The sequence below is a fragment of the Corynebacterium sp. HMSC062A03 genome (genome assembly GCF_001811145.1).
Lineage (GTDB): Bacteria > Actinomycetota > Actinomycetes > Mycobacteriales > Mycobacteriaceae > Corynebacterium > Corynebacterium aurimucosum.
This window is the reverse complement of the sequence record NZ_KV803645.1, coordinates 1-57,671: the sequence shown is the minus strand read 5'-3', so window position 1 is coordinate 57,671 and position 57,671 is coordinate 1. Positions and strand designations below refer to the sequence as shown.

Genomic DNA, 57,671 nt, shown 5'->3' with positions numbered 1-57,671 from the left:
GTGCACGTCACCGTAATTGGGCAGCTTTCCCCGTTTTTCCCAGCGCATAACCACATATCTCGTTAGGGTGGGCTTTATGACTTCCACGCGTGCCCACCGTCCCATCGCAGCTTTTGCAGCAATAATCACCGCTGGTGTTCTAACGGTCGGATGCTCCACGTCATCCGAGATGGCAGCGCCGTCGAGGACGGACGCGGCATCGGGTGAGCCAACGTTTGAGAACACTTACCCGGCATTTCAGCCGCTTAACGATGACGCTGAGCTTCACGTTCCGAACGCTGCCGACGAGGCAGCCCCTGACGCCCCTGAACCAACCTTGCCGGACAACGCAGGCAACCAGCCAGCGGACCAGCCTCAACAGCCGGACACTCAGGCGCAGGGTGTGCGAGGAGCCCAACCAGCCACAGGCCAACACCAGACCGCTCAGGCCACACAGATGGCCACCTACAACAGCCTTTCCGGACAGCTTCCCCAAGGCGACGCCAACGGCGTATCAGTCAACGTTCACGGCACGCCCGCCACTGTGTGCCAGATGGGCGACGGCTATAACATCGCTTTCGTCATGGCCGGTGCGAACACCAGTTGCGATTTCGCCCGTTCCACGGCAGGCCGTTTGATGACTTTGGCACCAAGCTCTAAAGACGACCTCCGGTCCTTCATCCCTGGACAGGTCACCGTCAACAGCTCGGTCACTAAGCAGAATTACTCGCTGACGTGCACTATCGATGAGCACGAAGTAATTCGTTGCACAGGCGGCAATAACGCTGAAGTCTTGATTGTTTAAACTTACTATCAAAGAAAATAAAGAAGGCGGCGAGCTTCGATGCTTGCCGCCTTCTTTATTTGTACCCCGTACGGGATTTGAACCCGTGTTACCGGCGTGAGAGGCCGGCGTCCTAGGCCGCTAGACGAACGGGGCTCGTTTAGCTGTCCGTTGCGGACTTGCTAAACACTATAGGATCGGCAAAAGAATGCACAAATCGGCAGCTAATAGAACTTTTATCAAAGAGAAAATCCCGAACCTCGTTGCCGCTTTTGGCTGCGATGAAATCATTGACTCTCAGGGCCTGGGCGCGGATCGAATCAGTGGTTATTCCGCTGGCGTGCCGATGGCAGCTGGGGCCGGAGCACTCGTTAGTCATCGCTAGAGGTTCGGGAGGACACGTGCGCTAACAGCATGTGGTGCAAGGCTCCTACTTCGCTCGAGTGTTGGCTTTAAGAAGTTGTGGATTACGGCGATGCCGCCTCGTATTATCTGCTAGAGTCGCGTCGGCGATAGTGATGATTATCAGCTTCCGCCATCCGCTCTCCTTTCTGTCGGGAATGCCTTATACCTGCAGTGTATGACCGCTAAAGGCATAGCGGAAGGAATTAGACCAATTAGCCACTGGTATACCCCCTGGTAGCTTTCCCAAGTCTGCTTGCACTTGGACTTTTTACCTTCCGGTAAGGGGTACAACCACACCACTTAGCAAATACAGCAGCCCTCACCCCCTTACTTGCACCTTATGCAAATGATACACTTGCAATAGGTGCAAACAAAGGAGTTAGGTCATGAACGATGAGCTCAAAATCATTCAAAACGCCCAACAGCGGACCGCTTGGACTCAAAGCTGGTGGACAGTAGCAATTGTGGCGCTCGGCATCGGCAGCAGCCTCGCGCTGTCCAAGCTGTCTTGGTGGTACACCCTTGCCATCTTTATACCGACCTTGATTTTTGGATTTCTCCTCAAAGACAAGATTGCGAATCCCTTCGTGCGGCCCAATCCAAACAGGGGGCCAAGCAACGACCGCGCGACGTGGTCACGCGTATGCCTCCCCCTCGCCATGATCATGTCAACTACACCGACCCCCGACACGTGGCCGTGGATGATCGCTTGCGGAGTCATAGTTACTGGCGCGACAGCCTGGATGCTCTACGAGAACAGCAACGCCGCCGTAAAGGGCATCAATGTCTAGGCAAACATCTCACCAGACCCCTGAGCTGGACCCAGTCATCCACCCCATCAATCGGCTCAAGATCTGCGCCATGCTCTTCTCCGCCGGCGCCACCGACGGTCGGCAAATGAAGTACAGCACGCTCGCCGAGTTGACCGAGCTCCCCGCCGATACACTTTCCAAGCAGTTAAAGCACCTCGAAGACCGCGGCTATATTAGCCGCACCCGGGAATACGGCTCCACACGCGCCAAGGACACCGTGTGGGTCACACTTACCACAGCTGGCACCCACGCCTATATTCGTCACGTCGAAGCCCTCAAAGCTATGACTAAGGGCCTTTAACTGTCAGATGCGAGTTTTTGGTACCCCGGTGTTCTGGGGACTCGGTACTGTCGTGTCCCGGGTAGTTGGTACCGGGCCGAGGGGTGCGTCGGCCCGGACCGTTAGTCTTAGTCGTCTGGGGTGGTGGGGGCGGTGGCTTTGCGCATGTCGAAGTCTCCGATATGGATTCGGTGGCCGTTGTTGAGGCGGCTTACGAGTGAATCGGCTCCGACTCTGTCTGGCAGTGTTTCAACCCAGTAGGCGGCGGCTGATTGGGAGGAGATCAGTGTTGGGAGCCGACCGTCGCGGTCGAATATGATCTTGGTTAGGTCTTCTTGCCCGCGCTGGTTGATGCTGATGGTCATAAAGTCTTGATCTGCAGGCTTTTCACCAGTTTTGGCTGGTTCGGTACTTGAGTCTGCGACGGCTGTATGACCTCGCATTAGACCCCGCCACCTCACCGGCGCCCCTATCTCCAGACTCCACTCTAGATACTGACAGGAAAGATCTAAATGAACATCCCCATTGCATTACTATTTAGTTTTTGCGCAATAGCATTTTCGAAACCCTAGATTGAAGAATAGCTGAACACGGTCCATCCAGAATTGAGTCGGAAAAGGCTGCAACCTGCCTTGCTAGCGCCTATCGCGATCCTAGTTGCTTCTGATACTCAAGGTAGCGTCACCAAATCGACATTGTGCGACTTTCGGCAAGCTCCAGCCCCTTCTTTAGGTCCTTGTCCTTGTTTATTCTAAATCGTTTCAATTCTCCTGTTGTCCCGTAATCGGGATGCCACTTACCGTAAAAGAGTTTCACGAGGCGCCACTCGTGCCTTCATTCGACCATCGGATTATCTGGACCGGGGCCGTATCTCCGCGCTCCCATTTCTTAGGGAGCACAAAACAAACACTGTGCCTTGCCCTAGTGACTGCGACATAGAATTTCGAGATTGTAGCGTGAGACTTGAGGATAGTCCCGTCGGCCAGAAACTTCCTCATCCCAGCAGTCGGAAAGATCAAGACATGATCAAAAGTCAGACCTTTACAGTCACCGAAGTTATTGAAAGATAATTTGTCATTCCATTCTTTCCCGGTAGTGACGTTGTAGCGAAGTCCACGCGGAGAGATCGCCCTACAGTAATCAGGGATCTGAGACTCCTCAATACGAAAGATTCCTACGTGGCCGTCATTCGTCTCGTCCTGCCCGCTCACCGCATCCTCAAACCCAAGCTCAGGCGGAAATAACGCATTAGAAAGTCGAACGATATCTTCGTGACAGCGCCGATTGGTTAAGTCGAATTCAAGCCGGAGACTTCCCAGGTCTTGCATTTCTTCGAACCATTTCAGTTTATTCAGTTTTCCGTACTGAGAGTTCTTTCTGTCTGAAACAGTTGTCTCAAAAACGGTCTGACGAATGTCCCCTACCATAAATACTTCGATCCGTGACTCTAAAAGCATTTGCAAGATTTCAAGATCATTGCCAGCAAGGTCTTGCACCTCGTCAAAGACGATTGTTCGAAAGATTCGTTCTAATCGTTTGATAGGCTCTCGGTCATCTTCATCACAGATCTTTCGTGAAAGTAACGCCATACGATCGCTTGTAATCTCTCCGGAGTCGTTGAAATAGTATCCCTCGCCCCTACCAAACTTTACAGTGGGGTCATTCAGGCGCATCCCGTTGTAAACCCTAGTAGGGAAGACGTCGCACAAAAACGGCTTCAGAAAGTGATCCGCCAAAAACTTAAACCAACCAATAACCTCAAATTCCGCACCAGGATTTTCTTTAAGGAGCCGCTGCTTCAGCTCGTCCTGACCATTCTGGGTAAAAGTAACGAATAGCGTGCCCTCTGGTTGGTCTTTATATCGCTGAACAATAGTTTCAGTCTTTCCGGAACCTGCAACCGCGATCAAAGCCTGGTTGTTCATCAATTTTGTTCCACGTTCAATGTTTCGACAGCGTCTTGGATGTACGCTGGAATATGCCAAAGGCTATGGTCGAGATTTCTCAACTGGAGTGCAGCGTTTGCCTTTTCCTTGATTGCCCATTCCGCAAAATCAGTTTCAGACTCTAAGTTGAGCGCGCTGAGCAAGTCTTTCATATTAGTTTGGTTAGCGGTCGCTATTTGATTTTCCAGAGTCCTCCCATCTTTAAAATTGCCGACAAATAACCGGCTACTGCCGATTGAATCTTTGTATGCTTCCTCCCAATGACCGTCAGGCTTTCCGTCATTGTCACGAATAGCGATCACCGGCTTGTCAAGAAGCTTAGCTAGCTCGAGCCATCGCCTATGCTTGGTGCCCTCCATTGAAATAATGTCCAGACCAAGTTCCTCTGACAGTTTCCCGTATCTGCGCCTAATGGCTTCTTCTACAATCAGCAGATCGCTAATACCCTCGACTAAAATTACTTGGTCACCTAGGATTAGACGCAGGGTGTCAAAGTTGGGAAGCTTCTGAAAAAATTTGACGTCATCGTCTGGCAACTCATTAAATCTGCCAGTGTTCCCTTCACCCATTAAAATGAGGGAATCGATTCCCAGGCGGTTCAAGACGAATGAACTATGCGTCGTCACAATCAGCTGTTGATTCTGTCCGAGCTCTGCAATCCTCGCAAGCAGGGCGCGAAGCTTTGTATGCGATAGATGATTCTCTGGTTCTTCAATCAGAATGGTCTTGGCCTTGTCTTGTCTTTGAAGAAGCGCAACCTCAACCTTTGCGACGGACTGTGCCCCTTGCCCGGCATAATCAAACGGAAGCCCAGCAATCGATGGTGCTACACCGTTTTGCCACTGAATGAAATTGCTCGGGTCAATCTGCACGCCAAACTGCTGAGGAGCAGACTTTGTTTCATCCATTATCTGATCATTAACGCTTGCTAGAGCGTCGCCAGCAGTCTCACTAAATGCCGCCCTCAAATTAACCGACAGACTTGCTCCAACTGTATCCGGGATGTTGTCTGCCAGCAGCTCTCGTGTAAAGCGATCGATTCCTCGTCCATAGAGATTGGATTTTGCATCGATCAAAGCAAAATCCACTCCTTTAGGACGCCGAGGTAGTCTCTCCGGAGCAGCGAAAGATCGCCAATGAACATCAAAGTATTCGATCGGCAGCAATCGCTCGAGGTTGCGCCCTTTCTTTGAGGTCTCATTTCGATTGCGCCATTCATCAATGAAAGTCTGATATTCAGCCCGAAATTCATCACTGAGCTTCACTTCGAATGCTAGACCACGCTCGGTCGCTTTTTGGCTATTCAGTTTGCCCTCAAGTCGAGATAAGTCAGGGTCTTCAATTACTTTGTCTAAAATAAGCTCAATAGATATCTCGGGTACCGGAAGGTACTTGCCTTCAGCAACCTCGGAAAAGTAGTGGTCCACAGTCGCCTGGTTAAACCAATATGGCGACTTCGCTTCGTCCGGCCACTGACCACGAAATCGTCCACTTAAAGCCAGGCCGATCGCTTCTAGCAGTGTGGATTTACCAGATCCGTTAGCACCTACGATGACATTAAAGTCTCGATTGAAGCGCGTTCTAAAATCGCGCAAAGCCTTAAAATTCTTAACTCGCACTTCTTTGATCATCTCTAGCCCACTCTGTCACGAATCAATTGATGTCTGCGAATCGAAAGAAAAATGGAATAAAGGTGCCTAAGAACAGCCAAACTGCTTAAGCGATTATCGTGCACTATCTTAACTTTTGTTTTCACACCTACACCCGCACCATTTGTTCACCGCTACTCGCCCACAACTCCGCCTGGGCGATCACCAGTTCAACGGCCTTCTCTTCCTGGTCTGGCGGGTAGTCGTATTTGGCTAGCAGACGTTTGATTTTGGAGCGCATCTCAGAGCGCACGCTTTCTTTCACATTCCAATCAATCGTCACCGAAGCACGCACGGCGTGGACAAGGTCAATCGTGATTTTCTTCAGAGTTTCATCGCCCATCTCCAGCACGGCGGTATCGTGATGGGCCAGCGCATCATAGATTGCCACCTCGGCATAGGACAGCTCCATCTCTTCGGAGCGGTGATGTTCGTCGCGTACCTCTTTGGCCAGGCGCACCAGCTCTGACACAATCTCGGCCGTAGACAGCGACCGGTTGGTGTAGCGGTTGACTGCCTCCTCTAGCTGCTCGGAGAACTTCCGCCCCTGCACAAGGTTTTTGCGCGAGATGGTCTTGATCTCGTCGTTGAGCAGGCGGCGCAAGAGCCCAATCTGCAGGTTGGGTTTATCCTTGGCAGTCAGAGAATCCAGGAACTCGTCGGAAAGCAACGAAATCTCGGGAGTATCTACGCCTGCCATCTCATAAATATCTACGACCTTATCTGCAGTAACAGCTTCGTTCAGCAACTGGCTCAACGCTGTGTCAATCTCCACCACCCCGGAACCACCGGAACCCGACCCCGGCGATTGGATCTTCAACAGTGCGGTGCGGACGTCGGTGAACAGGCGCACATCATTGCTAATGCGCTGGGCCTGGGGCTGTCCGCCCACCAAGGCATAGGCCTTGGCCAACGCCAACACCTGGTCCAAGTAGCGCTTGGTCCGGTCTGGATCAGCCATGACGTGGTCCAAGACTTTCGCATATTGGGCCAGGCGTTCCGACGGCGACAAATCCGGCGAACTATCAAACTGCGCAGCGTGAACGATGCCGCGCACCACGTCGTACTTTTCTAGCATCACGTCGATGAGCTGATCGATCGGCACGCCAACCTGGCTTTGATCCGACGGCGAGTACTCCTCCAACGCCTCCTGCAAATTGGAGAACAACCCGATGTAATCAACGATCAAACCACCCGGCTTGTCACGGAACTTACGATTCACACGAGCAATGGCCTGCATCAGGCCCGCGCCCTTCATGGTCTTGTCCACGTACATGGTGTTTAGGCTTGGGGCGTCAAAACCAGTCAGCCACATATCCCGCACGATCACTAACTCGAGTTCGTCCTCGGGGTCCTTGGCACGAGCCTTGATATCTCGTTGCTGGTCCTTGTTTAGCAGGTGTGGCTGGAAGGCCTCTGGGTCGGATGCAGCCCCGGTCATGATCACCTTGATTTTGCCCTTCATGTGATCATCAGAATGCCACTCGGGGCGCAGGGCGACAATCTTGTTATACAGCGCCACCGCGATACGCCGCGACATGGTCACGACCATCGCCTTACCGATCATCGTCTCCTTGCGTTTCTCCCAATGCTGCACAATGTCGCGGGCTACCAGGTCCAACCGGTCGTCTGCGCCAACGATGGCTTCCAGGCGCGACCAGCGAGATTTCGCAGCAGTTGCGTCCTCCTCTTCGACCTTCTCGGTGATCTCGTCGGCAAGCAAATCCAGCGAGGCATAATCTTCCTCGGACAACGCCACTCGGGCAAGGCGCGACTCATAGAAAATCTTCACCGTCGCTCCGTCTTCGACAGCGCGGGTGAGGTCATAAACATCGATGTAGTCGCCGAAGACGAAACGGGTGGACTTGTCGCCGGACTCAATCGGCGTACCTGTAAACCCGAGGAAGGTAGCCTGCGGCAACACGTCACGCATGTGCTTGGCCAGGCCAGACTTCAGCTTGCCGTGCTTGTCCAGTTTCTCTTGCAAGCCGTACTGGGAGCGGTGGGCCTCATCAGCCACCACGATCACGTTGCTGCGGTCTGAGAGCTGGAAGTTCTTCTCCGCGTCCACCGGCGGGGCGAACTTTTGCAACGTGGTAAAGATGATGCCACCAGAACGACGCTTCAACTTCTCGCGCAGATCCTCCCGCGACTCCGCCTGCACCGGGGCTTCCGGCAGAATCTTGGCCGGGGCGAAGACTTCTGCAAACAGCTGGTCGTCCAGGTCGTTGCGGTCGGTAATGAACACCAGCGTGGGGTTGGCCATCCGCGGGTCTCGCATGATCTTGGCGGCATAAAACACCATTTCAAAGCTCTTGCCTGATCCCTGCGTATGCCAGACCACACCACCGCGTCTGTCGCCATCGGGACCAGAAGCCACCACAGTTGACTCAATCGCAGCGTTGACCGCCCAATACTGGTGGTACTTGGCAATCCTTTTGATCAGCACCAGCGACTTCTCTTTGGTGTGTTTATTCGTGACGGTCTCTTCAGAAAACACGGTGAAGTTGAGGAGCAGATCAAGGAAGCGCTGTTTGTTAAACACTCCTTTGATCAGCACCTCCAGTGCCGGACGATTGGTCACCACATCCCGGCCATCAATGGTCTTCCACGGCGCGTAGTGCTCAAAGAAACCGGAGAACGTACTCATCGCCGCCGACGTACCGTCAGAAATAACTGTCAGCACATTGGTGGTGAACACCGACGGGATATCCCGCCGGTAGGTTTGAATCTGGTTCCACGCCGACTTCAACGTGGCGTTTTCCGTCACCGGGTTCTTCAGCTCCAGCAACGCCAGCGGCATCCCGTTGACATAGACCAGCACGTCGGGCCTGCGGTTCTTATTCTCAATAATCGTTAACTGATTGATTGCGGCCCAGTCATTGTTCTCTGGGTTGGCAAAGTCAATAAACCACACGTGTTCATAGGTCAGCTGCCCGTCACGCTCGCGCTTTTCGACGGACACCCCTTTGGTCAGCAAGTCATGCACACGCAGGTTCTCGTTGATAAGACTCTGTGACTCCGCCCGCTGCAGCTTCACAATCGCCTGCTCAATCTGGCGCCTGCCCAACCCAGGGTTGATCCGGGCAGCTGCTTCACGCAACCGATCCCACAAGATGACCTGGGAGTAATCCTCGCGCTCGGAAGCTAGCTCACTTGGAGCAATCAAGGCCCCATTGATCGTTAGGTAGCCCAGCTCTGCGAAATAATCCAGGGCCGCTAGCTCGACAATATTTTCGTTGAAACTACTCATCGTGATCCTCCTTGGCGGATTCGATCACACGCTCGCCAGCTTCGACGAAATTATCGAAATCCGATTTAAAAGTTTGGTCCTGCTCCACCCGAAACTTCGAATACTCCCCCAGCGCGAACTCGTCGGCAAGCTTTTTTGAAATCTTGCCGGCGTGCGTTAACAGCTCGCGCCCATCGATGGCTAGCACCTGATCCAGAAGGCCCGCCCACTGCTCCATTGTCGTTGGGATGTGGCGCTCAGCCCGGCTTTCGGCCAGGTTCAAAAACGTTTCGACGAGCCGCCCGAGGTCATTGAGTTCTGATTTAGACAAGTAATTCTTGCCTACCGTCACATCACCGGAAAGCACCTTGCCATCAGGCCCTTTCGCCCAGGTAGTCAAGCCCATGTGCGGTTTGTCTGCCGACGCCCGCTCCCGGATCAGCTCGGCCGCTGTGTGGCCATGAACCGCAAAGTGAAGCTTGTTTTGCACCGTGGCAAAGAACGTCTTTGTCACCGGAGCGTCTTTGTCGTAATCCGTTGCGGTGGCGTAAATATCGGTGACCTTTTGGTAGAACCGGCGCTCTGAGAGGCGAATTTCCCGGATCTCCTGAAGCAGCTGCTCAAAGTAATCCTCGCCGAAGATTTCGCCTTGAGCCATGCGTTGCTTATCGACGACATACCCGCGCAACGTAAAGTCCCGCAACACCTTGGTGGCCCAGATGCGAAACTGTGTGGCCCGCTTGGAGTTCACCCGATAACCGACCGAGATGATCGCGTCAAGGTTGTAGTGCTTGACGTTGCGGGTAACCTCGCGAGTCCCCTCGGTTCGAACTACTCGGAAATCCCGAGTAGTTGACTCCTTTTGAAGTTCGTCAGAGGAAAAAATGTTTTGAAGGTGCTCAATGATTGTGGGTACCGATACCCCAAAAAGTTCGGCCATTAGCGCTTGGGTCAGCCAAATGGTGCCTTCGTCGAACCGCACCAACAGATTGTTCTCGAGCTCAGCCGAAGTAAAGGTCAGGATCGGGCCTGCCGACGAGATCCCCACCTCGCAGGGTTGGTGCGCCTTGTCGCTCATAGACCGCCCTCCAGCTGCTCTGGTGTGATCCGGCCTGAGAGGAGTTCAGGGAGGAGGGTATCGCGGAGGGCAGCGAACCGCCTATTCTCATTCCTTCTAACACGGCACAATTCCAAAAGACCCGCTGCTTCTTGGTTAAACGCCTTCAAAATGTCTGGATGGGGTGACTTGATTCGATAGGTTCCAAATGCTGACGCCGGAAATCTTTGCCGCCCGGAAGAACCATTCATCTGCTTAATGGCCCACTCACGGATATGCTCATTTCGGACGAAACCGTAAATCCACGCGGTGGAAAAGCTCCCCCTTGGAGCTAGGACGATATACTCTGTCGAACCAAATCCGACCTGACCAGGAGGCAGCATATCCACAATAGCTGTTTTACCGTTTTCTAAGCATGGCGTAATTCTCGCCATCAGGACATCTCCGTTTATGAATCTCTGACCCCCTGAATATTCCTTCTCCCCCCATTCACCGACTGACAATGAGAACTCAGGCAGGTGCGTCATGCCAACATAAGGAGCTACACCGCCCTTGGTAAAACTACGTTTGGGTCCTACTTCAATAAGTTCAGAAACCGGAACCCCATTTTCGCATTCAGCCACATCAAAGCTACTGTTGAAACGAAAAAGTATGATCTGTTCAGCAAGAAAAATCTGCCGCTGGTTCGATTCGATCTTGTCGTCGAGAGCGCCGAGGACATGGGCGATCCTACGTTGCTCGGCAATCTCTGGAATAGAGATATCCAAGTCCTCAGCATGCGCCCGATTTAAACCAGGAACAGCACTATCGTTATTCATCGTTGATAGTGGCAGCGTCTGTAAGAGATAAAACCCAAACCGTAAATCAATACTCGGTGTGCCAAGCGTATAGAAAACGGTATCAATCGGCCACGAAGGATCTTCAACAAAATAGACCGATCCAATGGTTCCCTTCCGCCCAATGACGATGCAGGGTTGGTCGATCAAAGCTGAATCATGCTTTCCCGTCATACCAGCTGAGCTGTAGACGGGTACTAAGCCATCCTCGTTTCGCTCCCGTTTAGGCAATCCTTTGCCGTATTTGAAGGGCAGTACCTCGCCAAGCTTTACTCGCTCCCAATTCACTAGAGCTTCCTCCCGAACAGAGTGAGAATCTCTGCCTCTAGCTCCCGCCCCCGCTCAAACTCTTCGAGCAACTCCCCTGTGAGGCGCTTGATCTTGTCCTCGACGGGCTCGTCGTCAAGCTCTGTCTCCTCAAGGCCAACGTAGCGGCCGGGGGTGAGGACGAAGTTGTTCTTCTCGATCTCCTCGAAGCTGGCGGATTTCACAAAACCGGCGACATCCTCGTAGTCGCCGTCGTGATTACGCCAGGCGTGGTAAGTATCGGCGATGGTGGCGATGTCCTCGTCAGGGAACTCGCGCAGGCGACGGGTTTTAAGGGCGCCCATCCTGCGGGCGTCGATGAAAAGCACCTCGCCGTCGCGGGCGCGGTGACCGTTGCCGAGACGGTCCTTGGAGACGAACCACAAGCAGGCCGGGATACCAGTGTTGAGGAACAGCTTGTCCGGCAGAGCCACGATGCAATCCACCAGGTCTTTTTCGATCAGGCTCTGGCGGATCTCGCCCTCACCGCCGGTGTTGGAGCTGAGCGAACCATTGGCCAGAACGAAGCCAGCGGTTCCCTTGGGGCTCAGGTGGTGAATGAAGTGCTGCACCCAGGCAAAGTTGGCGTTGCTCTGTGGTGGGGTGCCGTACTTCCAGCGGGGATCGTCGACAAGCGTGGGATTCCACCAATCCGAGACGTTGAACGGTGGATTAGCGAGGATGAAGTCCGCACGCAAATCTTTGTGCTGGTCCTGAGTAAACGAGTCGGCGGACTTGGTGCCAAGGTCGGCCTCAATACCGCGCAGCGCCAAGTTCATCTTTGCCAACTTCCAGGTGGTATCGGTGAATTCCTGGCCATAGACAGAAATGTCGTTGCGGTTGCCACCGTGGGCTTCCACAAACTTAGAGCTTTGCACAAACATGCCGCCCGAACCGCAGGCCGGGTCGTACACGCGGCCTTTGTAGGGCTCCAGCATTTCCACCAACAGGCGCACGATCGAGCGTGGCGTATAGAAGGCCCCGGCGTCCTTACCAGTTTCTTTACCCGCAAACTCGCCCAGGAAGTACTCGTAGACACTGCCAAGGACGTCATCAGAGCCGTGGTCATCCTTCTCGCCGAAACCGATGGAACCGATCAGGTCTACCAGCCCGCCGAGGCGCTCCTTGTCTAGGCCGTCGCGGGCGTAGTCCTTGGGTAGCACACCTTTAAGCGTTGGGTTTTCCTTTTCGATGACATCCATCGCTTTGTCGATGATGATGCCGATCTCCGGGCTCTTGGCCTGGTCTTGAATGGCCTGCCAGCGAGCCTCGGATGAAACCCAGAACACGTTGCGCTTTTGGTACTCGTCGCGGTCTTCGAGGAACTTGGTCCTGCGCTCCTCGTTGGGAACAAAACCGTCACTGTCTGGGTTGGACAGGCTTTCTTCCAGCTCCGCGCGGCGCTCAGCAAAGCGGTCAGAAATGTACTTTAAGAAGATCAAGCCAAGAACAACGTGCTTATACTGCCCCGGTTCTTGATTACCACGCAATTTATCTGCTGCGGCCCAGAGCTTCTGTTCTAATGTTTGTTCATTCTTCTTGGATGACTTCTTCGCCACTATGTTTTCTCTCCGTATTGTTAATGCTTGAGTTTCGAACATTCACCTAAAACGCCTGTGTATGCTCGAAAAACACTGCTGTAATTATACCACAGCTGGTGGTCAAAGAGTTCGTGGAACGGGACGTCTCCGGCACCTCCACCAACCGCCCCGCACTCAAAGCAATGATGCGCTACCTAGGCGAGGAGCGCGGACGCATAGACTACGTCGTTGTCCACAAGCTGGACCGTCTGGCCCGCAATCGAGCCGACGAAGTCGCGATCACCAACAAGTTCAAAGAATACGGTGTCCGACGAGTCTCCACCTCGGAGAATATAGACCAAACACCAGGCGGCATGCTGATGCACGGCATCATGAGCTCCATCGCCGAGTTCTACTCCAATAACCTAGCCAACGAAGTACTCAAGGGTATGAACCAAAAGGCGAAAGCCGGAGGCACCCCAGGCAAAGCTCCAATCGGCTACCTCAATGTCCGAAATTGGACCAACGGAGTCGAGAGCAGAACGATTGAAGTAAACCCAGAAAGAGCATCCCTGGTGCAGTGGGCGTTCGGGCGCTACTCCCAAGGTGACATCTCTGTCAAGCAACTCGCCGTCATGCTCAAGGAAAAAGGCCGCACCACCCGACCCACCAAAAAGAGGCCAGCCCGCCCACTCAGCGTCAGCCATGTCCACTCCATCCTGACCAATCGCTACTACCTCGGCTTCGTCATATATAAAGGGGTCGAGTACCCCGGAAACCACGAACCACTCATCTCCCAAGATCTATTCCGAAAAGCCCAGATAGTCCTCGCTGGCCGCAGGCAAGGAGAGCGCCAGAACAAACACCACCACTACCTCAAGTCCATCCTCTGGTGTGGCGAATGTGGTGGTCGAATGAACCTACAGAAACCTCGCTCCCACACCGGCCATGTCTACGAATACTTCGTTTGCAACGGCAGGCTATCCAAGCACACCAACTGCCACATGCCCGCAGTACCGGTTGAGTTCTGCGAGAAATGTGCCCACGAGCTTTACCGTCAAATCCAAATCTCCAAAGAACTAATGGAGCGAACGGAAGAGAAAGTAACGGCAGAAGTTCGCCAGCATTACTCCATTGAAGATGCTGAACGCCGAAAACTGGAGAGCACCAAACGAGAACTAGAAGCCAAACAGCAAAAACTGTTTGACCCCTTCTACTCCGACCGGGACGCAACAAATACGGCGGTCATGGCCCAGGAGCAAAAGGACATCGACCACCGACTCACCACCGTCGAGCGACAGTTGAGCAACATGAGCAAGACCCGAAAGGACCACCGAGAACTAGTCTAGATAGCGATGAAACTCGCCGCCAATTGCTACCGCCTATACTCCACCGTCTCAGACTCCGAGAAACGAATGCTCAACACCATCTTCTTCGAGCAAGTCATCGTTACCAGCGACCCGGACAAGCACCACCATATACACGGACATTTAGGCCGACATTTACACCCCTGATCCAATAAAAATGGCGGCAAGCTTTACTGCTTACCGCCGTCTTATTTGTACCCCGTACGGGATTTGAACCCGTGTTACCGGCGTGAGAGGCCGGCGTCCTAGGCCGCTAGACGAACGGGGCTTAGAACTGTGACAACATTGTTTGACGCGAGTTACTGCGTTAAATCGCTATCACTGCTGGCCTACCAGGACTCGAACCTAGAATGACGGTACCAGAAACCGTTGTGTTGCCAATTACACCATAGGCCATTATTGCTGTGAACTAACTTGGGGCTTAACCCCTCGCCGCTCGCTGCAACGGTTTATTACTATATCCAGCACCGCCGATACACACAAATCGCCAGGCCAAATAGCATTTTCGGGACATTAAGAGCGATTCTTAATGCCCCGAAATTACAGGCCTGTGAGACTAGCGCCTGAGACTACTCAGCGCTCCACGGAGTCACGGCCAGAGCTGCCTTAAGGCGAGCCAGCGTGGACTCCTTGCCCAGCAGCTCCATGGACTCGAACAGCGGCGGGGAAACCTGCTGTCCCGAGACCGCGACGCGCAGGGCGCCGTAGGCCTTGCGGGGCTTGAGACCGAGGTCGTCGATAAGCGCGCCAGAGAGAATCTTTTCAATCTCTTCGGTCTTCCACTCCCCGAGCTCCTCCAGCTTGGCAATGGAGACCTCGAGAGGCTGAACCGCCTCCTCCTTAAGGTTCTTCTTGGCCGCCTTGGCATCGAGCTCCAACTCAGCGTCCGGCGTGGTTAGGAAAGACATGAGCCCATAGGCGTCAGACAGCGTCTTGATGCGGGTCTGCACCAGGTCCGCGGCGAAAGCGAACTTGTCTTCCGGGTAGTCCGCAGGGAAGTCGGTGTACTCGGTGAGGTAATCCCGCAGGCGCTGAGCAAAGTCAGCCGGCTCAAGCAAACGAATGTGGTCGGCGTTGATGGCCTCCAGCTTCTTCTGGTCGAAACGGGCGGGGTTGCCCAGCACATCGTGTACGTCGAAGTTGGCGATGAGCTCATCGACGGAGAAGATGTCTTTGTCCGCAGACAGCGACCAGCCCAGCAGGGACAGGTAGTTGAGCATGCCCTCCGGGATGATGCCCGCATCGCGGTGGTTGAACAGATTGGACTGCGGATCGCGCTTGGACAGCTTCTTGTTGCCCTCACCCATCACGAACGGCAAGTGTCCAAACTCTGGGGTTCGCTTGGCGATACCCAGCTCAATGAGCGCCTCGTAGAGGGCGAGCTGGCGCGGGGTGGAAGACAGCAGGTCTTCGCCGCGCAACACGTGCGTAATCCCCATGAGCGCGTCATCGACAGGGTTGACCAACGTGTAGAGCGGTGCGCCGTTGGAGCGGGCCACCACATAATCCGGCTGGGTCTCCGACTTAAAGGTCATCTCGCCGCGCACCAGGTCATTCCAAGCCCAGTCCTTGTCCGGCATGCGAAGGCGCCACACCGGCTTGCGGCCCTCCGCCTCGAAGGCATCGATCTGCTCCTGGGTGAGGTCGCGGTCAAAGTTGTCGTAGCCAAGCTGCGGGTCGCGGCCAGCCGCCTTGTGACGCGCCTGCACTTCTTCGTTGGTGGAATAAGCCGGATAGACATAGCCGCCATCCTTCAGCTTCTGCAGGACGTCGGCGTAGATGTTCATGCGCTGCGACTGGCGGTACGGCTCGTCCGGGCCACCGACGTTGACGCCTTCATCCCAGCCGAGGCCAAGCCAGTTCAGCGAATCAATGATGGCCTGGAAGGACTCCTCGGAGTCACGAGCGGCATCGGTGTCCTCGATGCGGAAGATGAGCTTGCCGCCGGTGTGGCGGGCATAGGCCCAGTTGAACAGGGCCGTGCGAACCATGCCCACGTGGGGCGTTCCTGTGGGCGACGGGCAAAAACGTACGCGGACGTCGGAAGTTGTTTCAGTCATGTCAACCATCGTAGTTCAGCGCTGAGTTGCTGCACCTCCCGCCCCACTTGGGGGTAATTGAACCCGATTTCCACTAAGCGTGAACTGGGATTTCAGTCCGGTCTTGTTGGAAGTGATTTCCATTCCCTATAGTGAAATTCTCTCGACAGAACTGAAGAAAGGCTCCATACTGTGGCTCGAACTCGCTCCGTGGCGCTGCTTACCTGCGCTACACTTCTCTTCTCCCCCGCTACCGCCTTAGCCGGTCCTGACGACGGCAAACACGTGGCCACTCAAACTCACATCGATTCCCCCAAAGCTTTCTGGGAGGGCAATGCTCTCAACCTCAAGAGCCATTCAGCTGAGTCCGACCACGATCTCGCCGACACCGTCACGTGGGTAGGCAAAGGCTGGGACCAAAACGGCACGAACCAATACCAGTTCACCGTGCCGCAGGACCCTGCGCTCTCCTTCCTGGGGAAGCCGGGCGAAACCTATTACATGGCCCCTGCCAGCGTGCAGGGCAGCCTGGACCCGGTGTGGATGGGCTTTGGCGCCGACACAGAGCTGCCTGTTGACGACTTCCGCGACAACATTGCTTCCCTGGATCTCTTAAGTGTTGACGGACCCGGCGATGTCGAGATGTTTGGCTACTACCCCGGCCCCGGCGGACTGCAGCGTTTCTTTGGAACCACCGAGGGCGCTCCGCATTCCGCCTGGCTGACTAGTGGCACGCATACCCACAACTTCACTGTCTTTTCCAAACCCGGGCGCTACCAGCTCACCTACCAAACCACCGCGCGAAACAAAGACGGCGAGTTCATTTCCTCCAAGCCGACAACCACGTCCGTTCAGGTCGGCGGGCAGCGCCCGTCAGACCACAACACTCCCTCCCTCAAGGAACGCTTTGAGCAGGCATCCGCGGGGGATGCCAGCCAGAAGGACTACCGTCTGCGCATCGCCCCTACCAAGTCCCGTGACAAAGATGGCGACGAGCGGCTTTCCTCCATCGACTTCACCGGGGGCAGTAACGGCACGCTCACGTTGCTTATCGACGGCTACTTCCTCACCGACCTGCCTGTTACCGACGGGAAAGCCCACTTTGACGAGTTCCTAGGCCCCGAGGCCTCGACAATCCAAGCTGTGTACACCCCGGAGGACGGTAGCCCGCGCTGGGTGAGCGAGGAGCTCGCCTACTCTGCAAACGCAGAGCTTTCCACCACCTCGAAGACGTCTGCGGACTCCTGGACCGAAACCACTAACCCCCGCCAGCTCTTCTCCGGAGAAGAGGTTTCGCTATCTGACACGGGGCTGTCTGCGCGCGCTGTTCCGGAGGGCGAAGACGCCACCCGCATCATCCTGGAGGCAGCCGATAAAAACCTGGAAGGCTACGTGCACGGTGGCTTCTTTAGCAAGGGAAGCTCGCTTCCGGACATCGATTTCGACGGCACGATCACCCGCGGCCGCGCGGAATTTGTCGTCGGTGCCGATGCAAACTTCAACGGCAATACCGTGCGCCTCGATATTCTTCCGCACCCGAGCATCACGCAAGAGTCCGGCAGCATCACGCTGACCGACAATTTCGCCTTCGGGCAAAAGTACGAGGGAGCGGGCAAACTCGGCGCTGGGGCTCAGGCTCCTGCGCCAGCCCCGGATAACAGCCCGAAACCGGACGCAGGAGAACACACTGGTACCTGTGCTGACAAGGTGGTACTTGACCGCGGCCACGTCGACATTGCGGTCACCCGGGAGGGTGATGAGTTCCTCACCCGCTTGAAGGATGAAACGGCCCTCGTGGACAAGAAGGCCGTCGAGCGTCCGCTCGATGACGTGGTCCTCGCGGTGCACGACAACGCCCTGCGCTCCCGCCCCGCCGCGCTGAAGGGCAAGGACTTCGATTACCTAGGCAAGGAAAAGTTCTTCCTCCTCCCACAGACCCAGGAGCAGAGCATCATCTGGCCGGGCTATAACACCCAGGCCCTCAACTACAAGGACTATAAAGACGGCAAAGTCACGCTCAACATCAAGCCCGTGGAGATGCCAGAGGGTGCGCAGGTAGGCCTTTTCACTGCCGAAGGCTTGGGCAAGGTTTTCACCCCGCTGATCAATTCCGCCGAGGGTGACTACTCCATCGAGACCACTTTTGCTTCGCACACCCACACCAATTGGGCGTTTACCAAGCCAGGCACGTACAAGCTTGAGGTCACCTATTCGGCCACCACCACAGAGGGCAAGGACATCTCCTCTGCTCCCCAAACGCTCACCGTCGCAGCGGGCGATGCCGCAATCAAAGACTGTGCGAACTCGAAGGACGGAAACGAAGGCGAAGACACCCCGAATCCAGGTGACGAGAAGCCCGGAGATAAACCAGGCGATAAGAAACCAGACGCTAACCAGCCTGGTGGCCAGAAAGACAAAACATCTTCTCTGCCCAAGCTCGAGGGTCTGTGGGGCCTGGTACTCCCAGTTGTCTTGGCCATCATCTTCCAAGGCTTCCTCAACTTCTACAACGATCACCATGACCAGATTGCGGCGCGGTTCAATGGCCTTCTTCCCCGCTAGAAAGGACACACTGGATTGCACTCCACACCACCCGCTGCTCAGCGCTTGAACTTGCGCCAGAGCAGTGCACTGCAGAAAACCAGCGCCGCCGTATTCACGTTCACCGTTGCCGTGGCGATGCTTGTGGCCGTCCTTGGCTATCCTGCGCCAGCCCGCGCCGACAGCGAGCTCATCGATTCCGGACATGTCGATGCCTTTTATGTCTCCGCGCCGGGCGGTCAACTGACCTTGTCGATGAAGGAGGATGTCACCGGCAGTGGTGTTCTCCGGCCCGGCAACGATGTCATCCTCAAAGTCGCAGAAGAAGCATGGAGCGAGGCGACCGAGCGCATCGACGGCATTGGTATACCCACGTATTACCTCCCCCAAACCCAAGACAGCTCGCTGCTCTGGCCGGGTTGGGATACCCAAGCGGCACAATCTGCTGGCTACAAAGACGTTAACTTCGAATTCGTCGAGGTCACTGGGCCTGGTGACGTCTTTATCTTCGAAACGGCTGGCTTCGGCGATATCCAACCGGTCACCGATGCCGGTGAGCTCGATCTCGTTTCTGGTGACGTCATCAACCAGGCGTACCCGGCGCATCGCCACGTTAACTGGGCTTTTAGTGAACCTGGTATCTACACCATGACTGTCCAAGCGGAATCCAACGGCGATACGAGTAATCAGGTCACCTATACCTGGGATGTCGGTGATGGTGACTCAGCACCCCAGGAGTCCGGGGACGGGGAAACCAGCACCGATCATGGGGATGACGGTACCGAAGACAACCACGAGGCAGAGCTGAGCGACGCCTCCCCTAAGCAACCGGCATCCTCTTCCTCCGGAACACGCCCGGGAGGTGGAAACGCTGGAGGCGGTACCCGCCGTGCGGCATCCGCAGGCGGAACCAGGAACGCGAAGCAACAGGCAAGCAGCAAGGAGCGTAAAGAGCGCGGAGAAAGGAAAGAGCGCAAGCCTTCTCGCCGATCCGCCGAAGCCGCGGACGGGGAGAATGTGGACACCGTCGCTGCGGCCGGCTACTACGACAGCGGGCAAAACCTGCTGCCGTGGGGCATCGGAATCCTCGGCCTGGGCATGCTTGTGCTGGGCCTGGCGCTGGCGCGCCTCGCGCTCATGAAGGGCCGCGACTAATGCCACTGAAGGTTCGCACTCGGACGCAGTACACCGCGCTTCTTTCCGCCATCTTTCTCGGCGCGTCCATGGTGAGTGGCTGCGCGAGCTCCGCCAGCGGAGACGATGGGAAGGTGAAGGTGGTGGCGACGACGCCGATACTGGGGGACGTCGCCAAGCACGTAGCAGGTGAGGATGCCACAGTGACCACGCTGATTCCTGCGGGAAAGGATCCACATACCTTTGAGCCGAGCCTGCGCTCGGTGCGCGATATCGCTAACGCCGACGTATTGCTGTCCAATGGTTTTCTCCTCGAGCCGCAAAGCCTGCTGAAGTCCTTGCGGGAGTCATCGGATGTGCCCGTCACTGAAGTGGCGGACCAAGCATCCACCCACGGCGCGAAGCTCGTCCCCTTGGTAGAAAACGTTACCCTCGATGCGGTATGGCTGGGATTGCGTGTGCGCAACGCAGCCCCAGGTACCACGAGCGTCGACATGCGTCTGCTCGATGTGGAAGGCCCCGGCGATGTCGCGGCCTACGTAGTCTCTACATTCGGTACACCTGAGCCGCTCTTTAACAGCGCTGAAGGGATTGACCAGCACAACGATTCCACGACGCTGCCGGCTAATGCTCACACGCACGTCTCCTGGGCTTTCAACAAGCCCGGAATTTACCGGCTGAGCTTCGGTGCAACAGATAGTTCGCCACAGGAGTTCACAGTGGCGGTGGGCGTAAGCGCACCTGAGGGGATGCACGCGCTCGATGCAGGTCACGTCGATATCACCGCGGACATGGCTACAGGAAAACTCGACTTGGAGGATCAAGGCGAGCGTTTTGATCCGAACACCACGGTGCTCAGCATCCCGAATTCCGCTCTCCAACAGATACCGCCGGATCCCTCCTACCGTTTCTTGGGCCGGCCCGGGGATGAGACCTATCTCCTGCCCCAAGCTGTCTTGGGCAAGCACATTCACGGCGAAGTAGACCCACATCTGTGGCATAACGCCGCCAATGTCATCAGCTTTACCGAGGTTATCGCTGAGCAACTTGCGCAAACGGATCCCTCGCACGGCACGGACTACCGTGCTCGCGCACAGGACTACATCGCACAACTGCGAGCCGTCGATGCAGAGGTTCGTCAGCTCATCTCTGCCATTCCTGAGCACAACCGCCACCTCGTCACACCCCACCACGGATACGCCTACCTGGAGCAAGGCTACGGCATTGATATCGCGGGTTTCGTTAGCCCCAACCCGGCCATCGAGCCCTCGCCGCGCGATGTCATCGCGCTGCGCCGCACCTTGGAAAACCTCCAGCTTCCCGCGGTGTTCGTGGAACCGACCCAACAAGCCAGTGCAGACGTCATTAGGGAGGCCGCCGATTCCCTCGGGGTGGCGGTGTGCCCCATTTACGGTGACACCCTCGATGACGCCGTACCGACGTATCTCGATCTAATGCGTTTCAATGCACACTCACTCAACCGCTGCCTTGGCAGCACAACAAAGGAATCTCATGTCTAATCGCACCATCCGAACTTTCACTATGCCGCTTGCGGCAGCACTGAGCGCCGCAGCGCTGGCCTTCGCGCCCTCCGCCGCCTGGGCCGGGGATCTGGCTCAAGTTGTCAGCTCCGACGAAGAGGTGGCGGCACCAGGAACTGCTGCCGCCATCGATCACGGCCACGTCGACCTAGGCCTGCTGCTTAATGAAGGCCACGCAGAGTTCCTCGCCCGTGACGATTCGGCCGAAACACCCGTGTGGCGTCAACCCGACGATATGGTCTTCCAGGTGGGCGACAACGCCCTGCTAACCCTGCCTGAGGACAAGGCTTTCTCCTTCGTCGGCGCCGAGCCCGGTTCGCAGGTTTGGGTCGTTCCACAAACGGAGCAGGCTGATGTGCCGTGGCTAGGTTGGAATACCCAGGCCCCCTCTCTAGAAGCGAACGTTGAGAGAGGAGTCACTATGGAGTTCCTCGGGCACCAAGGACCAGGTGAATTCTCCCTCTTCTTGCAGAACGGCGGCTTCGAGGAACCACAGTTGCTATGGTCCACCGCCACCGGGAACTCAGAAGGCTTCTGGGTCGACTTGGGCACGCATACCCACGCCAATTGGGTGTTCACTGAGCCCGGCATCCACCAGGTGCGGGTCCGCATGAGCGGCGAAGGCGCGGGCGAAAGCGCCGGCAGCGAGGTAGCCGCCGAGGCTACGTTGACCTTTGCTGTAGGTGATGAAACGGATGTCGCACAAGCTCAGGCAACAGAATGGGATCCGAACGCTGAATCCTCTACCGATCCAAGTTCTCCCTCGGCATCCGTGCCGGTATGGATCTGGGCACTGGCCGGCGTGGGCGTCCTCGTTCTTATCGGTGCCATTATCGCCGTCGTGCGTGCGAAGGGCGGCCAGCGTGACTAGCCCCCTCATTGCAGCCAAGGACCTGTCCGTTTCGCTCTCCGGCCGCAGGGTCATCGACGCCGCTAACCTGTCCGTTCACCCCGGCGAGTTCATCGGGCTCCTCGGCCCCAACGGCGCGGGCAAAACCACGCTGATGCGCGCCATCTTGGGTCTCGTCCCCTTCACTGGGACCATCGACGTGGGCACCTCGCTGGGGTATGTCCCGCAGCGCCACGACGTGGAATGGGACTTCCCCATCAGCGTGTCCAACGCTGTGCTGAGCGGACGCACCGGACTTGTGGGTTGGTTCCGTCGTCCGGGACGTGCTGATAAACAGGCCGCCCGCCGGGCCATCGAGCTCACCAACTTGGAGGAATTCGCACGACGCCCCATCGCGCAGTTGTCCGGTGGCCAACGTCAGCGTGTACTCATCGCCCGGGCCTTAGCCTGCGAGCCTGAGGTACTGCTTCTCGACGAACCATTTACCGGCCTCGACGCCCCCAACACTGAAGAGCTCCTACTTCTCTTTGACAAACTCACCGCCGATGGCACCAGCGTTGTCATGTCCACGCACAACCTCTCGGAGGCCGCGCATTCTTGCTCGCGGCTCGTGCTGTTTAACCGGGGAATCATCGCGGATGGTCCAGCGGAAACGCTGCGCATGACCTCGCAGCCCTGGAGCGACACGTTCGGGGTCGCAGCTTCTTCTCCGCTGCTTTCTGCGATTGGGGTGGCAGCATGATCGACATTTCACTCATCGAATTCTTCCAGGATCTCACCAACCCACACTTGGACTTCCTGGCGCGTGCGGTGGGAATTTCTATCCTCGCTGCCATCGTGTGCGGCGTGGTGGGATGCTATGTCGTGCTGCGCGGCATGTCTTTCATCGGTGATGCTGTTTCCCACGCGGTCTTCCCGGGGCTGGCCATTGCCTTCGTGCTCCAAGGCTCAGTCTTGCTGGGCGGCGCCGTGGCGGGCTGCACCGTCGCGGTGCTCATCGCATGCTTCTCCCAGCGGCGCACCGTGCGCGAGGATTCCGTCATCGGAATCTTCTTTGCCGCCGCCTTCGCCCTCGGCATGGTGATCATCTCCCGAGTAGACGGCTATACAGCCTCGCTCACCAGCTTTCTCTTTGGCTCGCTCACGGGTGTCTCCCGCGCGGACCTCTACACCGCGTTCACCGTCACGGTGCTCATCGTGGCCACGGTTCTTCTCCTTGGCCCCCAGCTCACCGCCACCTGCTTGGACAAGGAAACCGCCCGCGCAATGGGTCTTCCTGTCTTTGCTCTGGACATCGTGCTCTACCTCTGTGTTACGGGCGCAGTGGTTATCTCCGTAGGCACCATCGGCAACGTCCTCGTCCTCGCGCTGCTTATCACCCCAGCCGCGACCGCCCGCCTGCTCTGTGACTCGCTGGGCTCGATGATGTTCGCAGCCGCGGCGATCGGCTCCTTGGGTAGCTTCTTCGGAATCTACCTGGCATGGGCCATTGACCTTCCCGCCGGTGCCACCATCGTTCTACTCCTTACCGCCTGTTTCCTCGTGGCATGGGTGCTCTCCCCTCTCATGCACTCCCGCCGCGCTTCCGCATCCGCCTCGACATCACACACCCCAAAGGAGACCTTGTCCGCATGAACATTCTCCCAATGACACGCATGATCTACCGTCCCCTCGCCTTGACCGCAACCGCTGCTCTAGCGCTGAGCTCCCCGATGCTCGTTCACGCTGCACCGCCCGCCCTCGCGGCCGAGCAAGCGAGCGACACTTCCTGTGATGCTGACTCCCTCCACGCCTTCAGCCGCGGACACCAAGACCTCGCTTTGGTCGGTGACTCCGGGGACCTGTCCTTTATAGCCCGCGATGATGAATCCGGTGAGGACTATGCCTCTGGGGAGTTCTACGTAGAAGTAGGCAGCAACGCCGCTTTCGATGAATCAGCGGGCAGCGATATTCCATCGAGTGGTTGGCAAATCCCCCAAACCCAAGATCCGAATATCCCCTGGGTGGGGTTCAACACCAGCTACCTCGACGAGGCCACTGCGGCCGATGCCACTTTATCCTTAACGCTACACAGCGGCCCGGAAGGCGGACGTATGGTGGGCTTCCAGAACTCCGTGGGTGCTGACCCGACCGTGCTTTTTGACTCCGAGAACCCGGATATCACGTGGGACTATCCTGATCATTTCCACAGTCACACCGGGATCATCTTTAGCGAGCCGGGCGCCTATGCTGCCACTTTTACCTTCACCCTCAACGATGGCTCCGAGCACTCTATTGATGTGCCTTTCTTGGTAGGTGGCGCGGACACCTCTGAGCTTTGCCAGCTGGAGTGGGGCTCGGGCGAAGGTGGCAGCGGTGGCTCGGGAAGCCCGAAAAACCGCCCTCAGCAGCTGGCCAAGGACATTAATGACACTTCCAAGTCCATTGCGCAGTTAGATAAGACGATGGACAAGACCTTCAAAGAGGCCGATACCTTCTTCAACGGCGGGAAACCCTCCGATGCGAAGAATGCGAAGGAGGAAAAGAACTCAGAGCGCTCCACACGGGCCAGCGCGCGGAAGGACACGAAACCACAGAAAGAAACAGGGTCGAAAGAGCCAAGCGCTCCCAGCTCTGCGACCGCGCAAGGCCGCAACCCGGCCCCCAACGCTACAGCCCACACTGCACAAGAACCGAGAGATTCGGCACAGCGTGGGTCCTCGCGCAGCACGTCGTCCGCCGACGCCAAGGACTCGACGCGCAGCGCCGCGTCCAACCGCGAAAGGAATGCCAGGAAAGAAGCAGCGGCACAACGCCCGGCATCTGACGCGCCAGAACAGTATGCTGACGGCGGAAACATCCAGGCTACGAGCTATGGAGCCCCGATGGTGGGCTTCTGGGCGGGCTTTCTGGCGGGCATGGGTTCGCTGGCCCTGCTGCTAGGAATTGGGCTTTTCATCGCCGTGCAATTCTTCCGCCCGCGCAAGCGCGACTAGCACTACCGCCATGCGCACAGCCTGTAAGGAGGGGGATCTGGTTTCGGCACTAGCGCAGCAAACAACTAGAGTTATTCCTTATGTGTGAAAACAGACCCTCTACCGCCCCTGACTTCCTCCTGTCCCGCGCGACGGGGTCTGTGCGTACCCAAGGATCAGTGGCCACCTTCAGCGATGTTGACGCTGCCGTAGCTGCTCTGCGTGCCGGCACGGCACCCATGGTTGTCGGCGCGCTGCCCTTCCACAAGGGTGACCCAGCGGCACTGACCGTGCCGCGCAGCATCATCCGCGAGGACGGGCCACTCGAACCACACGCGTATTACCGCAGCGGTACGCTCAACGCGCGCGTGACTGGGTTTGACCCAGAGCCGGAGGAGCACCTGCGCCGCATCGAGGCGGCCATTGCCACGATCGAGGCCTCCAAACTGGATAAGGTGGTGCTTGCACGCGCCGTCGACATCGAGTTCAATGCCCCTGTGGATCCGCTCCTCGTCGCCGCGCGGCTCATTGATTTATCCTCCCACCGCGATGGCTTTATCGCCGACCTCACTCCGGCTGGACGCCCTGGCGCAATGTTCGTCGGCTCCTCCCCAGAAGTGCTGGTCAAGAAGCAGGGATCAACGGTTACAGCTTTCCCCCTAGCCGGCTCCGCACCCCGCCAGGCTGATAAGGCACGCGATATCAAAGCGGGCCAAGACCTCCACAACTCGGCAAAGGACCTGCGCGAACACGCCTTCGTGGTGGACCATATCCGCCGGATTCTGCAGCCTCTGTGCGAGACCCTCGATGCCCCCACGTCTCCGCAGCTGACCTCCACCAATGAGATGTGGCATCTGGGAACGCCGATCGCGGGAACCCTTAAGGATTCGAGCATTACTGCCCTCGAGTTGGCCGAGCTGGTCTACCCCACCCCTGCTATTTGTGGCACCCCCACTGAGGCCGCACAAGCGCTTATCGAAACCGCTGAAACCGACCGCGGCTTCTACGCCGGCGCGGTCGGCTGGTGCGATGATTCCGGCGACGGCGAATACATGGTAGCCATCCGCTGCGCCGAGGTGGCCGGCGATGGCCTCTCCGCCCGCGCGTGGGCTGGCGGAGGAATCGTCGTGGATTCCGACCCGACGGCCGAGCTTCAGGAAACCACGGCTAAGCTGCGCACCATTTTGCGCGCGCTCAACCTCTAAAGCAGCTTTTAGGCTCGCTCGATCGGGTTCTTCAGGCTACCCACGCCGGGGATCTCAACTTCGATGGTATCGCCCGGCACCATCGGCGCCGTGCCAGCCGGGGAACCCGTCGTGATGACATCACCCGGCAGCAGCGTGTAGGACTGCGAGATCTCAGCGATGATGTCACCCATCTTCACAATCATCTGATCCGTATTGGAATCCTGCTTCTGCTCTCGCTTGCCCTCGTGGGTGAGGTAGGCGTTAATCTTCTGATTATCGAGATTGATGCAGTCCAAGTCCGTCTCAATCCACGGGCCCAGCGGGCAGAAGGTATCGATGCCCTTCGCACGTGCCCACTGGCCATCCTGGAACTGCAGGTCACGCGAAGAAACATCGTTACAGATCGTGTAGCCGACGACGTGATCGCGCCACTTCTCTGGATCAATATTCTTTGACACCTTGGAGATCACCACGGCGAGCTCGCCCTCGAACTCAACGTTGGTAGCGAACTCCGGAATCTTGATGGGTGCACCGGGGCCGATGACCGAGGTGGAGGGCTTGATAAAGATCGTCGGCGGCAGGTGCTCCGCGGATTCCTTGAAGACTTCCGCCACGTGGTCGGCGTAGTTGCGGCCCAGAGCTACGACCTTGGTGGGCAGGGTCGGCGCCAGCAGGCGTACTTCACTCAGCGGCCACTCACGGCCAGTCGGCTCCGGTGGGGTAAACGGTGTGCCGGAAATTTCCTTCGCCACCAGCTGGTCAAGCGGGGCGTCGGCGGGGCCATCAATGATGGCGAAACAGATACCTTCGGTGTGAGCAATTCGTCCTAAACGCATAACGGCCATACTACTCGCAAGGATTTTTAACTCGCGATCAGGGGTCTTGAGTAAAGGTTGCAAAGATTGCAATGCTTCTACTGGCATCAAGTTCCGCGGCGAGCACCTTCGCACAGGCCTAGCGCTGGGCGACGTCCCCTAAGGTCACCGCCCGTGTGTGTCCCCGCTGCGCAAGGTATAACTCAGCACAGGCCAAGGCATCACTGAGCGCATTGTGGCTTCCATAACGCGGTAGACCATAACGCGCGCGCACGCGGGGCAGGCGCAAATCTTCTCCGCGCGGGTAGGTTCCCATGCGCTCCATGTGGCGCCGCTCGAGCGCAAAAGTATCAACCACGCTCAGTCGCGGGCGCTCCCCAAAGACCGCACGGGAGGCAGCTTCAATAAACCCCACCTCCAAGGCCGCGAAATGCGCGAGTAGTGCGCGTCCCTGCAGAGCTTGGCGCAATTGCGTCACCGCGATACTTAGCTCCTCGCCGGCATCAATGACCTCCTGCGTCAGCAGGTGGACATGTGCATCCTCGGCCACCTGCGCGCCGCGCACCACGGTATAGCCGGCACCAGATAAGTCGATGACTCCCCCGTTAACCGGCACCCAGCCAATGGAGACAATCTTTCCTTTTCGCGGGTCTAGGCTCGTGGTCTCCATGTCTACGGCAAGCAAATCCAGTTCATCGAGCGGGGTGCCTCGTCCTGGCGCGCCCCAATCCGCACGCCGTCTCCAGGGGCTCCACATCTAGATATTCCTCACCGGATACTTCGTGGCCAACGCATTCTGCATCGACTTGATGGCACGGAAAGCATCGCGCAGGTGCTCTCGCTCCATGCGGCCGAGGCCCTTGGGGTCGATGTGATAATCCGGCTGCTGGCCCTCCCGCAGCTGGCGGGCTTGATGCTGGAAGGACAGGGAACGCAGGTAGTCGAAGGCGTCGAGAAGCTCCTGTGCACCCTGTCGGCTCACCGTACTACCCGCTGCTTCCCTGAGCCGTTGGCGCGTGTCCACCACGGTGGAACCGGAGGCCAGGGCGAAGAGACGGGCCATCTGCACGATGCCCGCTGTTCCGCCCTTTTTGATATCGAGGGTGTTTTCGTAGTCGCCATCGCGCTCCACCACAAGCCCCCGGAAGAAGGTCAGCGGTGGCTCACGGCGCGCGGCCAAGCTAGCTAGGTGGGCGTGCAAGCGCGTTGCCCCTTGTCCCATTTCCACGGCCGCAGTGTGAACTTCCCGGCCCAGCGCCTCGCTTCCATAGAGAACCCGGAAGTCGAAGAAGATTTGCGCGTTGAGCAGCGCCTCCGGTTGAGGGTCTCGAATCCACCGACGGAAGGTATCGATCCATTGGGAGCGCGTCATCCGCCACTGATTGGTCATGGCCATCATGTCCCCAGGGCACAGGATCTGCCCGGCGTCGGCTAAGCCCTGGCACACAAAGGAACTAAGCCGCGCAAAGTACTCCCCATGCGCAGCGGCATCGAAATCATCCGCGAGGACAAGCGCATTATCCTGGTCCGAGGCCAGCGCCATCTCTCGCCTTCCCTGCGAGCCCACGGCCACGAAGGCATACTCCACAGGCGGAGGACCGAGCTCCTCCTCCGCCAGCGTGCACAAGCGTCGTGCCATAGCATCGGCGGCAAGCGTGACCAGGCTCGAGGCTTCCGCCGGTGTGGAGCCGCGTTCCACGAAGAGCCCGGCTAGGCGCGTGGCCTCATTGAAGGCACCATTCAGCTCTGCAACACTGGAGCGCCGTGAAAGATCCGCAGCGAGGTAGACCGGATCATTGTGCAGCAGCCGGGTAACGTCCGACTGTGTCACTATCCCCTGCAGGGTGCCTTCTTTGACCACCGGCAAATGGTGGATTCGGCGCTCGGCCATGTGCAGCAGGGCTTCCATGGCCGGGGCATCTGCCGATACTGTGAGGGGCTGCGGCGTCATGATCGCCCCTACCGGCTCGGCAGGGTCGCGCTGGGCGGCGAGTACCCGGGTTCGCAAATCGCGGTCGGTAAGGATTCCGGTGAGACGCTTGTCTGACTCCGGGCCCGCTTTCACGACGAGTAACGAAGAAACGCCATGCTCTGTCATCAGCAGAGCAGCTTCGCGGATGGTAGTTGCGGCTGGCGTCGTCAACACGTCAGTCCGAATGAGCTCCCTCAGCGGCGTGCGGAGCACGTCTGTTGGTGCGGATTCGGTGAGCTCCCGCGCTGCTGCTCGGATCTGGCGGGACTGCGCTGAAAAGAAACGCGCGATGTCAGGGTTGCGCTCCGCGAGTTGGCTAAAGGCCTCCTGCGGGAGGGTGAAGACAAGGCTGTCTTCCACCGCGACCATCTCATAGGCAGAGACCGGCTCTCCCTGCAGTGTGGAGTAGCCAAAGGTAAGGCCAGATTCGCGGCGGTCCAGTAACACGCCTTCCTCTCCCACCACATCAATCGCACCGGTGCGGATGATGTGGAGATGAGCATTCTCTTCCCCCATCTTTATGGGAATATCCCCGCGACGCAGGTAGATCATGCTCAGCTGTGAGGACAGGGCGGTGAGCTCTTCCTCCGGCAGACGGGAGAAAGGCTCATGCTGGGCGAGGAAGCTAGTGACCTCGTCTATTTCGACGCTCATGCGCCAACCATACAGCGCTAAGCACTGAGCGCGGCGGCGATTCGATCACCAATTTCAGTGGTACGCGCCTGTGCTTCTCCGCGGGCGGAAACATCGGCCGCCACGGCCTCTTCGATGCGCACGGCGTTGTCCTCGTCTCCGAGGTGGCGCAGCAGCATCGCCGCGGACAAGATCGCCGCGGTGGGATCCGCAATCCCCTTGCCCGCAATGTCCGGTGCAGAACCGTGGACCGGCTCAAACATGGAGGGATTAGCCCCGGAGGCATCAATATTTCCGGAGGCGGCCAAGCCGATACCTCCGGTGACCGCGCCCGCCAAGTCAGTCAGGATGTCACCAAAGAGGTTGTCAGTAACGATGACGTCATAGCGCGCAGGGTCGGTGACCATGTAGATGGTTGCGGCATCGATGTGGTTGTAGTCCACGCTAACCTCAGGGAATTCCTTCGCCACCTCGTCCACCGTACGCTGCCAGAGTCCGCCGGCATTAACAAGGACATTGGTCTTGTGCACCAAAGTCACGTGCTTGCGGCGGCCCATTGCGCGCTGGAAGGCATCACGCACCACGCGTTCAACGCCGAAGCGCGTGTTCTGCGAAACCTCTGAGGCCACCTCGTGTTCGGTTCCCTCGCGCAGCGTGCCGCCGTTACCGCAGTACAGACCTTCGGTGCCTTCGCGCACGACGACGAAATCAATATCACCCGGGTTCGCCAGCGGCGAGGTGGACGTTGGGTACAGCTTGGAGGGGCGCAGGTTAACGTGATGGTCGAGGGCGAAACGCATCTTCAGCAGCAGGCCGCGCTCCAAGACACCAGGCGGAACCTCACCGGGTGCGCCAATCGCACCGAGCAGGATGGCGTCGTGCTCGCGCAGGGATGCCAGGTCGGCGTCGGTAAGCAGCTCCCCGTTGCGCAGGTAGCGCCTAGCACCGAGGTCATAGTCAGTGACCTCGATATCCTGGCGAACCGCGCGCAGGACCTTCAATGCCTCCGCGGTTACCTCAGGACCAATGCCGTCGCCACCAATCACTGCTAGTTTCATTTTGTGGGATTCCTTTCTCACATATTGGATACATGTGAGCGTACCACTCTCCACACTTCGGCGACGGAGAAACCCCCGTGAAGAACCACGGTGGATCCTTCACGGGGGCTGTTGCGAAACAGCTTAGCGCTGTGGGCTATGCGTCCAAGTCGAGCTGGCGGCAGGTAGCACCCAGCGCCGCGTTGATGTCCTCGACCAGCTCCTCCGGCACCTCACGTTCGACGCGCAGGATGAGCACAGCATCGGAGGCTTCCTTACCCTGGGTCAGGGCGGCAGCCACGATGTTGATTCCAGCAGCGCCCAGCTTGGTGCCCACGGTTCCCAGGGCACCCGGGGCATCCTTGTAGGAGAAGAAGAGGTTGCGGCCGGTAGCGCGCATGTCGACGCCACGGCCGTTGATGCGGACAATCTTCTCCACACCATCGATACCAGTCAAGGCACCGGTGAGCTGGGAAACCAGACCGTTCGGGCCGATGACCTTCACGCGCACTGAAGAGCGGTGGCCCTTCGACTCCACGTTGGTCTTAACATCCACGGTCACGCCGCGGCTTTCGGCGATCTTCATGGCGTTGACAAAAGTAACGGTCTCCGAAACCACGCCGGAGAACACGCCGCGAACGGCAGACAAACCAAGCGCTGAGACTTCTTCATTGGCCAACTCACCACACGCCTCCACCTCGATGGCGACGGGCGCTGCACCCAGGAGGTTTCCGGCAACGAGACCAAGCTTCCGCGTCAGATCCAGCCAACCGGATACCTCCTCGCCGACCTTGCCGCCTTCAACATTGACAGCGTCGGCCACGAACTCACCGGCCAGCGCCTTCAACACGGATGCGGCGACGTCGGTACCCGCACGGTCCTGCGCCTCTACCGTGGAAGCACCAAGGTGCGGAGACACGGTTACCTGCGGCAGCTCGAAGAGTGGGGAGTCGGTGCAGGGCTCGGAAGCATACACGTCGAAGCCCGCGCCGCGGTGGTGGCCCGACTTGATGGACTCTGCCAGCGCTGCCTCATCAACCAAGCCACCGCGGGCGGCGTTGATAATAATCTGACCCTTCTTGGCCTTAGCCAAGAGCTCAGCATCAAACATGCCGGCGGTCTCCGGCGTCTTAGGCAGGTGAATGGTCACGAAATCAGAGCGGGACATGAGATCCTCAAGGCTCACCAGCTCTACACCCAGCGCTGCTGCGCGAGCCGGGTTGGCATAAGGGTCATAGGCAATGACGGTGGTTTCAAAAGCCAGCAAACGCTGTGCGAAGAGCTGGCCGATGTGGCCGAAGCCGACGATGCCGATGGTCTTGCCATAGATCTCGACGCCCTTGAAGGAGGAACGCTTCCACTCCCCCTGACGCAGAGATTGATCTGCTGCCGGCACCTGGCGGGCGGTGGCTAGAAGCAGCGCGATGGCCTGCTCACACGCGGAGTGAATGTTGGAGGTCGGCGCGTTGACAACCATGACGCCGCGCTCGGTGGCAGCGGGGATATCAACATTGTCCAAACCGACACCAGCGCGGCCCACAATCTTGAGGTTCTCCGCAGCGGCCAGCACCTCCGCATCCACAGTCGTGGCGGAGCGGACGAGGAGGGCGTCAGCCTCCGGCACCGCGGCGAGCAGCTCCGCACGATTTGGACCATCTACCCAGCGGACCTCGACGGTGTCCCCGAGAGCATCGACGGTGGATTCTGCAAGCTTATCGGCGATAAGAACGACCGGCTTCGACATAACTTCCTTTACTAGTCAGAATTGGAGATGCCGAGAAGTGTAGTTTATTCTTTCCAGCCCTGAGTGATTTTATGCGTGAATTCTGTCACTGAACCGAATTCCGGACCAAGGGCCACGATCGGCCCGTCTGATAGTCCAGCTGTAATCGCCGCGCCGGCCTTCGTCGCCGTCGGATCCGGGTCCTCCATCACGAACACCGTACCGCCATATGCGGTGGCATTCACCACATTGGCTAAGGGGCTATCTTTCGTCGCCACTATTACCGGTGCCATCTGCGCATCACGGCGCGCTTGCGCGGGAATCGCCGGCATCTTCTCCTTGGTAAGCTGCTGCGGCAGCGGCTCCCACGCGGCCTTGAGCTCCGTTTTCGTAGAGGAATCCAAGCGCGCGATGTTATCAACCATGCGCTCACGGTTCATCACTACTTTGGAATCAAAACGAAAAGCGGTGTACTCCCCCAACGCCTTGGTGTTTCCTGGGTCGTGGATGACCTCGAGTTGCCCGCTCTGGCTAGCCCACGGGACGTTGCCGATAACCAGGATTCGGTCAACATCAAGGTCATTGAGCAGTTGTGAAATCTGCGGGCGAATCAAATCGTCGTAGGTCACCATGGGAACGCGCTGCGACACGCTCAACGTCGCTGCGCGCAAGGCCGCAGCATCCGTCTCCTCGGCGAGGATCAGCGAATTGCTCTCCTTGAAAAATAAACGTGCCGAATCGATTCCCCAACGGTCCCCAACAACGGTGACTTCATCGGCGAATTGAGGATCAATGAGCCGCAGGCGGTTTTCCTCGCTCGCGCGAGCCAGATCAATCTCAGACTCAGGGAGAGCGGTGATGTCTTGAGTCAAGAGGGGCTCACCGCGTCCCAGCGATGAGCACCCTACGGCTCCCAGAGCGGTCATGCCCAGCAGTAGCGCCGCGGAGACGGCCTTTAGCCCACGTAGAAATGGAACCTTAACGAGCAAAGGCCTGCGGCCCCTCCTCGCCACCAGAGAGATTCGCCTCGTCCACGTCACGCACTACCTTTTTGTTCAGCGCGTATTCAACGATGCCAACGAAGCGCTCGCGGCGGTCAGCAAAGAACTGGTGCACAGTCTTTGCGGTCAGCAGCTCTGGTTCCAGTTCGTGGGAGGCCAGCACGCTATCGAACTCAGCATCCTCCATGATCGATTTCGACTGCACGCGCGGCAGGTAGCGCTCGGGCGAATGCCCATCGATGACAACCTCGGTGCGTTTGCCCATCGGAGTGCGGTTCAGCACGGAGTTTGCCAGCACGCCGCTGACGCCGTGGCGCTCGCACCAGCGAAGTGGGAAGACGGGAAAGAAGCCCGGCTGCAGTTCCTCAAAGCTATGGCGACTAAACGGACGGCCCGTACGCCAGTCCTTTGCGCCACGAGCCATGAGCAGGGCGTACAGGCCGTGCCACACTCCGTCGTGCTCTCCTACCGACAACAGGCGGGACTCGCGGAAGGAGGCATCACGGACGGTCTTCGGAACATCCTCGGTGTCGCCTGCAACCCATGCGGTGACCTCGTCGACATCGCGTGCGGCACGTAGCTTCACGGCCGACGAGCCGTAGAGCTCACCAAAGACGCCGCTCCAGAACCACTGGTTGAGGCGGTCCCAGGATTCCTGGCTCGACAGCACGCCCTTCTTCTCCGCCAGACGTGCCAAGATCACCGCCAGCGGAATGATCTGCTCGGAATAGGGCACCTGCTCCAAAGATAGGATGCAGCGCTCAGCTAAGAATTCAGCCACCTCACGGAAAGTAATCACTAGGGTTTGCGAAGCCTTGCGGTACTCCGACAACGAGAGCTGCAGGATATCCTCGCGCTGGCCGCCAGCGTTGCCCTTCTCCCCCGACACCAGCAAAGACACTGCCGACAAGAACTCATTACGGCCAATTCCGTCGAGCGCTCGGAAGGCACGCAGCTGCTTCTCGACGGCCGCCCAATCCTCCGCCAGGTGAAAGTCCGGGTCCTCGGAGGCAAAGACTGCGGTGAGGAGATCGAAGACATCCATCTGCAAACCAGCCGAGTTCACCTGCGCGAAGATGGAGCCAATGCCAGCGCTCGCAGTCTCACGAGAAAGACGGATCATCGGCACAGTGTAGCCGGACAGGGGGCGCAGAATCCGGTTGTTGAAGGCAGCAACAACATCGCGATTGGCGCCGTCATTAGCTGCCGCGAGCTCGAAGAGCATGCTAGTGCCCTCCTCGCTCAGGAGCGCGGAGACGGGAATGCAGCATGCTTCCACGGCGGCCTCACGGCTGTTCAAAGAAGACTCGAGCTCTGGCGCGAAGTGGGAGCGCAGCTCGCCGTGTTGGTTGATAGCGAAGACGGCCTCATCCGGCATGATGTCCTCGGAGGTCGCCTTATGCAAGTCTACAAAGTACTTGCGGGAAACCTTCTTGGAACGAAAATCAGTGGTATCGACAAAACCCTCGCCACGGAAGCAGTGGTACAGAGTGGTCAACCTCTGCTGACCATCGAGCAGAAGCAGACCGGGGTTTACCCCGGTATTGGGCGCACCTGCGAGCGGCCGCGGCCGAAAGCGCATAGCCTCGTTGCGGGTATCCAAGGCCATAAATGCGCCGAGCGGGTAGCCGCGCAGGACAGTGACGATCAACGATCGGATGCGGTCCTCGTCCCAGGAATAGGAGCGCTGGAAATCGGGAAGCTGAATATCACCGCGATCGATGCGGGCGAAGAGGTCATTAAGGTCATAGCTTGGCGTAGAGAAACCCATGGCCTCAACCCTACTCTCGGATGTGGGAATGTGCCCGTTTGTGCGCGAACATCACAAAACAAAAGATTCCCGTTGACCACTGCACACAGGCCAACGGGAATCTTCAGATAAACGCGGTTTAGGCAGTTGCGTCCAGCGGATTCTTTACCCAGCTCATGAGATCGCGCAGCTGGGAGCCAGTCTGCTCGATCGGGTGGGAGTTCACCTTGGCGCGCAGATCCTCGAGCTCCTTGTTGCCACCCTCAACGTTGGCAACGAGGCGCTTGACAAAGGTGCCGTCCTGAATATCGGTCAGGACATCCTTCATACGCTCCTTCACGGAAGAGTCGATGACACGCGGTCCAGAAAGGTAGCCGCCGAACTCCGCGGTGTCAGAACAGGAGTAGTTCATGTTCTTGATGCCACCCTCAACGATGAGATCAACAATGAGCTTCAGCTCGTGGCAGACCTCAAAGTAGGCCATCTCCGGCTCGTAGCCAGCCTCGGTAAGGACCTCGAAGCCGTTCATGATCAGGTACTCCACGCCGCCACACAGGACGGCCTGCTCACCAAAGAGGTCGGTCTCAGTCTCATCCTTGAAGGTGGTCGGGATAACGCCGGCGCGGGCACCGCCGATGGCTGCGGCGTAGGACAGGGTCAGTTCGCGTCCCTCGCCCTTCGGATCCTGTTCGGTGGCAATCAGGCAAGGAACGCCCTTTCCGTCAACGAACTGGCGGCGAACCAGGTGGCCCGGCCCCTTCGGAGCGACCATACCGATGGTGATGTTCTCCGCCGGCTTGATCAGACCGAAGTGGATGTTGAGGCCGTGGCCGAAGAACAGTGCGTTGCCGTCCTCCAGGTTCGGCTCGATGTCCTCGGTGAAGATGGCAGCCTGAGAGGTATCCGGCGCCAGCAGCATGATGACATCAGCCCACTTGGCAGCCTCAGCATTGGTGAGAACCTTGAAGCCAGCCTCCTCTGCCTTCTCGCGAGACTTGGAGCCTTCGCGCAGGCCGATGGCGACCTCAACGCCGGAGTCACGCAGGTTCATTGCGTGGGCGTGGCCCTGGGAGCCATAGCCAATGATGGCGACCTTGCGGCCCTGGATGATGGTCAGGTCTGCATCGGAATCGTACAGAGTCTCAATAGCCATGTTTGATGTTCCTTTTCTCTTTGGGTTCGTGAGCACTACTCATCCAGTAGTAACTCTGCCTATTGAATTTGTATCACACTTTGGGACAGTCCGCCCACATTGTGAGATTTTTTATTTGCTCGGTGCCATCGCCTTCGGGCCACGACCCAGCGCGACATTTCCGGACTGCACCAGTTCGCGAATGCCGAAGGGCTCGAGGACATCGAGAAGCGCCTGCAGCTTGCCGGGCGTTCCGGTGGCCTCCACCACCACGGACTCCGGCGATACATCCACGATGCGGGCACGGAAGATGTTCACCGCATCGACCACCTGGGGGCGGTTCGAGTTATCCGCAGCCACCTTGACCAGCATGATGGCGCGGGCAATGGTGTTTTCCTCTTCCAGCTCCACCACCTTGAGCACCGGAACAATCTTGTTGAGCTGCTTTGTCACCTGCTCGATGACAACCTCGGAGGCGTCCACAACGATGGTCAGGCGGTTGATTCCCTCGGTTTCAGTCCGCGCGGAGACCAGCGAGATGAGGTTATAACCACGGCGAGTGAACATACCGGTCACACGGGAAATGATGCCCTCAATATCCTGGACACGCACGGACAGGATGTGGCGAGTGATATCGTCTTTAGCCATTACTCTTAGGCCTCCTCGAGGGATTCGTGGATGTCGGCCGGTTCCTCGGCCGCGGACTCATTTTCATCAAACAGCGGGCGCAGACCAAGGGCGTATTGGATTTCCTCATTGGAGGCGCCGCCGCCAATCATTGGCCACACCTGGGCATCTTGGCCCACGATGAAGTCAATGACCACTGGACGGTCAGTGATTGAGCGCGCTCGTTCAATCGCTGGGCCAATCTCTTCCGCGGTGGTGACGCGAATGGATTCGCAGCCCAGGGCCTCGCTGAGCTTGACGAAGTCCGGGACGTACTCATCGTGCTCACGCAGCTTGGTATGGGAGTACTTATTCTCATAGAAGAGCGTCTGCCACTGGCGCACCATGCCCAAGTTTCCGTTATTAATGACAGCCACCTTGATGGGGAACCCTTCCACCGCAGCGGTGGTGAGCTCCTGGTTAGTCATCTGGAAGCAGCCATCACCGTCAATTGCCCAGACTTCACGCTCCGGGCAGGCAGCCTTGGCGCCGAGCGCTGCGGGCACTGCATAGCCCATCGTGCCGGCGCCACCGGAGTTGATCCAGCTGCGTGGGTGCTCGAAGTCAAGAAACTGGGCCGACCACATCTGGTGCTGGCCCACACCCGCGCAGTAGATCGCCTCCGGGCCCACGATTGCGCTGAGTTGCTGAATAACCTCTTGCGGATTGAGCAGGCCGTCTGCTGTCGGCTCGAAACCGCGCGGGAAGCGGCTCTGCAGGTCTCCCAGGTACTCCATCCACGGGCCAATTCGCGGGGCATCCAGCTCCGCATCATTGGCATAAGCCTTTGTCAGGCGCAGAAGCACCTCGCGGGCATCGCCCACGATGGGGACAGCTACCTCACGGATCTTGCCAATCTCGGCCGGGTCGATATCTGCGTGAATAACCTCGGCATGGGGAGCGAAGGTGTCGGTATCACCGGTCACGCGGTCATCGAAGCGCGCGCCCACGGCGATAATGAGGTCAGCGCGCTGGAGCGCGGCGACGGCCGGTACCGTTCCGTGCATGCCGGGCATACCCATGTGTTGCGGGTGGTTATCCGGAAAAGCACCGAGCGCCATGAGGGTGGTCACCACCGGGATGCCGGTCAGCTCAGCAAACTCGCGCAGCTCGCGGGAGGCACCTGCCTTGATGACGCCGCCACCAACATAGAGCACCGGACGCTCTGCGCGAGCAATGCGCTGAACAGCCTGCGTAATCTGGCGCGGGTGCGGGGTCGTGGTGGGCTTATAACCCGGCAGGTCCGGCATCACAGGGCCGGAGTACTCCATCAGGGCGTTCTGGACATCCTTCGGGATATCCACGAGAACTGGGCCCGGCCGTCCGGTGGAAGCCAGGTGGAAGGCGGCAGCAATAGCCCCCGGGATGTCCTCTGCCTTGGTGACGATGAAGTTATGCTTCGTAATCGGCATGGTCACACCGCGGATATCAGCCTCTTGGAAGGCGTCGGTGCCCAACAACGAACTGCCGACCTGTCCGGTAATAGCCACGACGGGCACGGAGTCCAGGTTTGCATCCGCCAGCGGGGTCACCAGGTTGGTGGCACCTGGACCGGAGGTAGCAATCATGACGCCGACCTTTCCGGATGCCTGCGCATAGCCTTCTGCTGCATGGCCAGCTCCCTGCTCGTGGCGGGTGAGCACGTGGCGCAGCTTCGTGGATTCAAACAGGGCGTCGTACAGCGGAAGCACGGCGCCGCCCGGAATGCCGAAGACCAGCTCGGTGCCCAAATCTTCGAGGGTACGGACAATGGCGTGTGCGCCCGTGATGCGCTCGGGCGCCCGCTGTGGCGGTGTGGAAGCTGTCACGGTTGGTGTGCTCCTTTAGTGGGGGTGGATATCGGAGAGATCATCCAACGAATAACGCCCCCGTCTTTCCTTCCTGGGTGTGAAGGTAACGGGGGCGCATGCTGGTCGACGTCACTAGCGGACTCGCTACGGCTCGCGCCGCCCGGGTACTACTACGAGGTGAAGTCGAATAATGATCATGGGATAAACTGTACACTGATAGAAACGCCACCGCAGGCCTTTACCCCCATTTTTGGGATTTATTTCTCATTTAGCGAGATTCCACAGGTGGGGCGGTTCGCCACCGCGCCATATTGTCAATTACGATGACCCACTATGACGTCCTCACACCCGCAGAACGCATCTTCTCGCGCCGAACACCCCACGGCCGAAACGTTCAAGCCCACTCGCGAACACCTCCTCGGCATCGGCATCCTCGCCGCCATCGCTTTCCTCAGCATTGGCTGGGCCCCGAAGTACCTCTTCTGGATTCTCATCTTCCCCGTGCTGGCCATCTGGTGGGTCCTGCGGGCCCGCACCACCGTGGACAGCACGGGCATCCACATCACCTATGGCTTCCGCGGCCCCAAGCACATCGAGTGGAAAGACTTCCAAGGAATCGGTTTCCAGCGCTCGAAAGCCTATGCCCGCACCAGCAGTGGCAACAACCTCAACCTGCCGGGAGTGACTTTCAACTCCCTCCCCCGCCTCGCTGCCGCTTCCAATGGGCGCATCCCCGACGCCCTGAGCGCTGGCCGTGACGCCGCCGATGACAAGGTGGTCATCGTCCACCGCGATGGCCAACAGATCCTCCTCACCAAGGAGGAATACGCCGAGTACCTCGAGAAACACCCCGAACTGAAGGATTAACCATGTACCCTCTCCGCTCTAAAGTCACCACCGTTGGCCGCCAGGCATCCGGTGCCCGCGCACTGTGGCGCGCTACCGGCTCCAAGGAGAGTGACTTTGGCAAGCCGATCGTCGCCATCGCCAACTCCTTTACCCAGTTCGTCCCCGGCCACGTCCACCTCAAAAACGTCGGCGACATCGTGGCCGATGCCGTCCGCGAAGCCGGCGGCGTGCCGAAGGAGTTCAACACCATTGCTGTTGACGACGGCATCGCCATGGGCCACAGCGGCATGCTCTACTCCCTGCCTTCGCGGGAGATCATCTCCGATTCCATCGAGTACATGGTCAATGCCCACACTGCCGACGCCCTGGTGTGCATTTCGAACTGCGACAAGATCACCCCGGGTATGTTGAATGCTGCACTGCGCCTCAACATTCCCACCATCTTCGTCTCCGGCGGCCCGATGGAAGCCGGCAAGGCCGTCGTCGTTGACGGCGTGGCGCATGCACCGACGGATCTGATTACGGCGATCACGGCCTCGGCCAGCGATTCCGTCTCCGACGAGGGCTTGACCCGCGTGGAGGAATCCGCCTGCCCTACCTGTGGTTCCTGCTCCGGCATGTTCACCGCCAACTCCATGAACTGCCTCACCGAGGCGCTCGGCTTGGCCCTGCCGGGCAATGGCACCACGCTGGCTACCCACAGCGCCCGCCGAGATCTCTTCGAGCAAGCTGGCCGCACCATCGTGGAGATGTGCCGACGCTACTACGGCGAAGAAGACGACGCCGTTCTCCCGCGCTCCATCGCCACCAAGGAAGCCTTCAGCAATGCCATGGCTCTGGATATGGCTATGGGTGGTTCCACCAACACCATCCTCCACACGCTGGCCGCCGCACAGGAGGGCGAGGTGGACTTCACCCTCGAGGACATCAACGAGATCTCCTACCGCGTACCGTGCCTGTCCAAGGTGGCCCCCAACGGCACTTACCACATCGAAGACGTGCACCGCGCCGGCGGCATCCCCGCCATCTTGGGCGAGCTGCGCCGCGCCGGCCACGTGAACCTCAAGGTCCACACCGCCCTCTACGACAACGCCGAGGAGTGGCTCGATGATTGGGATATCCGCGGCGGCAAGGCCACGGAAGCCGCTCTCGAGCTTTTCCACGCCGCACCCGGCGGTGTACGCACCACCGAGCCATTTAGCCAGTCCAACCGTTGGGATGAGCTGGATACTGACGCTGCCAATGGCTGTATCCACGACGCCGAGCACGCTTTTTCCTCGGACGGTGGCCTGGTCGTCCTGCGCGGCAACCTCGCCCCCAACGGGGCCATCGTCAAGGCCGCCGGCGTGGAGGAAGAGCTGTGGACCTTCACTGGCCCGGCCCGCGTGGTGGAGTCCCAGGAGGAGGCCGTGTCCATCATCCTCAAGAAAGAGGTCCAGCCGGGCGATGTCATCGTCATTCGCTACGAGGGGCCCGCAGGTGGTCCCGGCATGCAGGAGATGCTGCACCCGACTTCCTTCCTCAAGGGTTCCGGTTTGGGCAAGGCCTGCGCTTTGATTACAGATGGCCGTTTCTCCGGCGGCACTTCCGGCCTTTCCATCGGCCACATCTCTCCCGAGGCAGCCCACGGCGGCCTCATCGGCCTAGTGGAAAACGGTGACCCCATCACCATCAACATCCGCGAGCGCCAGCTCTCCCTCGACGTCGACGAGGAAGTTCTCGAACGCCGCCGCGCCACTGAGGAGCAGCGCGAGAAGCCCTGGACCCCGAAGCACCGCAACCGCCCGGTCACCAAGGCCCTGCGCGCCTACGCCAACATGGCCACGTCCGCTGACCGTGGTGCGGTGCGCGTGGTGGATGGCCACGTCCAGTAGGCCATCCCGGCCATAATGAGCGGCAGTGCCACCCAGGCCAAGGACGAGCGCCAGCGGATAATAGCTTCCGCTGGTGCCCACAGGCCCTCGGGCGGCGCAGCGCTGGAAACTAGGCACCACCAGACCACTACGATGAGTAAGGTTCGCGCGGGACTGCCGGGGATCACCACCGTCGCAATCACTGGTAGCAGCCAGATGCAGTAGTAGCCCTGCATGAGACCAGTAGTCATTAGCACTCCGGCAAAAAGAACACCGAGTGAGCAGTACACCCACACCACTGGCTGCTCGCTCTTATAACGCCACAGCGCTACTAAGGATAGAGCGACCACAACGAGGAACGCCACGGTCGATCCGGTGATGGCAGCCTCAGACCAGCCAAGCTGCCTGCCTACCCCCTCAATGGAGCCATTGTTGTAGTCGCGTGCCTGTCCCAAATATGGCAGGAGGCGATCAACGTAGTCCTGTGGACGAGCCATGGTGAGCCACCCAGCGAGAAAAACTACCGCCATGAACACGCCGGCCACGACCAACACCGTTATGTGTCCAGACAACAATGAAACCACAGCCAGCGCGAGGAACTGGGGCTTGATGGTCATGGCCACCCCCAGGATGATTCCAGCCGCAACCGCCACCCAGGACTTCAATGAAGCACGCCAACCGCGACGCAGCATCTTGATGGTCAACAGCGCAAAAAGAACCTGCAGCAAGAAAAGAAAGCCATTGATATTGGTTAGACTCAGCGTGCTGCGCACCGGCTCATTGAAGGTGCACGCAACGATAACCAGCACGGCGAACACCTGCCCCCTATAACGCGCGGCAACGGAGGCCGCAAGCAGCCACAGAGCGGAGAAGATAGAGGCCGCGCCCAGCCACATCATGATGGTGCGGGCGATGTCACGGCCGGGCAACCAGCCAATGGGCCCGAGCAGGAATGTCGCCCCTGGTGAATACAGGTAATGGGGATCGAGGGTGGAATAGTCCTCATCATAGACCGGCCGACCGTGTACGTATTTGTCGACGGCGTTCCAAATGGGATCAAAATCAGATCCCGTGGTCCCGGCTGGGGACCACACTACGGCAGCAAATACCATAACGCCAGCAACGAAATAGAGCACCCGGACGGCCGGAACACGCCAATCAGGGTCAGAGGCCGGGGGAAGTAGGTTCTTCAACAAGTTCATCGCTAGGTAGCGTACCACCGTACATTTGGCGCTCTAGCCCGTCACTCAACATGGCGGCGAACGTGTTGGTGAGATGCGAAGAATCGCGGTAAACTATCACGTTGCCGATCACGCCAGGGCAACGCTCTGGACCACACATGGCGTTTGTCAGGTCAAGGTGAGTGACATCCAACCCAGCCAGTGCGCTCACGGCAGGGTTCTCAGCCAACAGTGAGTCGTCTCGCTCCACGCCGCAATCAAGCAGGGGATCGCCTGCAACGTATCCACCCGCAGCCACGCAGTCACGCACATCTAAGGGGCCTGCCGAGGTGTGCGGCCAGGGCGTGTCGCGCAAACCCCACACTCGCATGCCCGCACTGTTGAGGCGTTCGACCACCGTGCGGAGTCCCTCGGGAGTCTGCTCGGGCCCCATGGTTCCTGGCGCTGGCTGGGTAGAAATGAGAAAGGTGCCTTCCGTAGCTGGATTGGCCTCCATGTATTCCAAAGCAGCCTCGGTCCAGGCGGCGCACTCCGGGTAGTCGTGTCCGTCGGAGCGCTTAGGCTCACCGCCTGGGAAGCAGCCCATCTTCAGCAGCGGAACAATTCGAATCCCCTGGTCACGACCCACGATATCCAAGGTCGTCAATATATGGTCCGCATGTGAATTTCCAAACAGGTACATCGTACGAGCGGATTCCAGGTCACCGTATGCGCACGGTATATCCTCAGTGTTTCGCTGATGCGTCAGAATCGGCTCTTCATGTTCAAAAAGTGCCGTGCAGCCATCGGCGTGCGAGGCCGGGTAGAAAGACTCAATAGGGTTGAGAGCATTCGGCACCGGGTCACGCGGCGGCACCTCAACACCGTTTAGGAGAGCATCGGGGCCGGGATAGTCAATAGTGTCGCTCTCGCTAATGCTCGCGGTTGAATCCGAAACCGCAGGAGGCTGCGCCCACGCGGCCAGTGCTATAGCTGAGACGGTTAGCGCCGCGATACCTGCCGTCGCACCCTTTTCTACACCGACTAACCTCCCTGGCGCCCAAGAGCGCTCTCCGGGTTTAGTTTTCTGCCGAGTCGGCACCTCCACGTAGCTCAGCGTGAGCCAGGCAAGCACCACCGAGAGGGCAATGACGCCGGCACCCGCCGCAAGTCCACGGGTAGTGCCAACAGCAGCGAGAATGCCCATACCATCGCGGTTGGACTCTCCCCCACTGAGTAGATAGGTAACCAACACCAACAATGGCCAGTGCCACAAGTAAAGACTGTAAGAAATTCGACCTAAGAATTGGAATGGTGCGGTGGTCAGAAGCCGACCGAGACGCGAGGAAGGTCCCGCGACGATAATGAGAGCCGCGCCCGCAAGCGGCATCAGCGTCGCAGGGCCGGGGAACTGCTGGGCGCCGTCCATGACTACTCCGGTGGCCAGGATGAGCGCTAGGCCAACAAGACTCCAGTCAGTCTTCCGATGACCGGCCCCAGCAGTTCCAGACATGCGGTGGGTTCCCGGTTGTGTCAGCCACAGCCCCAGCAGCCCGCCGAGGCCAATCTCCCAGAAACGGCTGAGCGGTGAGTAATAATTTGTACCTTGGTCAACACCATGCAGATACATCGCGTAAAGGAAGCTGGCCAGCGTAGCAATGCCGAGCCCCCAAGGGGCCATGTTTATACCACTGACCTGGGCCTTACCTTCACGGCGTCCACAGAGCCGGTACACACCTGCACACAGGAAGATGACCAGTAGGGATCCTAGATAGATTTGCAGCTGGGCTGACATGGACCACAGGTGTTGATACGTACTCACATCTTGACCAATGGCAGCGTAGTCCTGTCCGGCAGCCGATAAAGCGAAGTTTTGGACATAGGCTAAGGAGCTCAGCGCCTCCCGGCCTTCTCTTCCCCACCGCGTCGGAGGGAAGACTATTAGGGCTAGGGCCAGCGTGACAGTGACCGTAACCACGAGCGCCGGAAAGAGTCGACGCAGCATCCTGATAACCACTTGGACTGGGGTTAGCCCCCGAGGGTTGAGGGCGTTGCGAATTTGGGGCCCGAAAAAGAAGACTCCGCCGATAAGCAGGAAGACGTCGACGCCCGCTGAGACCTTGCCCACGAAGACGTGGAAGAACACGACCAGCGCGATGGCCAAGCCGCGCAGGCCGTCAATGTCTGTACGATACGTCGATGATTTCGCCATAGCCCCTAAATCCTAGGACATTCGGGCTCTAAAACCGTCATCGGCATGATGCGTGGGAACGCTGATGCCTTGTGAACTGTGCCCACGATCAATCTACGGCCAAAGCCTTAAGCGCCGCCAAATGACCATCGAAAGCTGTTTTACCTTCCTCCGTCAGAGCGACCCATACCGAATCTTTAGCGCGGCTGGTGCCGTACTCACGGAAGCGCGTGACGTAGCCAGCTTTCTCTAATGCACCAAGCTGCTTGGACAGGGAGGCGTCGGAAAGCTCCGTGCGGTCACGCAACATAGCGAACTTCATCTCACGGTTTACTTCCCCACCCTGCGTGGCACCGAAAGCATTGAGTGTGGCGCAAATCTTAAAGCGATTGAGCGGGTGAATTACCGGATCGAGCCCATTCATCGCGGCATCCTATCCAGCGCACCCGTGTGCAACGTCCAAAAGACCGCCAAGCTGCACAGCACACCTGCGATGCACGAGGCAATAACGTGCCCTTCAACAAAAGGATTGAACAGTGCCGGCAGAATCATGAAACCCAAACCCGCAAAATACCGCCAGGTGACACTCCGTGACGCATGCGGATCCACCTTCTGTCGCATCGAATCCCTCACCCCCGTGCGATAAAAGAAGGCGAGACTCACCAAGAGCGCGAGTACAAGAAGCAGTCCACCAACAAGAACGAGAGGATGGACGTCATCCTTGATCCACATGTAGGCAAACCACGCACCGTACACCACCGCTGCGAGCAGGCTCAACCAGATGGGCGGCCGCTTGGCTGCGGCCAGCCGTTGTTGCTCCTCAAATGCAAGTGCGTCCCGAACATCCTGATCAGACAAAACTAAAGCTCCCCTCCTGCGGCACCAAAGTCATTGTTTTCCATTACAGAAAACAACTTACTTTACGCAATGGAAAACAACAAGAGCTTGTATATAGCTGCAGGCTGGGAGCGTAGAAACGCGCTGACAACGCCTAGTTTATCGGGTTAACGCCAGCGCCAAACCACCAGATAGCGACCAACGCGGCCACGCCAATGACGACGAAAATCCAGGACGTTGCCAGCGGGCGGCGAGTCCAGGAGCGATTGAAGTCCAAGGAGATGAATCCCGGGCCGGTGAACTGCAGGGCCACCGCGATAACGAAGAGGACGAGACCCAGCCAGACACTCTCATTCCACGCGAAGACATCCAACCCGGCACCGGAGGCGTTGAGGCCGTGGATAGCGGAGAAGCCCGTGACGATAAGGCCGAACATAGCGGCCAGCGGTGTCACCAGGCCGAGAAGCAGGAAGGCTCCGGCAATGAGCTGAACAGTCGGCACACCGATGGCCAAGGCTGCAGCCATGGTGTACTCGCCGAACTCCTTCTCCAAGCCGGACAGTCCCTCGTTACCGCCGAGCTTAAAGAAGGTCGAAGCACCCGCCACGAGCAGGTAAACGCTGAGCGCTAGGCGCACGAAGAGCAGACCGAAGTCGATGGTGCCGCGACGTGCCGGCTCCGGCTTCTCCTCCACCGCTGCTGCCTCGGAGTCCACGGCGGGGTCGGCAACAGCAACCGTGCTTGGTACCTCTTCATAGCTCTCAGTTGCCACAGGTTCAGTTGTGGTATCAGCGGCAGCGGTTGCCGATACCGGCATAGCAGTTGTCTCCGCTTCGGACTCTGTCGTCGCCTCAGCGCGCGGGAAGGCGGTGGTCTCGGTTTCTGCTGCAGCACTGTCGAAAGACAGGGAGCCACGGGAGGCGCTCTCAAAGGTTTCGGTCTTGGCTTCAGGCTCTGCTTCAACGGCAGGCTCCTCGGCCTTCTTGGGCTTAATCACTTGCGGCTCGGCACGTCCGGGACGCTGGAAGAGGCTGCTCTTCTTCGGCTTATCGGTAGCTTCTTCTTTAGACGTGCTGTCCTTCACGGAGTCTTTCCCCGTGTAGGTCGGAATATCGTCATCAAAGTCGGTGGCTTTATCAGGAGTTTTATCGCTCATACCTCCAACTTAAGGCAGCACAGCCCCCTTATGGTGCATCTTTATCGGCGCGGCGCGAAGCTAAAACTGCACGGCCTGCGTCTAAGACATCGGCTGTGAGGTCCGCAAGCAACTCCGACTCCAACCGCCAGCGTTGCCAATAGAGGTCAATGTCGAGCGGGAAGTCGTCGAGAAGCACCAGCTCCCCGGTCTCCAGCAAGGGCTGTGCCTGCAGGCGCGGCACTAAGCCCCATCCCAGGCCATAGCGCACTGCTTCGACATAACTCTCCGAAGAAGGAATCTGGGACACCCGCGCACGCAGAACATGGGAATCAATGAAGCGCTCGCGCATGGCGTCATCCAAGGTGGCGTCGTTCGGACTGAAGCCCACGATGGGCAGGGTCTCCCAGTCCTCGAAAGTCTCCGCCAGAGCGGGCGCGGCGACGGCAAAGTAGCGCATGGTACCGAGGTACGTGGATTCACAACCTGAGACCGGGTTTTGCTCGCGCGTAACCGCGCCCAGCACATCACCCCGGCGCAACATGGCGAGTGTACGGGCTTCATCTTCGATGCGGATGCGCAGCGCCGCCTCACCGCGCTCGGCGGTGCTCTGGATTACAGGGCGGAACCACGTGGCCAGGGAATCCGAGTTGATAGCAACGGTGAGTGGAACGCGGGACAGGCGCTCGGTCAGCCGCGCATCCGCCTCAGCTTGGACCAGCGCCATGCGCCGTGCTGCTTGGGCGACGATCTCCCCTGCTTCAGTCACGGTGACCGGAGTGCCGCGGCGCAGAAGGATGCGGCCGGTCGAAACTTCCAGCGCTTTGATGCGCTGACTGACGGCCGAAGGAGTGATTCCCAACACAGCCGCAGCCTCCTCGAAGGATCCTTCATCGATGATGGCCAGCAACGTTTCGGTATGGAGCGGATTCATGAAGCTATATTAAACCAGCTGTAGAACATTTAACTAGACTTCATATGGCGCTATGCGCAGACTAGAAGCCATGTCAGTATTGCTTGCAGGATTTGCGCTAGGTCTATCCCTCATCATCGCCATCGGACCGCAGAATGCCTACATCATCAAGATGGGCATTAAACGCGATCATGTCGGCGCCATCCTGTTGGCGTGCTTGCTTTCCGACGTCATCCTCATCACCGGCGGCACCGCCGGAGTCGGCGTCCTCGTCGAGCGCTTCCCCACCGCGCTCGTCGTGGTCAAGTATTTAGGCGCGGCCTACCTCATCTACTTTGGGTTCACGTGCTTCCGCGACGCGTTTAAGAAGGAACAGGACTCACTGGTCATTGAGGAAACCGCACCAGTGGCGCAGATCGTCGAAGACAACTCGGGCAATTCGGGAGCTTCAGGAACCTCCGTACTCACCAAAATTCGCCCCCGCGTGCGCTCGAATTCCTGGGTCAAGCCGGTCCTCGGTGCGTTGGCGCTGACCTGGCTCAATCCCTTGGCCTACGTCGACGCGCTGGTCATGCTGGGCTCCATTGCGAACCAATATGGCGACCAGCGCTGGGTCTTCGCAGGCGGCGCGATTTTGGCCAGCTCCGTCTGGTTCCCCTCCCTGGGCTTTGGTGCCTGGAAACTTTCCCACGTGCTGGCCAAGCCGACGACGTGGCGCGTAGTCAACATCGTCATCGGCTGTGTCATGCTTGCGCTGACGGCAAAGCTCCTGCTCTTCTAATCTTTCTTTGATTCTTCTGGGAGCTCTTCGTCTTCGGCAGGGTCTCCCACCGCGCCGGTCTCCTCGACCCAGGCCTTAATTTCTTCGTCGCTGCGGTCCTGCTCCACGCCCTCGCGCTCAGTGTAGTAGGAGTGATCGTTGCGGTTTTCCTCCCAGCCTTCCCTGTCGAAGTCTAGGTCTTCATCCGAATCCAATTCATCGACGACATCGGAGACAAGATCCTCGAAGAGGGCTTCATCATCCATGTTGGAATCAGCGATCTGCTGGCCGATCTCGTCGTCGTAACGAGCTGCGTCGTACTCCGAATCGGGGTGCAGCTTGAGGTGCAACAGGGCGCGGATGCGCTCACGGCGCAGCCCCTCGTCCTTGATCTTGCCCAGGGAGCGCAGCCAGCCAATAACCAGGATGGCCACGAGGACGATGCCCATGTAACCCAGTACTGGGTAGACATACTGCATCAGTGCCTTGAAACCGGCAAAGGACACGGCGAAGCCAGCGAGGCAGCCTACGATGAAGATGATGCGGTACTTCGATTCCTTGCCAGAGGACAAACGCTTACCCAGCGCGTAAAACATACCGATGGCCGTGTTGAAAATCATCAGGTAAATGATGATGGCCATAATGACGCCGAGTGTTGGGTGGATATTGTCTACCAGGGTCAGCATCGGAATATCGGAATCGCCCACGCTCTCTGCGTTCATGAGCAGCGAGAAACCGGCGATGGCCATGAGTACCGCGTAAACCGCGCCGCCCACGATGCCGCCGACGCCCGCCTCGCGCGGGCTGATATTATCGCCGCCGATCACCAGGGACATCGATACAGCCAGGATGAGGGCTAGGCCGTTGTAGTTCAGCGCGGAGATAAGCCAGTGCGGGATTGGGGATTCAATCGCTTCGGATGCAGTAATTGCAGCGTCGACACTGTCCGGCATATGCAGCAGTGTATAAGCGCCGGCGAAGAGCACCGCGATGATGATGGTCGGCGTAAGAAGGCCAATGACCTGGGAAACCTTATCAACATCGAACATGCCCGTGATCAGAACCAGGACGAGCATGAGCAAGGAACCAACCCAGGCAGGCCAGCCGAACTGTTGCTGCATGTTGGAACCGGCACCGGCCAGCATGACAAAGCCCACCGCAAAGAGCGTAAGGATCACTGCGACATCCAGAATGCGCGAAATGATCGGGTGGGTGATGTTCCGAAACACTTGGTTGTGCTCGCTGGCGTGGAAATAGCTTCCCAGCTGGAGGAAGACCGTGCCGGCGAGGGTCATGACTAGGCCGGCGACCAAAATTCCCCACATGCCAGGAATACCGAAGGACGTAAAGTACTGGACGACTTCCTGCCCCGTGGCAAAGCCCGCACCAACGAGCAAGCCAATAAAGGACAAAGCGAGGCCCATAACGTTTTTATAAGACACGTTTTCCTATCTGCTTTCTATTTTCTTCTTCTTATGCTTAATGACTAGTGCATAAAAACGCGCCATACTTTGACATAAGTATGACGGTACATAGTCTCTACCTTACGCCACGCTGATAGGAAAACATGTGTGCGGCTGTAGAGAGCTTGCTCCAACAACCGCTAAAGCATGAGACGGCTCACCTCTTAGTGCTCAGCGAACGTCGCTGTGTCAATGACGAAACGGAACTTCACATCACCCGCCACGACTCGCTCGTAGGCGGCATCAACCTCGTCGACGCCCACCTTCTCGATCACCGCGCCCAAGCCGTGCTCAGCACAAAAGTCCAGCATCTCCTGGGTTTCCGCGATGCCGCCGATATTGTTACCCGTGAGCACCTTGCCGCCGCCGACTAAGCGGTTGAGGCGCAGTGGTAAGGCCTCTGGCGGCAGACCCACCACCGACATGATGCCGCGGGGTTTGAGCATCCGCAGGTAGTCCTCGAGGCTGTACTCTGCGGAAATGGTCGAGAGAATAAAATCGAACTCCCCGCGATGCTTCCTGAAGAAGTCCTCTTTTTCGGTGGTGGCCAAGGTACGGCTCGCTCCAAGCTCTGCAGCTTCTTCAGCCTTGCGAGAAGTGCGCGAGATGACCGTGACATCCGCGCCCTTCGCGGCAGCGATCTGCACGCCCATGTGCCCCAGGCCGCCCAGGCCTACGACGGCCACCTTTTGACCTTCCTTCACATCCCAGCGTGCCAACGGAGAGTACGTGGTGATACCGGCGCAGAGCAGGGGTGCTGCTACGTCGAAGTCGAGTGCATCGGGGATGCGCAAAACGAAGTCTTGGTTCACCACGATTTTTTCGGCGTAGCCGCCTTGGGTGATGGTGTCATCAACGTCGGTGGAATTATAGGTCCCCACGCCACCATTGAGGCAGTTTTGCTCCATTCCGGCTTGGCACTGTTCACATTCGCCGCAGGAGTTCACCAGACAGCCCACGCCGACGCGGTCCCCCACCTTAAATTTGGTGACCTCCTCCCCCACGGCGGAGACCACACCAGCGATCTCATGGCCGACGGTCAGCGGAAAATGCGCTTCGCCCCACTCGTTGCGGATGGTGTGGATATCCGAGTGGCAGATTCCTGCGGCCTTAATGTCGATGACGACGTCATCGGCGCGCGGCTCGCGGCGCTGGATGGTCACGACCTCGAAGGGCTCGTTCGGGCCGGTCTTCTGCAGGGCTTTGGTAGAAATAGTCATGGCGACCACGGTACCCCGCAGCCGCCTGACCTCGCCTAATGGAAATCTCTACCGGCTAGGAGAGCTTCTTCGCAATCAGCTTGTTGACCTGTCCCGGGTCAGCCTTACCTTGGGTGGCCTTCATGACCGCGCCCACGATAGCGCCGGTGACCTTCTTATTGCCGGCCTTGTATTTCTCCACGATGTCCGGGTTAGCGGCCAGGGCATCGTCGACGGCCTTCTCAATCGCACCATCATCGCGCACGACCTCGAGCCCGCGCTTGGCGACGACCTCGTCGACATCACCCTCACCGGCCAGCACACCGTCGACCGCCTGACGGGCCAGCTTGGTGGTCAGCTTGCCTTCCTTAACCAACTCGACAACGCGAGCAACCTGCGCCGGGGTGATGTCGAGAGCACTCAGCTCAACGCCGGCCTCATTGGCCTTACCAGTCAGGTAAGAAACCCACCAGGAGCGCGCCTCATCCGGGGTGGTTCCGGCTTCCACGGTTTCGATGATGAGATCAAGCGCGCCAGCGTTGACCAGGTCACGCATCTCCTCGTCCTTGAGGCCCCACTCCTCTTGGATACGGGCGCGGCGAATCCACGGCATCTCCGGCAGGGTCTGGCGGATTTCTTCGACCCACTCGCGGGAAACAATCACCGGAGGCAGATCCGGGTCATTGAAGTAGCGGTAGTCCTCCGCAGTCTCCTTCGGGCGGCCCTTCGAGGTGGAGCCATCGGTTTCCTGGTAGTGGCGGGTTTCCTGGATGATCTCGCCACCGTCGACAAGCACCTGCGCCTGGCGCTGCATCTCAAAGCGCACGGCCTGCTCGACCGAGCGCAAGGAGTTGATGTTCTTGGTTTCGGTACGGGTGCCGAACTCCTCCTGGCCCACCGGGCGCAGCGAGACGTTGGAGTCAACGCGCATCGAGCCCTGATCCATGCGGGCATCAGAAACGCCGAGAGCGGCGACGAGCTCACGCAGCGCCGTCACGTAGGCGCGCGCTACCTCAGGGGCACGCTCACCAGCACCCATGATTGGCTTGGTCACAATCTCAATGAGGGGAATGCCCGCGCGGTTACAATCCACCAGCGAGGAGGTTGCGCCGTGGATACGGCCATCGGCGCCACCCAAGTGGGTGAGCTTGCCGGTGTCCTCCTCCATGTGGGCACGTTCAATCTCTACGCGCCACTCGGTGCCGTCGTCGAGGACGACGTCGAGGTAGCCGTCGTAGGCAATCGGCTCATCGTACTGAGAGATCTGGTAGTTCTTCGGCTGGTCCGGGTAGAAGTAATTTTTGCGGGCAAAGCGCGAAGACTCCGCAATCTTGCAGTTCAGCGCCAGGCCAATCTTGATGGCGCCTTCCACGCCCTTGGAGTTCACTACGGGCAAAGCGCCTGGCAGGCCCAGCGACACCGGGTCCACGTTGGAGTTGGGGGCTGCGTTGAAGTTCGTGGGTGAGGTGGAGAACATCTTGGTCTCCGTATTGAGCTCCACGTGAACTTCCATGCCCATAACGGGATCGAACTTTTCAAGGACCTCATCATAGTCCATCAGGTCATACATCGCAGCAGTCATGCGTGCCATCTTAGTATGTCAGCGCGACACCGTGCGCAACCGCCTAACCCAACAAGGTGATGCCGTGGGTAATGAGAATTTTGGCAATCATCGCCGCCGGATAGACCATGGCATAGCCCAAAGAAACTCGCTGGTCAGTATTGGTGCGATTGTTAACGAAAGCCAACACCGCCGGCTGCGTTTGTGCGCCAGCCATGGCCCCCGCGGTCTTTGTTGCACCAACATGCAGGAAGCGCCGCATCACAAAGGCGAACCCGGTGGCTACCAGCGTGGTGATGATTGCACCGAGCAGGAGAATTTTCCACCACGAACCACCCGTAAAGGCGCCGGCAATCTCCCCACCCGCATTCGTTCCGGCCTGCGCCAAGAAGAGCAGCAGGCCTAACTCGGAAAGAATCGTGTTGGCCGAGTGCGGCAATGCGGTGACCGTGTTGCCAATGCGCCCGATGCGCGCCATGATCAGCGCCACGATGAGGACGCCCGCGGCAGCGCCGAGGCTAAAGGAAGAACCTCCCGGTAGAGGGATCTCGAGGTGGCCCACGAAAACGCCGAGAGCCATGCCTAAGCCGAGGGAGACCGGGTTGATATCCGTCAGGCCTTGGGAGGAATCACCGAGAAAAGCAGAAATCTCCCGCAGAGACTTCTTTGAACCGACGACGCGCACGCGGTCCCCCAGCTCTACGATGTGTTCGGGGATTGCGACCTGGTCGTTATCGGCCCGCCGAACACGCGAGATTCGTGCGCCCCAACGATCCGCCAATTGGTTATTCAGCTCTGCGATGGTCAGACCGGCCAAGTTGTGCTCCGACACAGTGATGCGGCGAAAATCTAGCTCGTGGCGGTCATCGTTGAGAATCTGTGGCGACTCACGCCCAGCGTCCTCAATAATGTTGTCGAGGTCCTCGGGGGCGCCGACAAGCGTGACGACATCCCCCGGGTGTAGCACATCAAAAAACTTCGGCAGGACGATCACGTTGCTGCCTACTCGGCGTAAACGGGTGACCTGCACTTCCCCATTGCCAATGTCCGCGAGCTCTGCAACGGAGGTCTCACGCAGAATCTGCATGTGCTGGCGCGTGACGGGTGACAGGGTGTCGTCGTCATTACCGGCGTCGCGAAGCACCAGCACAGTCGCCGCGAGCATACCGATGACGCCAAACAGATAAGACACCGCATAACCCACCGTTGCTGAGCCCGGATCGCCCGTAGCCTCCGAGGCCGCCGCCAAAGCAGGGGTATTTGTCACCGCGCCAGCGAAGGTACCGGCGATAGTGGCACTCGACAACCCAAAGACATAGGTCCCCAGCCCCCAAGCAGCGAGGGCGGCGACGATAAAGACCGCGATCATGGAAAGCACGGGGCCAGTCGCAGTTTTCAGCGACTTGAAGAAGGACACGCCGGAGTTGTTGCCAATGCCAAAGGCAAAGAGCACCAAGCCAAACATACCCAAAATGGGAGGAACGGAAGCTTCGACGCCGACGGCGGAGGCAGCGGCCGAGAAAGCGATGCCCAAGAAGAGCACGGCTGCCGCGCCCAAGCTGATGCCCCGTGTCTTAATACCGCCGAGGGCCATGCCGAGGCCAATCAGCAGGAACACCAAGAGAACCGGCTGATCAGCCAGGAAAGCTAATACGCTTGTCATAATCCTTTATTAACTAAGGGTGAGTCCTAGTGGTGTTTAACCAAAGAGGGCTTGAGCGTTGGCATAACGCTTGGCAGGAACCACCTTCAGCTTGCCCACGGCCTCCTCGAGCGGCACGAGGTCGATGTTTTCGCCGTGCAAGGCCACGCACATTCCGGACTGTCCATTGTGCGCGGCGCGGGCAGCATGGGTGCCATAACGGGTTGCCAGCACGCGGTCATAGGCAGTTGGCGTACCACCACGCTGGATGTGGCCGAGGACGGTAGTGCGCACGTCGTAGCCGGTGCGCTTCTTGATCTCATCACCGATGACCTGGCCAATTCCGTTGAAGGTCTGGTGGCCGAACTGGTCCACGCCGCCTTCTTCGAAGTCCATGGTGCCTTCCTTGGGCAGAGCGCCCTCGGCAACGCAGACGATGCCGTACTTCTCACCCATCTGGAAGCGGCGCTCCATTGCCTTGGTGATATCTGCGATATCGAATGGAACCTCAGGGATCACCGTGTAGTGCGCACCACCAGCCATGCCAGCATGCAGTGCGATCCAACCGACGTGGCGGCCCATGACCTCCACGATGAGGATGCGGTCGTGGGATTCAGCGGTGGTGTGGAGGCGATCGATCGCATCGGTTGCGACGGAGACTGCGGTGTCGAAACCGAAGGTGTAGTCCGTTGCATTGACGTCATTGTCAATTGTCTTCGGCACGCCGACGACTGGAATGCCATTATCAGACAGCCACTTGGCGCCCTTCAGCGTTCCCTCACCGCCAATGGCGATGAGCGCATCGACCTCAGCATCAGCCATGTTGGCTTTGATGATATCCAACCCAGCCTTGAATTTATCTGGGTGGAGGCGGCCGGTACCAAGGATGGTTCCGCCGCGCAGAAGGATGCGGTCAATCTCAGCGTCGTCATAAAGGTCACGGCGGCGGTCTTCCATGAGGCCAACCCAGCCGTCCTCGTAGCCGACGACCGTATCGCCGAACTCGTTGGATGCGGTGCGAACGACCGCGCGGATAACAGCATTCAGACCGGGGCAATCACCACCGGATGTCAGTACAGCAAGACGCATGACATCCAATCTACTCGCTTCCCTATAGGCTCGCAGTTTCCACTACCGCATGCAGGGTGTCGCGGAAGAAGAGCGAAGCCACACACCCCGCCGATAGCATCGCAACGATGACCACGAGGGAATCCGCGGCCCCCGCTACCTGCATAACCGCGGAAACAGCGGCCACGCCGATGACCGAACCCACCTGCCGAGAAGTGTTATAGACGCCGGATGCAGCACCCATGAGATCTGCGTCAATATCGCGCATCGTCGTCGCGGCGTTGGAACCCCAGATGAAGGACTGCCCCGCCCCCAGCGCCGCGCAGGGCAGGCACAACCACCAGGCCGACACTTCGGCGTACATGAGGAACCACAGCGCGAGGAAGGTTGCAATCAGGATGCCGAATCCCGCGACCGCCAGACGCCGTGGGTGCAGCTTATCCGCCAGAATGCCCGCCAAGGGCGACACGCACAGAGAGACCAGCGCCATAGGTGTAACGATGAGCCCGGCATCCCGCGACGACATGTCCTGCTCGACCTGCAGCCACATCATGATTGGAATCATCATCGACGCCGCCATAAAGCCCATGGACACGATGGCCACTGAACCTGCGGAGTAGTTGCGGTCATTAAACAGCACGAGGGGGACGAGCGCCGCCTTCCCCCGCGATGATTGCAAGCGCACGAAGATGTAGATGCCCACCACACCAGCAAGGAGCAGGGCCCAAATCCACCACGGCCAGCCCGTCTCTGGGCCCTGCTGCACTGCGAACACAAAGCACGTTAACGCGATAAACGACGCCCCCACCGACACAAAGTCAATCTTCCCCGTCGCCGTCGGCAAGGAAGGAACCCACAGACCGGATAAGACGATTGCAGCGACGACGAAAGGTATATGGATCCAAAACACCGCCTGCCACCCGAAGGCGGCGACAACGAAGCCACCCAAGAGCGGTCCGGCAAGCGTGGCCAAAGACCCAACCACTCCCCAAACGCCGAGCGCACGGCCGCGCCGCTCGCGGGCAAAGATACGGTTGATGACGGCCATAGTCTGCGGCATTTGAATCGACGCGCCGAAACCTTGCAGGGCTCTTGCTGCGATAAGAAACTCCACCGAGGGCGCTAGCGCGCACAGCAGCGCGCCGATACCAAAGAGCCCGACGCCCAACTGGAACATGTTCTTCTGACCGTAAATATCGCCGAGGCGGCCGGTAAACAACAGCGGCACGACCACGGCGAGCAGATAGATGGCGGAGACCCACAGCACCTGGTTGACATCGGCGCGGAACTCACGGCGGACGTCGGGAAGCGCGACGGCAATCATCGATTGGTCAAGCAAGGACATGAAAAAGCCCAGTGATAGCGCGGCCATGGCGAGCCAAGCCTGCTTCTCCGACGGCGGCGTTCCTGCGAGTTTCATGCAGCGAAGTCTAGCCACCGCACACTCACGCGGCCTAAACTGAAGCGCATGGGAATGATTGATATCAAGAAACCACAGGATGTATCAACGGCAGCGACCGTCACGCTAGGCCTTATCGGCGGGTGGCTCACCGCCCGGGAGACAGGCATTCGCCCGCTTGGCGGCGTGGTGCTTGCCGCCGCTGGCGTCTGGGCGGGCCGCAGCTGGTGGGCGAAAACGAACCCAGCCACTACCGCTGGCTTGGCAGCTCTATACACCGGCGCTTTCGGCCTCTCCCACCCGCTGGCTAAGAAGATGGGCTCCTGGCCGGCAGTGCTGACCGTCACCGCCGCAAGTGCTGGCGCTGCCTACGCGCTTTCCGACGCCAAGTAGATCCATTCCACGCCCCTTCGCGCGGTCTTTGACGGCCGGAGGGGCGTTTCACGTTTGTGCACAGGCAGACACCACCCACATCCGTTAAGTATCGAATATCTAGGCGAAATGCTCAGCCGCTACCCCCGTTTATAGTAACGACTTGACATGAATTTAGCGCTAACTATGGCTATGTGTGGCGGTGGCCGCTAGGATTATGTTTAGAACATTTCTTCTAACTCATGTTGATCTCGGGGGAGATACCATGACCACTACTGCTACACGCCCGCCTACCTTCTGGGGTTGCCCGCAAATCGTGGACACGTAGTGG

45 protein-coding genes, 3 tRNA genes and 1 pseudogene are annotated in these 57,671 nt (G+C 58.5%); 16 read left to right on the top strand and 33 right to left on the bottom strand.

The features are described from left to right. The first annotated feature begins 76 nt into the window (after window positions 1-76). Window positions 77-784, top strand: coding sequence for a hypothetical protein (locus HMPREF2781_RS00255; protein WP_246821741.1), 708 nt, complete (start codon window positions 77-79; stop codon window positions 782-784). A gap of 62 nt (window positions 785-846) precedes the next feature. Here the strand turns inward: HMPREF2781_RS00255 and HMPREF2781_RS00250 are convergent. After that, window positions 847-919: transfer RNA gene (locus HMPREF2781_RS00250), tRNA-Glu, on the bottom strand. Window positions 920-1,554: 635 nt separating this feature from the next. On the opposite strand from HMPREF2781_RS00250, the gene HMPREF2781_RS00245 reads away from it, so the two are divergent. Together HMPREF2781_RS00245 and HMPREF2781_RS00240 are read left to right on the top strand one after the other, a co-directional pair. After that, a complete protein-coding gene (locus HMPREF2781_RS00245; protein WP_070643379.1) occupies window positions 1,555-1,959 on the top strand; it encodes a hypothetical protein in 405 nt (134 codons plus the stop codon). Then, on the top strand, window positions 1,952-2,281 hold the full coding sequence (locus tag HMPREF2781_RS00240) for a transcriptional regulator (RefSeq protein WP_046648122.1): 330 nt from the start codon (window positions 1,952-1,954) through the stop codon (window positions 2,279-2,281). Before HMPREF2781_RS00245 ends, HMPREF2781_RS00240 begins: the two co-directional genes overlap by 8 nt. A gap of 107 nt (window positions 2,282-2,388) precedes the next feature. Here HMPREF2781_RS00240 and HMPREF2781_RS00235 read toward each other — a convergent pair. The 7 genes and pseudogenes from HMPREF2781_RS00235 to HMPREF2781_RS00205 form a co-directional block, all read right to left on the bottom strand. Further along, window positions 2,389-2,631, bottom strand: a pseudogene (locus tag HMPREF2781_RS00235) (ATP-binding protein); the annotation flags it as partial. A 441-nt stretch (window positions 2,632-3,072) separates the two neighbouring features. Beyond that, window positions 3,073-4,185: a UvrD-helicase domain-containing protein gene (locus HMPREF2781_RS00230; protein ID WP_070643376.1), complete on the bottom strand. Its 1,113-nt coding sequence runs from the start codon at window positions 4,183-4,185 to the stop codon at window positions 3,073-3,075. After that, window positions 4,185-5,837, bottom strand: a complete 1,653-nt coding sequence (locus HMPREF2781_RS00225; RefSeq protein WP_070643374.1) for an ATP-dependent nuclease — start codon at window positions 5,835-5,837, stop codon at window positions 4,185-4,187. Before HMPREF2781_RS00225 ends, HMPREF2781_RS00230 begins: the two co-directional genes overlap by 1 nt. A gap of 127 nt (window positions 5,838-5,964) precedes the next feature. Further along, window positions 5,965-9,108, bottom strand: coding sequence for a type I restriction endonuclease subunit R (locus HMPREF2781_RS00220; RefSeq protein WP_070643371.1), 3,144 nt, complete (start codon window positions 9,106-9,108; stop codon window positions 5,965-5,967). Further along, window positions 9,101-10,165, bottom strand: coding sequence for a virulence RhuM family protein (locus HMPREF2781_RS00215; protein ID WP_046648120.1), 1,065 nt, complete (start codon window positions 10,163-10,165; stop codon window positions 9,101-9,103). The genes HMPREF2781_RS00220 and HMPREF2781_RS00215 overlap by 8 nt, the downstream gene beginning before the upstream one ends. Continuing rightward, window positions 10,162-11,268, bottom strand: coding sequence for a restriction endonuclease subunit S (locus HMPREF2781_RS00210; RefSeq protein ID WP_070643368.1), 1,107 nt, complete (start codon window positions 11,266-11,268; stop codon window positions 10,162-10,164). The genes HMPREF2781_RS00215 and HMPREF2781_RS00210 overlap by 4 nt, the downstream gene beginning before the upstream one ends. Further along, window positions 11,268-12,845, bottom strand: a complete 1,578-nt coding sequence (locus HMPREF2781_RS00205; protein ID WP_070643365.1) for a class I SAM-dependent DNA methyltransferase — start codon at window positions 12,843-12,845, stop codon at window positions 11,268-11,270. Before HMPREF2781_RS00205 ends, HMPREF2781_RS00210 begins: the two co-directional genes overlap by 1 nt. A 98-nt stretch (window positions 12,846-12,943) precedes the next feature. Here HMPREF2781_RS00205 and HMPREF2781_RS00200 point away from each other — a divergent pair, with 98 nt between their 5' ends. Next, the gene (locus HMPREF2781_RS00200; protein WP_083308490.1) at window positions 12,944-14,155 is read left to right on the top strand and encodes a recombinase family protein; all 1,212 of its coding nucleotides are present in this window, start codon (window positions 12,944-12,946) and stop codon (window positions 14,153-14,155) included. A 213-nt stretch (window positions 14,156-14,368) separates the two neighbouring features. Here the strand turns inward: HMPREF2781_RS00200 and HMPREF2781_RS00195 are convergent. From HMPREF2781_RS00195 to gltX, 3 genes are all read right to left on the bottom strand, one after another. Continuing rightward, window positions 14,369-14,441, bottom strand: a tRNA-Glu gene (locus HMPREF2781_RS00195). Between the two features lie 56 nt (window positions 14,442-14,497). Further along, a tRNA-Gln gene (locus HMPREF2781_RS00190) sits at window positions 14,498-14,569 on the bottom strand. Window positions 14,570-14,742: 173 nt separating this feature from the next. After that, window positions 14,743-16,242 (bottom strand): glutamate--tRNA ligase, encoded by a 1,500-nt coding sequence (gene gltX / locus HMPREF2781_RS00185; protein ID WP_083308489.1) that lies wholly within the window; start codon window positions 16,240-16,242, stop codon window positions 14,743-14,745. Window positions 16,243-16,404: 162 nt separating this feature from the next. Between gltX and HMPREF2781_RS00180 the strand changes: the two genes are divergently transcribed. The 8 genes from HMPREF2781_RS00180 (at window position 16,405) to HMPREF2781_RS00145 (ending at window position 26,437) form a co-directional block, all read left to right on the top strand. Then, window positions 16,405-18,774 carry a choice-of-anchor M domain-containing protein gene (locus tag HMPREF2781_RS00180; protein WP_070643360.1) on the top strand — a complete coding sequence of 790 codons (2,370 nt, stop codon included), beginning with the start codon at window positions 16,405-16,407 and terminating at the stop codon, window positions 18,772-18,774. Between the two features lie 15 nt (window positions 18,775-18,789). Beyond that, complete coding sequence (locus HMPREF2781_RS00175) at window positions 18,790-19,908, top strand: choice-of-anchor M domain-containing protein (protein WP_070643357.1); 1,119 nt, start codon at window positions 18,790-18,792, stop codon at window positions 19,906-19,908. Further along, complete coding sequence (locus tag HMPREF2781_RS00170; protein WP_070643355.1) at window positions 19,908-21,407, top strand: anchored repeat ABC transporter, substrate-binding protein; 1,500 nt, start codon at window positions 19,908-19,910, stop codon at window positions 21,405-21,407. The genes HMPREF2781_RS00175 and HMPREF2781_RS00170 overlap by 1 nt, the downstream gene beginning before the upstream one ends. Next, window positions 21,400-22,299, top strand: a complete 900-nt coding sequence (locus HMPREF2781_RS00165) for a choice-of-anchor M domain-containing protein (RefSeq protein WP_070643352.1) — start codon at window positions 21,400-21,402, stop codon at window positions 22,297-22,299. The genes HMPREF2781_RS00170 and HMPREF2781_RS00165 overlap by 8 nt, the downstream gene beginning before the upstream one ends. Then, a complete protein-coding gene (locus HMPREF2781_RS00160) occupies window positions 22,292-23,020 on the top strand; it encodes an anchored repeat-type ABC transporter ATP-binding subunit (protein ID WP_070643350.1) in 729 nt (242 codons plus the stop codon). Before HMPREF2781_RS00165 ends, HMPREF2781_RS00160 begins: the two co-directional genes overlap by 8 nt. Continuing rightward, complete coding sequence (locus HMPREF2781_RS00155) at window positions 23,017-23,913, top strand: anchored repeat-type ABC transporter permease subunit (RefSeq protein ID WP_070643347.1); 897 nt, start codon at window positions 23,017-23,019, stop codon at window positions 23,911-23,913. The genes HMPREF2781_RS00160 and HMPREF2781_RS00155 overlap by 4 nt, the downstream gene beginning before the upstream one ends. Then, on the top strand, window positions 23,910-25,253 hold the full coding sequence (locus tag HMPREF2781_RS00150; protein ID WP_070643344.1) for a choice-of-anchor M domain-containing protein: 1,344 nt from the start codon (window positions 23,910-23,912) through the stop codon (window positions 25,251-25,253). Before HMPREF2781_RS00155 ends, HMPREF2781_RS00150 begins: the two co-directional genes overlap by 4 nt. A gap of 80 nt (window positions 25,254-25,333) precedes the next feature. Continuing rightward, complete coding sequence (locus HMPREF2781_RS00145) at window positions 25,334-26,437, top strand: isochorismate synthase (protein ID WP_070447609.1); 1,104 nt, start codon at window positions 25,334-25,336, stop codon at window positions 26,435-26,437. 8 nt (window positions 26,438-26,445) lie between these two features. Here HMPREF2781_RS00145 and HMPREF2781_RS00140 read toward each other — a convergent pair whose 3' ends face one another. From HMPREF2781_RS00140 to HMPREF2781_RS00095, 10 genes are all read right to left on the bottom strand, one after another. After that, window positions 26,446-27,255 carry a fumarylacetoacetate hydrolase family protein gene (locus HMPREF2781_RS00140; RefSeq protein ID WP_210384600.1) on the bottom strand — a complete coding sequence of 270 codons (810 nt, stop codon included), beginning with the start codon at window positions 27,253-27,255 and terminating at the stop codon, window positions 26,446-26,448. 118 nt (window positions 27,256-27,373) lie between these two features. Continuing rightward, on the bottom strand, window positions 27,374-27,991 hold the full coding sequence (locus tag HMPREF2781_RS00135; protein WP_070643341.1) for an exonuclease domain-containing protein: 618 nt from the start codon (window positions 27,989-27,991) through the stop codon (window positions 27,374-27,376). Beyond that, window positions 27,992-29,860, bottom strand: coding sequence for a DUF294 nucleotidyltransferase-like domain-containing protein (locus HMPREF2781_RS00130; protein WP_070643339.1), 1,869 nt, complete (start codon window positions 29,858-29,860; stop codon window positions 27,992-27,994). Window positions 29,861-29,877: 17 nt separating this feature from the next. Beyond that, window positions 29,878-30,897, bottom strand: coding sequence for a 3-isopropylmalate dehydrogenase (locus HMPREF2781_RS00125; RefSeq protein WP_070643336.1), 1,020 nt, complete (start codon window positions 30,895-30,897; stop codon window positions 29,878-29,880). A gap of 136 nt (window positions 30,898-31,033) precedes the next feature. Further along, complete coding sequence (gene serA / locus HMPREF2781_RS00120; RefSeq protein ID WP_070447626.1) at window positions 31,034-32,620, bottom strand: phosphoglycerate dehydrogenase; 1,587 nt, start codon at window positions 32,618-32,620, stop codon at window positions 31,034-31,036. A gap of 44 nt (window positions 32,621-32,664) precedes the next feature. Beyond that, entirely contained in the window at window positions 32,665-33,471 is an 807-nt protein-coding gene (locus tag HMPREF2781_RS00115; RefSeq protein ID WP_246821740.1) for a hypothetical protein, read from the bottom strand. 106 nt (window positions 33,472-33,577) lie between these two features. Continuing rightward, window positions 33,578-35,371: a GmrSD restriction endonuclease domain-containing protein gene (locus HMPREF2781_RS00110; RefSeq protein WP_070643333.1), complete on the bottom strand. Its 1,794-nt coding sequence runs from the start codon at window positions 35,369-35,371 to the stop codon at window positions 33,578-33,580. A gap of 118 nt (window positions 35,372-35,489) precedes the next feature. Then, window positions 35,490-36,503, bottom strand: a complete 1,014-nt coding sequence (ilvC, locus tag HMPREF2781_RS00105; RefSeq protein WP_070643330.1) for a ketol-acid reductoisomerase — start codon at window positions 36,501-36,503, stop codon at window positions 35,490-35,492. Between the two features lie 111 nt (window positions 36,504-36,614). Then, a complete protein-coding gene (ilvN, locus tag HMPREF2781_RS00100) occupies window positions 36,615-37,130 on the bottom strand; it encodes an acetolactate synthase small subunit (protein ID WP_010186907.1) in 516 nt (171 codons plus the stop codon). A 5-nt stretch (window positions 37,131-37,135) separates the two neighbouring features. Then, the gene (locus HMPREF2781_RS00095) at window positions 37,136-38,956 is read right to left on the bottom strand and encodes an acetolactate synthase large subunit (RefSeq protein WP_070643328.1); all 1,821 of its coding nucleotides are present in this window, start codon (window positions 38,954-38,956) and stop codon (window positions 37,136-37,138) included. Between the two features lie 315 nt (window positions 38,957-39,271). Between HMPREF2781_RS00095 and HMPREF2781_RS00090 the strand changes: the two genes are divergently transcribed. Together HMPREF2781_RS00090 and ilvD are read left to right on the top strand one after the other, a co-directional pair. Then, entirely contained in the window at window positions 39,272-39,805 is a 534-nt protein-coding gene (locus HMPREF2781_RS00090) for a PH domain-containing protein (protein ID WP_070643325.1), read from the top strand. 2 nt (window positions 39,806-39,807) lie between these two features. Then, a complete protein-coding gene (gene ilvD, locus HMPREF2781_RS00085; protein WP_070643322.1) occupies window positions 39,808-41,661 on the top strand; it encodes a dihydroxy-acid dehydratase in 1,854 nt (617 codons plus the stop codon). On the opposite strand, the gene HMPREF2781_RS00080 is transcribed toward ilvD, so the two are convergent. The 6 genes from HMPREF2781_RS00080 to HMPREF2781_RS00055 form a co-directional block, all read right to left on the bottom strand. Next, a complete protein-coding gene (locus tag HMPREF2781_RS00080; RefSeq protein WP_070643320.1) occupies window positions 41,595-42,842 on the bottom strand; it encodes a glycosyltransferase family 87 protein in 1,248 nt (415 codons plus the stop codon). The two genes, ilvD and HMPREF2781_RS00080, sit on opposite strands and share 67 nt — an antisense overlap. Further along, the gene (locus tag HMPREF2781_RS00075) at window positions 42,805-45,012 is read right to left on the bottom strand and encodes an acyltransferase family protein (protein ID WP_070643317.1); all 2,208 of its coding nucleotides are present in this window, start codon (window positions 45,010-45,012) and stop codon (window positions 42,805-42,807) included. The genes HMPREF2781_RS00080 and HMPREF2781_RS00075 overlap by 38 nt, the downstream gene beginning before the upstream one ends. Before the next feature lie 88 nt (window positions 45,013-45,100). After that, the gene (locus HMPREF2781_RS00070; protein WP_070643315.1) at window positions 45,101-45,415 is read right to left on the bottom strand and encodes a transcriptional regulator; all 315 of its coding nucleotides are present in this window, start codon (window positions 45,413-45,415) and stop codon (window positions 45,101-45,103) included. Next, window positions 45,412-45,849 (bottom strand): hypothetical protein, encoded by a 438-nt coding sequence (locus tag HMPREF2781_RS00065; protein ID WP_070447645.1) that lies wholly within the window; start codon window positions 45,847-45,849, stop codon window positions 45,412-45,414. The genes HMPREF2781_RS00070 and HMPREF2781_RS00065 overlap by 4 nt, the downstream gene beginning before the upstream one ends. A gap of 133 nt (window positions 45,850-45,982) precedes the next feature. After that, window positions 45,983-46,984 (bottom strand): DoxX family protein, encoded by a 1,002-nt coding sequence (locus HMPREF2781_RS00060; RefSeq protein WP_070643313.1) that lies wholly within the window; start codon window positions 46,982-46,984, stop codon window positions 45,983-45,985. 28 nt (window positions 46,985-47,012) lie between these two features. Then, a complete protein-coding gene (locus tag HMPREF2781_RS00055) occupies window positions 47,013-47,897 on the bottom strand; it encodes a LysR family transcriptional regulator ArgP (RefSeq protein WP_070643310.1) in 885 nt (294 codons plus the stop codon). 70 nt (window positions 47,898-47,967) lie between these two features. Here HMPREF2781_RS00055 and HMPREF2781_RS00050 point away from each other — a divergent pair, with 70 nt between their 5' ends. Further along, a complete protein-coding gene (locus HMPREF2781_RS00050) occupies window positions 47,968-48,657 on the top strand; it encodes a LysE/ArgO family amino acid transporter (RefSeq protein WP_070643308.1) in 690 nt (229 codons plus the stop codon). Here the strand turns inward: HMPREF2781_RS00050 and HMPREF2781_RS00045 are convergent. The 6 genes from HMPREF2781_RS00045 to HMPREF2781_RS00020 all read right to left on the bottom strand — a co-directional run bounded on the left by HMPREF2781_RS00045 (window position 48,654) and on the right by HMPREF2781_RS00020 (window position 56,989). Then, the gene (locus tag HMPREF2781_RS00045; RefSeq protein ID WP_070447657.1) at window positions 48,654-50,078 is read right to left on the bottom strand and encodes a YkvI family membrane protein; all 1,425 of its coding nucleotides are present in this window, start codon (window positions 50,076-50,078) and stop codon (window positions 48,654-48,656) included. The genes HMPREF2781_RS00050 and HMPREF2781_RS00045 overlap by 4 nt on opposite strands. A gap of 185 nt (window positions 50,079-50,263) precedes the next feature. Continuing rightward, window positions 50,264-51,319 (bottom strand): NAD(P)-dependent alcohol dehydrogenase, encoded by a 1,056-nt coding sequence (locus HMPREF2781_RS00040; RefSeq protein ID WP_070643305.1) that lies wholly within the window; start codon window positions 51,317-51,319, stop codon window positions 50,264-50,266. Window positions 51,320-51,374: 55 nt separating this feature from the next. Beyond that, window positions 51,375-52,880 (bottom strand): Asp-tRNA(Asn)/Glu-tRNA(Gln) amidotransferase subunit GatB, encoded by a 1,506-nt coding sequence (gene gatB / locus HMPREF2781_RS00035; protein WP_070447664.1) that lies wholly within the window; start codon window positions 52,878-52,880, stop codon window positions 51,375-51,377. Window positions 52,881-52,923: 43 nt separating this feature from the next. Beyond that, window positions 52,924-54,522: an aspartate:alanine exchanger family transporter gene (locus tag HMPREF2781_RS00030; protein WP_070447667.1), complete on the bottom strand. Its 1,599-nt coding sequence runs from the start codon at window positions 54,520-54,522 to the stop codon at window positions 52,924-52,926. Between the two features lie 36 nt (window positions 54,523-54,558). Beyond that, a complete protein-coding gene (locus tag HMPREF2781_RS00025; RefSeq protein WP_070643298.1) occupies window positions 54,559-55,590 on the bottom strand; it encodes an ATP-dependent 6-phosphofructokinase in 1,032 nt (343 codons plus the stop codon). 22 nt (window positions 55,591-55,612) lie between these two features. Then, complete coding sequence (locus HMPREF2781_RS00020) at window positions 55,613-56,989, bottom strand: MFS transporter (RefSeq protein WP_070643295.1); 1,377 nt, start codon at window positions 56,987-56,989, stop codon at window positions 55,613-55,615. Between the two features lie 48 nt (window positions 56,990-57,037). Between HMPREF2781_RS00020 and HMPREF2781_RS00015 the strand changes: the two genes are divergently transcribed. Beyond that, window positions 57,038-57,361, top strand: a complete 324-nt coding sequence (locus HMPREF2781_RS00015) for a hypothetical protein (protein WP_049157219.1) — start codon at window positions 57,038-57,040, stop codon at window positions 57,359-57,361. Window positions 57,362-57,671: the final 310 nt, after the last annotated feature.

Bases quoted from the DNA above. Each gene is read 5' to 3' on its own strand.
- HMPREF2781_RS00255 (WP_246821741.1), top strand. From the start codon at position 77: ATGACTTCCACGCGTGCCCACCGTCCCATCGCAGCTTTTGCAGCAATA.
- HMPREF2781_RS00245 (WP_070643379.1), top strand. From the start codon at position 1,555: ATGAACGATGAGCTCAAAATCATTCAAAACGCCCAACAGCGGACCGCT.
- HMPREF2781_RS00240 (WP_046648122.1), top strand. From the start codon at position 1,952: ATGTCTAGGCAAACATCTCACCAGACCCCTGAGCTGGACCCAGTCATC.
- HMPREF2781_RS00230 (WP_070643376.1), bottom strand. From the start codon at position 4,185: ATGAACAACCAGGCTTTGATCGCGGTTGCAGGTTCCGGAAAGACTGAA.
- HMPREF2781_RS00225 (WP_070643374.1), bottom strand. From the start codon at position 5,837: ATGATCAAAGAAGTGCGAGTTAAGAATTTTAAGGCTTTGCGCGATTTT.
- HMPREF2781_RS00220 (WP_070643371.1), bottom strand. From the start codon at position 9,108: ATGAGTAGTTTCAACGAAAATATTGTCGAGCTAGCGGCCCTGGATTAT.
- HMPREF2781_RS00215 (WP_046648120.1), bottom strand. From the start codon at position 10,165: ATGAGCGACAAGGCGCACCAACCCTGCGAGGTGGGGATCTCGTCGGCA.
- gltX (WP_083308489.1), bottom strand. From the start codon at position 16,242: ATGGTTGACATGACTGAAACAACTTCCGACGTCCGCGTACGTTTTTGC.
- HMPREF2781_RS00170 (WP_070643355.1), top strand. From the start codon at position 19,908: ATGCCACTGAAGGTTCGCACTCGGACGCAGTACACCGCGCTTCTTTCC.
- HMPREF2781_RS00165 (WP_070643352.1), top strand. From the start codon at position 21,400: ATGTCTAATCGCACCATCCGAACTTTCACTATGCCGCTTGCGGCAGCA.
- HMPREF2781_RS00155 (WP_070643347.1), top strand. From the start codon at position 23,017: ATGATCGACATTTCACTCATCGAATTCTTCCAGGATCTCACCAACCCA.
- HMPREF2781_RS00150 (WP_070643344.1), top strand. From the start codon at position 23,910: ATGAACATTCTCCCAATGACACGCATGATCTACCGTCCCCTCGCCTTG.
- HMPREF2781_RS00145 (WP_070447609.1), top strand. From the start codon at position 25,334: ATGTGTGAAAACAGACCCTCTACCGCCCCTGACTTCCTCCTGTCCCGC.
- HMPREF2781_RS00140 (WP_210384600.1), bottom strand. From the start codon at position 27,255: ATGCGTTTAGGACGAATTGCTCACACCGAAGGTATCTGTTTCGCCATC.
- HMPREF2781_RS00135 (WP_070643341.1), bottom strand. From the start codon at position 27,991: ATGTGGAGCCCCTGGAGACGGCGTGCGGATTGGGGCGCGCCAGGACGA.
- HMPREF2781_RS00130 (WP_070643339.1), bottom strand. From the start codon at position 29,860: ATGAGCGTCGAAATAGACGAGGTCACTAGCTTCCTCGCCCAGCATGAG.
- HMPREF2781_RS00125 (WP_070643336.1), bottom strand. From the start codon at position 30,897: ATGAAACTAGCAGTGATTGGTGGCGACGGCATTGGTCCTGAGGTAACC.
- serA (WP_070447626.1), bottom strand. From the start codon at position 32,620: ATGTCGAAGCCGGTCGTTCTTATCGCCGATAAGCTTGCAGAATCCACC.
- HMPREF2781_RS00110 (WP_070643333.1), bottom strand. From the start codon at position 35,371: ATGGGTTTCTCTACGCCAAGCTATGACCTTAATGACCTCTTCGCCCGC.
- ilvC (WP_070643330.1), bottom strand. From the start codon at position 36,503: ATGGCTATTGAGACTCTGTACGATTCCGATGCAGACCTGACCATCATC.
- ilvN (WP_010186907.1), bottom strand. From the start codon at position 37,130: ATGGCTAAAGACGATATCACTCGCCACATCCTGTCCGTGCGTGTCCAG.
- HMPREF2781_RS00090 (WP_070643325.1), top strand. From the start codon at position 39,272: ATGACGTCCTCACACCCGCAGAACGCATCTTCTCGCGCCGAACACCCC.
- ilvD (WP_070643322.1), top strand. From the start codon at position 39,808: ATGTACCCTCTCCGCTCTAAAGTCACCACCGTTGGCCGCCAGGCATCC.
- HMPREF2781_RS00080 (WP_070643320.1), bottom strand. From the start codon at position 42,842: ATGAACTTGTTGAAGAACCTACTTCCCCCGGCCTCTGACCCTGATTGG.
- HMPREF2781_RS00075 (WP_070643317.1), bottom strand. From the start codon at position 45,012: ATGGCGAAATCATCGACGTATCGTACAGACATTGACGGCCTGCGCGGC.
- HMPREF2781_RS00070 (WP_070643315.1), bottom strand. From the start codon at position 45,415: ATGAATGGGCTCGATCCGGTAATTCACCCGCTCAATCGCTTTAAGATT.
- HMPREF2781_RS00060 (WP_070643313.1), bottom strand. From the start codon at position 46,984: ATGAGCGATAAAACTCCTGATAAAGCCACCGACTTTGATGACGATATT.
- HMPREF2781_RS00055 (WP_070643310.1), bottom strand. From the start codon at position 47,897: ATGAATCCGCTCCATACCGAAACGTTGCTGGCCATCATCGATGAAGGA.
- HMPREF2781_RS00050 (WP_070643308.1), top strand. From the start codon at position 47,968: ATGTCAGTATTGCTTGCAGGATTTGCGCTAGGTCTATCCCTCATCATC.
- HMPREF2781_RS00040 (WP_070643305.1), bottom strand. From the start codon at position 51,319: ATGACTATTTCTACCAAAGCCCTGCAGAAGACCGGCCCGAACGAGCCC.
- gatB (WP_070447664.1), bottom strand. From the start codon at position 52,880: ATGACTGCTGCGATGTATGACCTGATGGACTATGATGAGGTCCTTGAA.
- HMPREF2781_RS00030 (WP_070447667.1), bottom strand. From the start codon at position 54,522: ATGACAAGCGTATTAGCTTTCCTGGCTGATCAGCCGGTTCTCTTGGTG.
- HMPREF2781_RS00025 (WP_070643298.1), bottom strand. From the start codon at position 55,590: ATGCGTCTTGCTGTACTGACATCCGGTGGTGATTGCCCCGGTCTGAAT.
- HMPREF2781_RS00020 (WP_070643295.1), bottom strand. From the start codon at position 56,989: ATGAAACTCGCAGGAACGCCGCCGTCGGAGAAGCAGGCTTGGCTCGCC.
- HMPREF2781_RS00015 (WP_049157219.1), top strand. From the start codon at position 57,038: ATGGGAATGATTGATATCAAGAAACCACAGGATGTATCAACGGCAGCG.